Below are 50,621 nucleotides of genomic sequence, written 5' to 3'. Positions count from 1 at the left end.
CTACACGCTTACGTGGTATCGCCTTGCCTGCAGCCTGCCTGCGAAGATGCCGCCGGGCGCGAGTCTTTCCGGCAGCGCTGCGCACGTCCGCGCGGCAGCGGAGGATTACGCCTTCGTCATTGCCCAGCTTGGCGAATGCAGCCGCAACCGGCCCGCAGTGGAGCGCTGATCAAACGCGAGGTTGCCCGCCTCGCTCATGTCTCCTAAGGCCCGCCGCGCAGAATCTGTTATTGGCATCATATGCCGATGGCATCTGCCAGTTTCAGCGGACGGGAATGACATGAGCGAACCTTTGCGCATCGCGCTGGCCGGGCTGGGCACGGTCGGCGGCGGGGTAATCCGGTTGATCGAGGCCAATGCGGACCTCATCGCAAGGCGTGCGGGTCGTCCGATCGTCATTACCACCGTCAGCGCGCGCAATCGCCAAAAGGACCGGGGCTTCGAAGTCTCGCGCTATGCCTGGGAAGACGACATGGTCATCCTGGGCGAGCGGCCCGACGTCGACGTGGTGGTCGAGCTGGTCGGCGGCGCCGATGGCCCCGCGCTCGCGCTGGCTCGCACCACCTTCGAAGCGGGCAAGGCGCTGGTCACCGCCAACAAGGCGATGATCGCGCACCACGGCGTGGAACTGGCGACGAAGGCCGAGGCGGCGAAAGTCGCTCTCAAGTTCGAGGCGGCAGTCGCCGGTGGCATCCCGGTCATCAAGGGCCTGAAGGAAGGCGTTGCCGCCAACGAGATCGCGCGGGTCTACGGCATCCTCAACGGCACCTGCAATTACATCCTCTCGACCATGGAGGACACCGGGCGCGACTTTGCCGACGTTCTCGCCGAGGCCCAGGCCAAGGGCTATGCGGAGGCCGATCCGACCTTCGACATCGACGGCATCGACGCTGCCCACAAGCTCTCGATCCTCTCCTCGATCGCGTTCGGCACCGCGGTAGACTTCGCGCCGGTTGCAGCGACCGGCATTCGCCGCGTGCTGGCGGCCGACATCGCGCAGGCCGATGCGCTCGGCTACTATATCCGCCTGATCGGCATGGCCGAGACGGAGGTCGACGCCGCTGGCAATCGCCGCCTGTTCCAGCGCGTGCACCCGCATCTCGTCCACCGCGACCACCCGCTTGCCCATGTCGATGGTGCCACGAATGCCGTCGTCGCGGAGGGCAACTTCGTCGGCCGCCTGCTGTTCCAGGGCGCGGGCGCCGGTGACGGCCCCACGGCCAGTGCGGTCGTGGCCGACCTTATCGACATTGCCCGCGGCGATATCGGTGCGCCGTTCTCCATTCCCGTGGCAGAACTCGACCATGCGGCTCCCGCAGACGTGGGCCACCGTACCGGCAAGGCCTATATCCGCTTCAACGTCGCGGACCGCCCCGGTGTTCTGGCCGAGATCACTGCGGCAATGCGCGATGCGGGCGTATCCATCGAAAGCCTGATCCAGAAGGGCGGGGCCGACAACGCGCCGGTCATGGTCTCGATGGTCACGCACGAAGGGCCGGAAAGCGCGATCAGCGAAGCGCTGCGCCTGCTCGATGGCTCGCCGGTTCTGGCAGAGCCGCCGCTGGTCATGCATATCCTCGGCGAATAACGGCGCCCGGCGTCAGGGCGCGGGGATTTCGCCCTTGGCAATCCGGTCCGCGTCCGAGCCCGGCGGCGGTGGCGGCAGCGCCTTGATATCGAACATGTAGATCTCGTGGGGCTTGCCGCCTAGGCCGATGCAGCCCCGGCTGCAATCGCGCAGGCCCGATACGTTCGGCGCGCGCGGCAGGCCGTCGTCGGTCGACTTCGCGCCGTCGGTCTCGTCGCGAAGCGGCACGCGCTCGCGGTCGCTCGCTTCCTTGCCGCCGCAAACCACGATGGTTCCGTCAGACCTCTGCATCGGCCTGCACCGCTGGGTCTGGGAAGTGGTCAGCAGGTTTCGCGCAACTTCCGCGTCGCTGGTCGCCGCACCAGGTACGACCGGCCCCTGCTTCGCCGGAGTTGCCGCAGGCGCCTGATCCTGCGCAGACGCGGGCCAAGCGCCAAAAAGAAGCGCTAGGCCTGCCAGAACTGCCACTCTCTGTCTCGACAAGACCCTTACCTCACGTCTAGTGCCAGGTCACACCAGCGTCATCTGTGCCACGCAATGCCCTTTGCGAGACATAGTGATGTTTGCGCATACGTTTGCACAGCTTGTGCGCCGCGTCGAGCCGGGTCTGCCGGGGAAATGCTGCACATCGGCTGAACCATGACACTACTCGTGCTAGATTCGTCACCACCCCGACCAAGCTGGAGCCATCGTGACCGAAATGACCAAAAATCCCGCCGCTTCGCAGGTTCTTGACCGCGTCCTCGTGCTCGAAATGGTCCGGGTGACCGAGGCCGCGGCGATCGGCGCCTCGCGCCTGATTGGCCGTGGCGACGAGAAGGCCGCCGATGCTGCGGCAGTGGAAGCCATGCGGGCTGCCTTCAACGAACTCTACATGGACGGCACCGTGGTGATCGGCGAAGGCGAGCGCGACGAGGCGCCAATGCTCTATATCGGCGAAAAGGTCGGCGCGGCGCCGGGCAAGGGCCCGAAGATCGACATCGCGCTCGATCCGCTCGAAGGCACGACCATCACCGCCAAGGATGGCCCCAACGCACTTGCCGTGCTGGCCGTGGCTGAAGAAGGCGGCCTGCTCAACGCACCGGACGTCTACATGGACAAGCTGGCCTGTGGCCCCGGCTATCCCGACGGGATCATCGACCTCGACAAGTCGCCCACCGAGAACGTGAAGGCCGTGGCAGCGGCCAAGGGCGTCGCTCCCGGCGACATCAACGTCTGCGTGCTGGATCGTCCGCGCCATTCTGCCCTGATTGCGGAGCTACGCTCGCTGGGTTGCGGCATCAAGCTGATCCCCGATGGCGACGTGGCGGGCGTGATCGCGGTGACCAACGAGGAAACCGGAGTCGACATGTACATGGGCACTGGCGGCGCTCCGGAAGGCGTGCTTGCCGCAGCGGCGCTGCGCTGCGTCGGTGGGCAGTTCAAGGGCCGCCTGCTGTTCCGCAACGAGGACGAGAAGGCCCGCGCCCGCAAGTGGGGCATCGAGGACCTGAACAAGCAGTATGACCTGATCGAGCTGGCCAAGGGTGACTGCATCTTTGCCGCCACCGGCGTGACCGATGGTTCGCTGCTTGCAGGCGTCAAGGTGCACAAGAGCGGCGTGATGACCACCGAAAGCGTGGTGATGCGCGCCTCATCCGGCACCGTGCGCTGGGTCAAGGGCGAGCACCGCAAGGGCCGCTGACCGCTGGTCACGGGTTGACTGCAAGGCCGGATGCCATGGGCGTCCGGCCTTGCTGCCTTTTCAGGTACCGAAGCGCAGGATCCTGGGTGACGCCACATCCTCTTCAAGTGCTGAAGAGCGCCGCAAGACCTGCGGGTTGGGCACCTCTGTCGGCCGGTTTTCGATATCGCGCGTGCGGAAGGTCGAGACCAGATCGGTCAGCCGCTCCGCCTCGGAGGACAGGCTGCGGGTTGCCGCCGAGGATTCCTCCACCATTGCAGCGTTCGCCTGCGTCATCCGGTCCATGGCGGCCACTTCCACGTTGACCTGCTCAAGACTTTCCGCCTGTCGCGCCGCGGCCTGCGCGATCTGCGTGACCAAAGCATCGACTGCTGCGATCTGATCGACGATGCCGGTCAGGCGGGAGCCGGTTTCGCCAACCAGTCGGACACCCTCCTCCACCTGGCTCGTGCTGTTCTCGATCAGAGTCTTGATGTTCTGCGCGGCTTCGGCAGAGCGCTGGGCCAGGGCACGGACTTCGGTTGCGACAACGGCAAAGCCCTTGCCGGATTCGCCCGCGCGTGCGGCCTCGACACCAGCATTCAGGGCCAGCAGGTTGGTCTGGAACGCGATTCCATCGATGACCGAGATGATATTGCTGATCTCCTGCGCCGATGCTTCGATCGCGGCCATCGCGGCAATGGCCTGCTGCACCACTTCGCCGCCACTGCTGGCCTCGCCATGGGCCGAGCTGATCGCAACATTGACATCCTTTGCCCCCGATGCGGTTTCCCGCACGCTGCCGGTCACGCTTTGCATGACCGATGCGGTCTGGGCGAGGCTCGATGCCTGCTGCTCGTTGCGCCGCGCCAGATCGTCGCTGGCATCGCGGATCTCGGCGATCGAATTGAGCACACTCGCTGCGCCCACACGTACGGTGCGCATTGCCGATGCAAGGGCATCGACGGCGATGTTGTAGTTCGTCCGCAGCTCCTCGTAGGCTTCGGGGAAGCGCTGGTCGATGCGATGTTCGAGATTCTGGCGCGCCATGCAGTCAAGGCCTGCCGATAGCGCCGCAACGACTGCCTGCTGCTCCTCCTGCGCCTTGGCCCGGGCGATGCCGTTCTCCCGGAAAACACCAATGGCGCGTGCCATCACGCCGATCTCGTCATTCCGCTCCGCCCCCGAAGCTTCGGTGCGATAATCGCCTTCGGCCATGCGCTGCATCGTCCCGGCAGTCTCGACCAACGGCGCAACGACGCGCTGCCGGATCATCCTGGCGGCAAACAGCACGATAGCGAGAACAGCGCAGGCAATCGCCGCGAACGCTGCGATCAGGATGAACACGAGGCGATTGGCATTTTCCATCAGCGCGGCGCGATAGGCGGTGGACCGCTCAACGAGATGCTCGACCGCGTCGTGCTGTTTCAGGTAGGCTGGGGCAAGTTCCTCCTGCTGGACTCGCAGCATCGTCGCGGTATCCCCGGATTCGAGAGCCGGAAGAAATCGCTGGTCGATGGCCTGCCAGAATGCATCGGCAGTGCCGATGGTGGCCTGCACTTCGTTGCGCAGTTCATCAGGCACAGGCGCCGTGGCCCAATAGGCCTTGCGCTGTTCGAACAGCGCGCGCTCTTCGGCGAGTTCCGCCTTTGCGTGAACGGCGTGCGCGGGGTCGGTCAGCGACCATGTGGCGTGAAGATAGGGTTCGACGACGAACGCCGGCGGCGGCAGGATGTCTGCCAGGAGTTCGTCCTGCAACAGGTTCTGCTTGTGGAGCGGTCCGCCGAACCGAATATAGCTGACCGCCACGCCCACGATCAGGATCGCCGCGAGTATCAATGCGACGACCAGTTTGGCGCCACGTGAAGTCTGCTCACTGAGCATGCCGTGTCCCTTGAGATTGGTATACATGGCATGAGGCAACGAAGTTAGATTGGCGTGTCAGGAGCGTAGGAAGTTCTACTGCCGTAGAAGCCCGGCGCCCCTGTCAAGCAGACGTAAAAAGGCCCCGCCGGATCGCTCCGGCGAGGCCTTCAAACTGTCCCTGACGGATCGACGAAGCCTTACGCCTCGTCGCCCTCGATCAGGTAATCGCCGGCATCGGCGTCGGTGCCGTGGGTCTCGCCCTCGACCGCCGCCAGCGGATCGTCACCGATTGCGGCTTCCGGCCCTTGCGCCAGCTCGGCTGCATGCTCTTCGGCTGCCGTCGCCGGAGCGATCAGCGATTCCTGGAGCTTGCGGTAGGAGGCACGCAGCGCGGCATCGCGCGAGGAGGCGGCGACGCGCAGGCGGTTCATGCCCGCACCGGTACCGGCGGGGATGAGACGACCGACGATCACGTTCTCCTTGAGACCGATCAGCGAGTCCTTCTTGCCTTCCACGGCCGCCTGCGTGAGCACGCGGGTGGTTTCCTGGAACGACGCGGCCGAGATGAACGAGCGCGTCTGCAGCGAGGCCTTGGTGATGCCCAGCAGCACCGGCTTGCCTTCGGCGGGCTGCATGCCCTCTTCCAGCTTGGCGTTGGTTTCGAGCATCTCCTCGAGGTCGACCTGTTCGCCCGGCAGCAGGGTGGTGTCGCCACCGTTGGTGATCTCGACCTTCTGCAGCATCTGGCGAACGATCACCTCGATGTGCTTGTCGTTGATCTTCACGCCCTGCAAGCGATAGACTTCCTGGATTTCCGCGACGAGGTATTCGGCCAGAGCCTCGACACCCATCACTTCCAGAATGTCGTGCGGATCGGGCGAGCCCGAGATCAGGTTGTCGCCCTTCTTGACGTAGTCGCCTTCCTGCACGTCGATCACGCGGCTCTTCGGCACGAGGTACTCGACCGGTTCACCCTCTTCCGGGATGATCGCGATCTTGCGCTTGGCCTTGTAGTCACGCACGAACTCGATGCGCCCTGCGATCTTGGCGATGATCGAATTGTCCTTCGGCTTGCGGGCCTCGAACAGTTCGGCAACGCGCGGCAGACCGCCGGTGATGTCGCGGGTCTTGGCGGCTTCGCGCGATGCACGGGCGAGGATGTCGCCCGCTTCGACGCGCTGGCCGTCCTCGACCGAGAGCGTGGTGCCCGGAGCCATCAGGTAGCGTGCAGCTTCGCCCGAATCGTCGTCGAGCAGGGTCAGGCGAGGACGCAGGTCCTCCTTCTTGCCCCGGCCGGCGGCACGGTTCTCGGTGACGACGCGGCTCGACATGCCGGTGGCTTCGTCGGTCTGCTCGGTCAGGGTCTTGCCGTCGACAAGGTCCTGATAGCGCACGATACCCGGCTTTTCGGTGATCACCGGCAGGGTGAACGGGTCCCACTCGGCCAGGCGATCGCCCTGCGAGATGATGGCGCCGTTCTCGTGCAGCAGGTGAGTACCGTAAGGCACGCGGTGGATCGCGCGCTCACGGCCCTCGGTGTCCATGACCACGATTTCGCCGTTGCGAGCCAGCGACAGACGACGGCCGCGCTTGTCGGTGATCGTCGGAATGTCGCGGTAGACCACGGTACCATCCGAGATCGCCTCGAGGTGCGACTGCTCGTTGACCTGCGCCGCGCCACCGATGTGGAAGGTACGCATGGTCAGCTGGGTGCCCGGCTCACCGATCGACTGCGCGGCGATGACGCCGACAGCTTCACCGATGTTGACCGGCGTCCCGCGCGCAAGGTCACGGCCATAGCACGTGCCGCACACGCCCTGCTGGGCTTCGCAGACCAGCGGCGAGCGGATCTTGGCCGACTGCACGCCGGCAGCTTCGATCTTCGCGATCGCGGCTTCGTCGAGCAGTTCGCCCTTCTGCGCGATGACCTCGCCCGACTTCGCCTCGATCAGGTCTTCGGCAAGGGTACGGCCAAGGATGCGCTCGCCCAGCGAGGCAATCGTCGAACCGCCCTGGACGATCGCGCGCATTTCCAGCGCACGCTCGGTGCCGCAGTCTTCCTCGATCACGACGCAGTCCTGCGACACGTCGACCAGACGACGGGTCAGGTAACCCGAGTTCGCGGTCTTCAGCGCGGTGTCCGCGAGGCCCTTACGAGCACCGTGGGTCGAGTTGAAGTATTCAAGAACGGTCAGACCTTCCTTGAAGTTCGAAATGATCGGGGTTTCGATGATCTCGCCCGAGGGCTTGGCCATCAGGCCGCGCATGCCCGCAAGCTGCTTCATCTGCGCCGGGGAGCCACGAGCGCCCGAGTGCGACATCATGTAGATCGCGTTGATCGGCTTCTGACGGCCGGTCGCCTCGTCGACAGGCGAGCTCTTGAGCTCTTCCATCATGGCATTCGCAACCTGGTCGCCGCAACGGCTCCAGGCGTCGATCACCTTGTTGTACTTTTCCTGCTGGGTGATCAGGCCGTCCTGGTACTGCTGCTCGTAGTCGGCAACCAGTTCCTTGGTCTCGGCAACCAGCGCATCCTTGCTGTCGGGGATGATCATGTCATCCTTGCCGAACGAGATGCCTGCCTTGAACGCGTTGCGGAAGCCCAGCGCCATGATGGCGTCGGCGAACAGCACCGTGTCCTTCTGGCCGGTGTGGCGATAGACCTGGTCGATCACGTCGCCGATTTCCTTCTTGGTCAGAAGGCGGTTGACGATCTCGAACGGAACCTTGTGGCTCTTGGGCAGGCATTCGCCGATCAGCATGCGGCCCGGCGTCGTTTCGAAACGCTTGAGGTACTGCTTGCCGTTCTCGTCGGTCTGCGGAACGCGGGCGATGATCTTCGAGTGCAGCGTGACGGCCTTGGCCTCCAGCGCCTGGTGCACTTCGGCCATGTCGGCCAGCATCATGCCTTCGCCCGGCTCGCCAGCGCGGTCCATCGACAGATAGTAGATGCCCAGCACCATGTCCTGCGAAGGCACGATGATCGGCTTGCCGTTGGCGGGCGAGAGGATGTTGTTGGTCGACATCATCAGCACGCGCGCTTCGAGCTGGGCTTCCAGCGAAAGCGGTACGTGGACGGCCATCTGGTCACCGTCGAAGTCGGCGTTGAAGGCCGAGCAGACGAGCGGGTGCAGCTGGATCGCCTTGCCTTCGATGAGGACCGGCTCGAACGCCTGGATGCCGAGACGGTGCAGCGTCGGCGCCCGGTTCAGCATCACCGGGTGTTCGCGGATCACCTCGTCGAGGATGTCCCAGACTTCCTTGCGTTCCTTCTCGACCCACTTCTTGGCCTGCTTCAGGGTCATCGACAGACCCTTGGCATCGAGGCGGGCGTAGATGAACGGCTTGAACAGTTCGAGCGCCATCTTCTTCGGAAGGCCGCACTGGTGCAGCTTGAGTTCAGGGCCGGTCACGATGACCGAACGGCCCGAATAGTCGACGCGCTTGCCGAGCAGGTTCTGGCGGAAGCGGCCCTGCTTGCCCTTGAGCATGTCGGACAGCGACTTCAGCGGACGCTTGTTGGCGCCAGTGATCACGCGGCCACGGCGACCGTTGTCGAACAGCGCGTCAACGGCTTCCTGCAGCATGCGCTTTTCGTTGCGGACGATGATGTCCGGCGCGCGCAGCTCGATCAGGCGCTTGAGGCGGTTGTTGCGATTGATGACGCGGCGATAGAGGTCGTTGAGGTCCGAGGTCGCGAAGCGGCCACCGTCCAATGGCACCAGGGGGCGCAGTTCGGGCGGAATGACCGGCACGACATCGAGGATCATCCATTCGGGGCGATTCCCTGAATCGATGAAGGATTCCACGACCTTCAGGCGCTTGATGATCTTCTTGGGCTTGAGCTCGGACTTGGTCGTCCGCAGCTCTTCCATCAGATCGTCGCGCTCCTGCTCGAGATCGAGGTTCATCAGCATGTGCTTGACGGCCTCGGCACCGATGCCGGCCGAGAAGGCGTCTTCGCCATACTCGTCCTGCGCGTCGAGCAGTTCGTCCTCGGTCAGCAGCTGGTACTTCTCGAGCGGGGTCAGGCCCGGCTCGATGACGACGTAGCTTTCGAAGTAGAGGATGCGCTCAAGCTGCTTGAGCTGCATGTCGAGGAGCAGGCCGATGCGCGAAGGCAGCGACTTGAGGAACCAGATGTGCGCGACCGGCGCGGCCAGTTCGATATGGCCCATGCGCTCGCGGCGCACCTTGGTGACGGTGACTTCGACGCCGCACTTTTCGCAGACGACGCCCTTGTACTTCATGCGCTTGTACTTGCCGCAGAGGCACTCGTAGTCCTTCACGGGGCCGAAGATGCGCGCGCAGAACAGGCCGTCACGCTCGGGCTTGAACGTGCGGTAGTTGATGGTTTCCGGCTTCTTGATCTCGCCGAAGGACCAGCTGCGAATGCGCTCAGGCGACGCCAGACCGATCTGGATCTGGTCGAAGGTCTCGGGCTTGGCGAGCTGGTTGGTGAATTTGGTCAGGTCGTTCATTTGGTGCCGTTCCCTTGCCCTGTGAAAGGGCGTTGGACGTGAATTCTGGTGCGAAGGGGTGGGCGGCGGCAGAACCGCCGCCCGTGTTCCTTACTCCGCCGCCTCGGCGAGGCCGTCGTCATCCGTGTCATCGAGCGACGACAGTTCGACGTTGAGGCCCAGCGAGCGCATTTCCTTGACGAGCACGTTGAAGCTTTCGGGAATGCCGGCCTCGAAGGTGTCGTCGCCCTTGACGATCGCTTCGTAGACCTTGGTGCGGCCGACCACGTCGTCCGACTTCACCGTGAGCATTTCCTGCAGCGTGTAGGCCGCGCCGTAGGCCTGAAGCGCCCAGACCTCCATTTCGCCGAAGCGCTGACCACCGAACTGCGCCTTGCCGCCCAGCGGCTGCTGGGTAACGAGCGAGTACGGCCCGATCGAACGTGCGTGGATCTTGTCGTCGACCAGGTGGTGAAGCTTGAGCACGTACTTCATGCCCACCGTCACCTTGCGGTCGAAGGCATCGCCGGTGCGACCGTCGAACAGCGTGACCTGACCCGATTCATCGAGCCCGGCCAGACGCAGCATGTCGGTCACGTCCTTTTCCACCGCGCCGTCGAACACCGGCGAGCCCATCGGCACGCCGTTGCGGACAGCTTGGGCAAAGTCGATGATCTGCGCGTCGTTGCGGGCGTCGATCTCGTCGGCATAGTTGTCGCCGTAGATCTCCTTGAGCAGCTCGCGCACCGCTTCCGGCGGCTGGCCGGCCTCGGGGTTCGGGTTGGCCTCGCGCCATGCGTCAAGAGCCGCGCCAATGCGCTTGCCAAGGCCGCGGGCGGCCCAGCCAAGGTGCGTTTCGAAGATCTGCCCGACGTTCATGCGCGAAGGCACGCCCAGCGGGTTGAGCACGAAGTCGACAGGCGTACCGTCCTCGAGGAACGGCATGTCTTCCTGCGGCAGGATGCGGCTGATGATGCCCTTGTTGCCGTGACGGCCGGCCATCTTGTCGCCCGGCTGCAGCTTGCGCTTCACGGCAACGAAGACCTTGACCATCTTGAGCACGCCGGGGGCGAGTTCATCGCCACGCTCGAGCTTTTCCTTGCGGTCCTCGAACTTCTCCTGGATCGCCTTCACCGCAGTGTCGTACTGCGCCTTCACCGCCTCCAGCTGCTGCTGGCGTGCATCGTCGGCAACGGCGAACTTCCACCATTCGTGACGCTCGACATCGGCGAGAACCTGCTCGTCGATGACTTCGCCCTTCTTGATGCCCTTGGGCGCTGCAGCCGAGACCTGGCCGAGCAGCATGTCGCGCAGGCGGTTGAAGGTGGCGCGGTTGAGGATCGCACGCTCGTCCTCGCGGTCCTTGGCGAGGCGTTCGATTTCCTCGTTCTGGATGGCGCGGGTACGGTCGTCGATCTCGATGCCGTGACGGTTGAAGACGCGAACGTCGACGATCGTTCCGGCAACGCCGGGCGGGAGGCGAAGCGAGGTGTCGCGCACGTCGCTGGCCTTTTCACCGAAGATCGCGCGGAGCAGCTTCTCTTCCGGCGTCATCGGCGATTCACCCTTCGGGGTGATCTTGCCGACGAGGATGTCACCGGGGTGAACTTCCGCACCGATGTAGACGATGCCCGCCTCGTCGAGGTTGCGCAGGGCTTCCTCGCCGACGTTCGGGATGTCGCGGGTGATGTCCTCAGGCCCGAGCTTGGTGTCGCGGGCCATGACTTCGAACTCCTCGATATGGATCGAGGTGAAGACGTCTTCCTTGACGATGCGTTCGCTGATCAGGATCGAGTCTTCGTAGTTGTAGCCGTTCCAGGGCATGAACGCGACGAGCACGTTGCGGCCCAGCGCCAGTTCACCGAACTCGGTCGACGGACCGTCGGCGATGATGTCGCCCTTCTCGATCAGGTCGCCCACCTTCACCAGCGGACGCTGGTTGATGCAGGTTGACTGGTTCGAGCGCTCGAACTTCTGCAGGCGGTAGATGTCGACGCCCGACTGGCCGGGTTCGATATCGCCCGAGGCGCGGATCACGATACGGGTTGCGTCGACCTGGTCGACCACGCCCGAACGCAGGGCCGAGATCGCAGCGCCCGAATCGCGCGCCACGGTCTCTTCCATGCCGGTGCCGACAAACGGCGCATCGGCCTTGATCAGCGGCACGGCCTGGCGCTGCATGTTCGAGCCCATGAGCGCGCGGTTGGCGTCGTCGTTTTCCAGGAACGGAATGAGCGAGGCGGCAACCGAGACGAGCTGCTTGGGGCTGACGTCCATCAGCGTGATCTGGTCACGCGGGCTCATCACGAATTCGCCGTTCTGGCGGGCCGAGACGAGTTCCTCGACGAACGATCCGTCAGCATTCAGCTCGGCCGAGGCCTGCGCCACGGTGTGCTTCTGCTCTTCCATCGCCGAGAGATAGATGACGTCCTTGGTCACCTTGCCGTCGACGACCTTGCGGTACGGCGTTTCGATGAAGCCGTACTTGTTGACGCGCGCGAACGTGCTCAGCGAGTTGATCAGACCGATGTTCGGGCCTTCCGGCGTTTCGATCGGGCAGATGCGGCCATAGTGGGTCGGGTGAACGTCGCGGACTTCGAAGCCGGCGCGCTCGCGGGTAAGACCGCCCGGCCCAAGTGCCGAAACGCGGCGCTTGTGGGTGACTTCCGAAAGCGGGTTGGTCTGGTCCATGAACTGCGAGAGCTGCGAGGAACCGAAGAACTCGCGCACGGCGGCCACGGCGGGCTTGGCGTTGATCAGGTCGTTCGGCATGACGGTCGACACGTCGACCGAGGACATGCGCTCCTTCACGGCGCGCTCCATGCGCAGCAGGCCGACGCGGTACTGGTTTTCCAGCAGCTCGCCCACCGAACGCACGCGACGGTTGCCGAGGTTGTCGATGTCGTCGACTTCGCCCTTGCCGTCCTTGAGATTCACCAGTTCCTTGACCACGGCGAGGATGTCGTCGGTGCGCAGGGTGGTGACGCTGTCATCGCACTCGAGGCCGAGGCGCATGTTCAGCTTGACGCGACCCACGGCCGAGAGGTCGTAGCGGTCGGCATCGAAGAACAGGCCATCGAACAGCGCTTCGGCGGTTTCGCGCGTCGGCGGCTCGCCCGGGCGCATGACGCGGTAGATATCGGCCAGCGCGTGGTCGCGATCCGGGGCCTTGTCGGCCTTGAGGGTGTTGCGGATCCAGGGACCGGTCGAGACGTGATCGATGTCGAGCAGTTCGAGCGTGTCGATCCCGGCCTTGTCGAGCATGTCGAGGTTTTCCGGGGACACTTCGTCACCGGCTTCGATCCAGATGCGCCCCGTGGCTTCGTCGATCAGGTCACGCGCGGCATAGCGGCCGAAGATTTCCTCGGTCGGGATCAGCAGCTCTTCAAGACCGTCCTTGGCCGCCTTGTTGGCAGCGCGGGGGGAGATCTTCTGGCCCGCCGGGAAGATCACTTCGCCCGACTTGGCATCGACGATGTCGAACATCGGCTTCGATCCGCGCCACTGTTCGAGCACGAAGGGCACCTTCCAGCCGCCCTCGGCACGTGCCCAGTTCACGGTGTCGTAGAAGTGGTGGAGGATCTGCTCGTCGTCCAGGCCCAGCGCATGAAGCAGCGCGGTGACCGGCAGCTTGCGCTTGCGGTCGATACGGACGTTGACGATGTCCTTGGCGTCGAATTCGAAGTCGAGCCACGAACCACGGTAGGGGATCACGCGGGCCGCGAAGAGGTACTTGCCCGAGGAGTGGGTCTTGCCGCGGTCATGGTCGAACAGCACGCCGGGCGAACGGTGCATCTGCGACACGATCACGCGCTCGGTGCCGTTGATGAAGAACGTCCCGTTCTCGGTCATGAGCGGGATGTCGCCCATGTAGACGTCCTGCTCCTTGATATCGATAAGCGACTTGGTTTCGGTCTCGGCATCGACCTCGAAGGTGGCAAGCTTGAGCGTGACCTTCATCGGCGCAGCATAGGTGATGCCGCGCTGGCGGCATTCGTTCACGTCGTACTTCGGCGCTTCGAGGACGTAACCGTCACGCTCCTTGATATCGAGGCTGGCGGTGCCGGCGAAATCCTGGATCGGGAAGACCGAACGCAGCGTCTTCTCGAGGCCCGAGACATAGCCGATCGACGGATCGGAGCGGAGGAACTGCTCGTACGATTCGCGCTGGACCTCGATGAGGTTCGGCATCTGCACGACTTCGTGGATGTCCCCGAAGATCTTGCGGATGCGCTTCTTCACACCGGGACGACTGGCTGTCTTGGAAACCATAAAGGTTGCGAGCCTCTTTCAACAAATGGCCGGAAAACCGGCGGAAATTCTGCCACGCGCGGGCGATGGGCCACCAAACGGCGAAAGGCCGCACAGCGCACGGCACCCCGTTCAACGGAAGCCATGGCCCGCAGCCTCTTGCGTCAGATGGATTGCCCTGCGCCTCCTTCCCGAGCCACCCCCTGCGCATGGGACGGCCTTGCTCGAAGCGCTGGACAGGGGCGGCATATAGGCAATGCCGATCGTTAAGTCAAAGGGCGCAAAGGCATTTCGGGGGCCACGGGAGGCACCGCCAAGTAATTCCGTTAAACGATGAACGTCGGTTCAGAAACCGTGAAACATTGTTGCGGAGAACCAAAGTGGCGACACCTCACGGGCAATAACCGCTCGTTTCGTCGCCAATACGGAACCTATTGCGCGGTTCGTCGCGTTTTCACTTCATGACCAAGATCAACGCCATATCGCCCCGCAACACCATGGCGATTTCAGCCATGCTGCTGCTTACTGCCGGAACTGCCCATGCGCAGGACGTTACTATTCCTGTAACTGATGCACCCGTGGCAGCGGCCCCTGTCGTGACTCCCGCGCCGGCAGCTCCGACCATCGTGATCCCGACTGCAACGACGGAGCCTGTTCCTGAGCCCGCGACCGCATCGACGCCAGTGGCCGCGCCGATCGCGCAGCCCCGGCCGGCCGCGCGTCCCACGCCGCGTTCAGTGGCGCGTGAGTCGGCGCCTGCACCTGCGCCAGCAGCTGCAACGGAATCGACGCCAACGCCGGTCGCAGCCCCCGTCCCGGCCCCCATCCCCGCTGTTGCATCGTCTTCCGTTTCAGAGCCAACGACAGCAGCCCCCGTTGCGGCAGACGTCGCCACGGACAGTGCAGCACCGGACTGGGCACTGCCGGTCGGCGCTGCAGCAACCCTGCTCGTGCTGGGTGGCGTGGGCCTTGCCGTCAGCCGCCGCCGTCGCGTCTATGCGGAAGACGTGGATTTCGTGCCCCCGGTTGCAACCCGGCCCAGTCTGAGGCCCCAGCCCGAGCGCCGCGTCGCGCCGCCAATGCCGCCCGAGCGACCCTCGACCCCGACATACGCCATGTCGGCTGCAAGCACCCGCACCGCGAGCGAGCGCGAAGCCCTGATCGAACGCATCGTTGCGTCTCCGCCAGACGATGCCAACCCGTTCCAGTCGCGCAAGGCGCGCCGCCGCCGTGCGCGGATCATGGTGCAATCGATGGCCGCACGCAGCGAAGTGCCGACCACGCGCCCCGAACAGCTCGCGCCCGAGGTTCGCACGGATTACGCGCAGGCCTGAACCCTTCCAAAACCCCTCAAGGACAAATGAGCCTCGTCCGCTGGACGGGGCTTTTTGCATGGCAAACGCGCGGTAACGTCGCAAAACGATAAGCGACATATCGTTTTTCAATATTATTGATTGACGATAAGGCGAGTCGATATTATTGAATATCGATATTGACCTTATCGGAGAACGATCATGTCCCGCCTGCTTTCCCAGCCGCCGCCGCGATCCTCTCGCTGCTGCTGGCTGCCACGCTGTGGCTGCCGACGATGGATGCCGGCTCAGCCCCGTTCGCGCTCGCCGATGGTCCGGTCATGGCGACCTACCAGCTCCCGCTCGCCGCCTGACCGCCCACTCAACAGGAGGGAATCCAATGTCCACACTCCGCACCGACCCGCTTCTGGGATTGGCCAAGGCTTTGCTCACGTTCATGCTAATCGTAATCGTGATTGGCATGGTGGGTCTCGGTATAGGTTTTGCAGCCACGGTCGGCCTGCACGGGATGGTTGCCGAAAAGCTCGCCAAGGCCGGTGCCGCAGAATCGACTTATTGGCTCATCCTGCTGATGTTCCCGCTGCTCGCTGCGATGCTGGCTTCGATGCATCGTTTCGTCGAAAAGCTCCGTGCCATCGTCACAACGGTCGAGGACGGCGATCCGTTCACCCCCGGCAACGCCGAGCGTCTGCGCGCGATGGCGTGGCTGTCGGTCATCATCCAGCTGCTTTCCATACCCGTCGGGATCGTCGGCGTGATGCTTGAGCAGGCCAGCGCGGATGCAGCGTCGGTCAATGTCGATGCCGATTTCTCGATCAACGGCCTGCTGCTCGCGCTTGTCCTGTTCATCCTCGCCCGGGTGTTCCGCACCGGCGCGCAGATGCGCGAAGACCTGGAAGGGACCGTGTGATGCCGATCAATGTCAAACTTGACGACCTGCTCCACGCCCGCCGCATGACGCTGACCGAACTGGCCGAACGCATCGACCTGACACTCGCCAACGTCTCGATCCTCAAGACCGGCAAGGCCAAGGCCATCCGCTTCTCGACGCTGGAAGCGATCTGCCGGGAACTTGACTGCCAGCCCGGCGACGTTCTGGGCTATGAACCGGAAGGCGGCGATAGCCCCGAAGCTTGACTTCACAGCGCGAATCCGCCAGAGGCCCGCCCGACCGGTGGGCCTCTTTGGCCTTGCCGATCATCCGTCCGAGACAGTTGGTGTGCAGGATCTGCCTGCACTTAATCTCCAGCCTAGACGGGGAAAAGAGTTTCAAGGCCCCTCGCTCCTGCAAGGATCGTGGCGCCCCTCGCGCTTTACGGCGCACCTCCTTCCCTTGTCACGGACTCGCCGGTGGTCTTCGGGCCATCGACAAACGTAGCCGACTGTCCGGGTCTCCCGGCTCAGTCACATGTGAAGGAGTATGGCATGGATCGTTCGCAGAAAGCCGATTCGGTCGCCTTCCTTAACGGCGTCTTCAGCGAGGCCGGCGCGGTGGTCATCACCCGCAACCTCGGCATGACGGTGGCCCAGTCCACCGCCCTGCGCACGAAGATCCGCGAAGCGGGCGCGACCTACAAGGTTGCGAAGAACAGTCTTGCCAAGCTTGCCGTCGCAGGCACCGATTACGAAGGTCTGGGTGATTTCTTCACCGGTCCGACCGCAATCGCCGCCTCTGTCGATCCGGTTGCTGCCGCCAAGGCAGTGGTCGAGTTCGCCAAGACCACCGACAAGATCGAAATCGTCGGTGGTGCAATGGGTTCGCAGGTTCTCAACGAAGCCGGGGTCAAGGCGCTCGCCTCCATGCCCAGCCTCGACGAGCTGCGCGGCACGCTTATCGGCCTCATCCAGGCTCCGGCCACGAAGATCGCCCAGCTCACGACTGCTCCGGCAGCCAAGCTGGCCCGCGTCTTCGGCGCCTACGCCAAGGAAGCCGCATAAGACCGTTCGTTCGATTTACGCTCGCCGCGCCACTCGGGCGCGTGGGCACCACAAGATCAGGAGTGAAATACCATGGCCGATATCGCCAAGCTCGTTGAAGAACTTTCGAAGCTGACCGTCCTCGAAGCCGCTGACCTCGCCAAGGCTCTCGAAGAAGCATGGGGCGTTTCCGCCGCTGCTGCTGTTGCCGTTGCTGCTGCTCCGGCTGGCGCTGCTGCTGAAGCCGCTGAAGAGAAGACCGAATTCGACGTCATCCTCACCGGCGACGGTGGCAAGAAGATCCAGGTCATCAAGGAAGTCCGCGCGATCACCAACCTGGGCCTGACCGAAGCCAAGGCGCTGGTCGAAGGCGCTCCGAAGGCGATCAAGGAAGGCGTGTCGAAGGCTGAAGCCGAAGACATCAAGAAGAAGATCGAGGAAGCCGGCGGCACCGTCGAAGTCAAGTAATCTTCTTCCGGTTTTCCGGACAAGTTACAGGGAAAGGCGGGGCATTCAGCTCCGCCTTTTTCATTTGTGGTCAGTCCGTTGCGACGGGGACCCGCACGCAGACCAACAGCCCACCGCTTTCCGCGCGTGCGAACTTGATAGCGCCACCAAAGCGCTCAAGCAGACGATGTGCAGTGGGAATGCCAAGCCCGAAACCTGCCGTGTCGCGCGCCCGCGCGTCGTCGATGCGGTAGAACGGCGCAAGAATCCGTTCGAACTGGTCTTCGGAAATTCCCGGCCCGTCATCGGCGATCAATACATGCCAGCGGCCTTGCGCATCCGGTTCGACGCAGACCTTTGCCTTGCCGCCATAATGCACGGCATTTTCGATCAGCGGGTGCAGGGCCATCAGCAAGGGCTCGCGCCAGGTGCAGATCATGGCCCCTGGCGTAACCTCGACCTCGGCCTTCCCTTCAAAGCTGCCCATGACAAGGTCCGTCACTGCGAGGCCGAGGTCCATCATGACCGCTTCAGGCGCAAGGTGCTGAGCCCTGAGGTAGCGCTGGAGAGACATCAGCATGGCTTCCATTTCGCTCGTGGCATCACGGACAAGGCCTGCAATCTCGGCATCGTCGATCAGGTCGGCGGCTATGGTCACGCGCGAGAGGGGCGTGCGCAGATCATGGCTGATGGCCTCGAACGATCGCGCCTGATCCTCGAGCATCGCCGCGATGCGCTCCTGCATGGCATTCATCGACCGGGCGAGACTGCGCAGGTCGTCGGGGCCGCTTTCGCGCACCGGCACGACCTGCCCCTTGCCGATCGCGTCGGCGGCGTCGGTCAGTTCGCGCAAGGGCCGGGTGATGATGCGCAGCGACCACAGCGACAGGGCAAAGCCGACTACGGCCGTGATCAGCGTCAATACCGTGGCGCGCAGGGCAATCGGCCAGCCCGAGGTCACGTCGCGCGAACGGAAGTTGAGCCAATGCCCGTCTCGAAGCCGCATCGCTCCGACGAGATTGCCGTAGCCCAAGCGCGACGGCTCAAGTCCGAGCATGATCTGCTGCCCGGCCAAGGTGGGCTCCCAGCGCAGAATGTGCCCCCGGATCTCGCTGACAGCTTCGTCCTCGCGACCGACCAGCGCCTGTGGCGAGTTGGACAGCGCGACTTCCAGGTGGCTCGTGCTCATGATCGTGCCGAGTGCGTCCGGATGCAGTTCGTGCACGCGGTTGCTGACCACGAGCAGTTCGGCAACGCGCCGAGCGTGATCCTCGCGCAGCGTCTCCTTGTCGATGACATCGTAGAAGGCGAGGCTCGCCACGGCCTGGACGGCGGCCATGACCAGCAGAAGCGTCGCTGCGCGCACCGCCAGTCGCGACAGATTCGGTCCATGCGGCGGATGCGCATCGACAAGCGCGCGAAGGCGACCGATGCCGCCTTGCGCCCGCGCCGCCGGTTTGCGTGCCATGCGCAGCCGGTCTGCCCATTGGCCGAACCCTTCCATCGGCAGAACGCTGTCACTGACCGGGGAGTGGGTCAACCATTGCCGCCACGCGGACATGATTTGTGACATCAAGTCGCATGAAATCCACATATATCATGGGTTTGTGACGGCGCTTGGCTCATGGCGGAGTTTCTGCCCACGGCCCTTGGACCGCGTGGCGCCATGGCCTGCCGCGACTCGGTCACACAGCGCTTTCCTTCCGGGCCCCCCGGCCCTACACCGCGCGTCCCATGTTTGAACGGCCGCCTCACAGATGGATCGACGAACTGCGGGCGATGCTGCGGCTCGCCGCGCCGCTTGTCGGTGCCAACCTCCTGCAGATGGCAGTCTTCGCGGTCGATGTCGTGTTCGTGGCGCGGCTCGGGCCGGAAGCGCTGGCAGCCTCGTCGCTGTCGGTTTCGCTGTTCGGTCTGCTGGTATGGAGCCTGACGGGCCTCGTCGGTGCCGCATCGCCACTGATCGCGGCGGAACTCGGGCGAAGGCGGCACGCAGTTCGCGAAGTGCGCCGCACGGTGCGCATGGCTGCTTGGGCTGGCCTGCTTGCCTCCCTCGTCGCGATCGGTGTGTGCATGCTCGGCGGGCCCCTGATGCGCATCACCGGGCAGGACCCTGGCGTGATCGCGCGCGCCGTTCCCTTCCTGCAGGTGCTGATGTGGGCCGCGATTCCCGCAGTCCTTGCAGCGCTTCTCCGCACCGTCGTGGCAACGCTCGGCAGGCCCGGCATCGGCACCGCGATCACCGGCATGGCGGTGGCGATCAATGCGCTGGGAAACTGGCTCTTCGTCTTCGGCCACATGGGGGCGCCCGAACTGGGCCTGCTTGGTTCCGCGATCTCCAGCGTGTTGACCAGCGTGGCAATGCTGCTGGCGTTCGTCGTCGTGATACGCTTCGATCGAAGGCTCCACCGCTATCGCCTGCTTGGCCGGTGGTGGAAGCCCGAATGGACGCGGTTCGCGGATGTTCTGAAGATCGGCCTGCCGATCTGCGGCACGATCATCGCCGAGGCCGGCATGTTCAACGGCGCGGCCTTCCTGATGGGCAGAATCGGCGAAGTCGAGCTGGCCGCACATACGCTGGCCCTGCAATTCGCGGCAATCGCCTTTCAGGTACCGTTTGGCGTCGGCCAGGCGGCGACGATCCGCGTCGGCCTCGCTTATGGCGCGGGCGACAACCCGGCCATCGCCCTAGCTGGCCGGGTGGCGACTCAACTCGGCATTGGCTTCATGGCCCTGTCGGCCGCCGTCATGCTGCTGTTCCCGCTTCAGCTCCTGCAGCTCTACATTGACCCTGCTGCCCCACAGAACGCGACGGTCGTGGCGCTGGCACTGCAGTACATGATGGTTGCAGCTGCATTCCAGCTGTTCGATGGCGCGCAGGCAGTCGGCGCCAGCCAGCTGCGGGGATTGCAGGACACCCGCGTGCCAATGCTCATCGCAATCTTCGGCTACTGGGTGCCAGGCGTGGGCACGGCGCTGGGCTTGGGTCTGTTTACCGGCTTTGGTGGCTTGGGCGTGTGGTTCGGCCTGCTTGTCGGGCTGATCTTCGTTGCCGGACTGATGCACTGGCGCTGGGCAAACCGCGCGAAGCTGGGGCTCCTGCCGGCCTGAAGGTGCGCTTCGCCGATTTGTTCATCTGCGTGAAAAGAATCTGCGCCACACCCATTGACGCCCCTTCCACCGGCACCCATATGCCGCCCGCTGGCACTCTCGCCTTGAGAGTGCCAAGGCTCATTTTTTAACTTGGAAGAGGGAGCAACCCATGACTTTCCGTCCGCTGCACGATCGCGTGCTCGTACGCCGCGTCGAAGCCGAGGAAAAGACTGCCGGCGGGATCATCATCCCCGACAGCGCCAAGGAAAAGCCCGCTGAGGGCGAGATCGTCGCCACCGGCACCGGCGCTCGCGCCGAAAACGGCACGATCACCCCGCTCGACGTCAAGGTCGGCGACCGCGTCCTGTTCGGCAAGTGGTCCGGCACCGAAGTCAAGGTTTCGGGCGAGGACCTGCTGATCATGAAGGAATCGGACATCCTGGGCGTGATCGGCTGAGCCGAACCCCGGATTTCCTGAATCAACTCAAAGACATTCAAAGGAACGAGAAATGGCTGCCAAGGACGTACGCTTTTCGCGCGACGCTCGTGAACGCATTCTGCGCGGCGTCGACATCCTCGCCGACGCGGTGAAGGTCACGCTGGGCCCCAAGGGCCGCAACGTCGTGATCGACAAGAGCTTCGGCGCGCCCCGCATCACCAAGGACGGTGTTTCGGTGGCCAAGGAAATCGAACTCAAGGACAAGTTCGAGAACATGGGCGCCCAGATGCTGCGCGAAGTGGCCTCGAAGGCCAATGACGCAGCCGGTGACGGCACCACCACCGCGACCGTTCTCGCCCAGGCGATCGTTCGCGAAGGCATGACCGCGGTTGCTGCGGGCATGAACCCGATGGACCTCAAGCGCGGCATCGACATCGCCGTCGGCAAGGTCGTCGAGAACCTCAAGGCGCGTTCGACCCCGGTCGCAGGCTCGGCCGAAATCGCCCAGGTCGGCATCATCTCGGCCAATGGTGACACCGAAGTCGGCCAGAAGATCGCCGAGGCCATGGAAAAGGTCGGCAAGGAAGGCGTGATCACCGTGGAAGAGGCCAAGGGCCTCGAATTCGAACTCGATGTCGTCGAAGGCATGCAGTTCGACCGCGGCTACCTCTCGCCCTACTTCATCACCAACCCGGAAAAGATGACGGTCGAGCTCGAGAACCCGTACATCCTGATCCACGAGAAGAAGCTCTCGTCGCTCCAGGCGATGCTGCCGATCCTCGAAGCGGTTGTGCAGTCGGGCCGCCCGCTGCTGATCATCGCCGAAGACATCGAAGGCGAAGCGCTGGCGACCCTCGTCGTCAACAAGCTGCGCGGTGGCCTCAAGATCGCCGCCGTCAAGGCTCCGGGCTTCGGTGACCGTCGCAAGGCCATGCTGGGCGACATCGCCACGCTGACCGCCGGCGAAATGATCTCCGAAGACCTCGGCATCAAGCTGGAGAGCGTCACGCTCGCCATGCTCGGCCAGGCCAAGAAGGTCACCATCGACAAGGACAACACCACGATTGTCGACGGTGCCGGTTCGGCCGAAGAGATCAAGGCCCGCGTCGAGCAGATTCGTGCGCAGATCGAAGTCACCACTTCGGACTACGACCGTGAGAAGCTGCAGGAGCGTCTGGCCAAGCTTGCTGGCGGCGTTGCCGTCATCAAGGTCGGCGGTGCGACCGAAGTCGAAGTGAAGGAGCGCAAGGACCGCGTCGACGACGCTCTCCACGCCACCCGCGCTGCGGTTGAGGAAGGCATCGTTTCGGGCGGCGGTACCGCGCTGCTCTATGCGACCAAGGCTCTCGACGGCCTCAAGGGCGCCAACGACGACCAGACCAAGGGCATCGACATCGTGCGCCGCGCGATCCAGGCCCCGATCCGTCAGATCGCTGCAAACGCGGGTCACGACGGTGCTGTCGTCGCCGGCAACCTGCTGCGCGAGAACGACGAGAACCAGGGCTTCAACGCCGCGACCGACACCTATGAGAACCTCAAGGCTGCCGGCGTGATCGACCCGACCAAGGTCGTCCGCACTGCCCTGCAGGACGCTGCCTCGGTCTCGGGCCTGCTGATCACCACCGAAGCGGCGATCAGCGAGAAGCCGGACGACAAGCCCGCGATGCCGCCGATGGGCGGTGGCATGGGCGGCATGGGCGGCATGGACTTCTAAGTCCACGCCTGTTCAAGCTGACACGAATTGGGCCGGAAGGAGCAATCCTTCCGGCCTTTTTCGTTTTCCCGCCCCTTTTGGCAGGACGCGGGAACAAGCTGCGATGAACTGCGTTTGGCATGCGATGGACTGCGCCCAATCCTGCTCGCCTGAATCGACCCATCCGTGAAAGACGGCGTCGCCGTAGCGGATCCGTCTTTCCGCGCGCCCGCTGTCGGCCATGAGATCTATCGCATCCTGTTCGAGAACATGGACGATGGCTTTTGCGTCATCAAGTTCCTCGATGGGCCCCACGGCCCCCTCAGTGACTATGTCCACGTCCTCGCCAACCCTGCTTACGAGCGGCACACCGGAATTCCGAACGTGGTCGGGCAGCACTTGCGCGACATGGTGCCTGACGAGGCCGATGACTGGATCGCCTTCTACGGCAAGGTGCTGCACACGGGCGAGCCAATCCGGTTCCGCAACGAATTGGTCGCAACCAACCGCCACCTCGAGGTTTCGTCGTTCCGCATCGGCACGTTCGAGGATCGGCTGGTCGCGGTCCTGTTCAAGGACGTGACCGAGAGGGTCCGGGCCGAAGGCGCCTTGCACCAGCTCAATGAAACGCTCGAACAGCGGATTGCCGATGCGCTCGCGCAGCGCGAGCAGGCCGAGAACGCCCTGCGCCAGGCGCAGAAAATGGAAGCGGTGGGCCAGTTGACCGGTGGCCTCGCGCACGATTTCAACAACCTCCTGGCAGGTATAACCGGCGCGTTCGAGCTGGTAGGCCGGCGCGTGAACCAAGGCCGCAGTGACGAGGTGCCACGCTATGTCGAAGCAGGGCTTGGCGCCGCACAACGCGCTGCAGCACTGACCCACAGGTTGCTTGCGTTTTCACGGCGCCAGACCCTCTCGCCGCGGGCAACGCATGCCAATCGCCTCATCGAAGACTTCATCGAACTCGTCCGGCGCACCATGGGGCCGCAGATCGCCGTGCAGACTGATCTCGATCCTGCACTCTGGCTCGCGCTGGTAGACGCCAACCAGCTCGAGAACGCACTGCTCAATCTGTGCATCAATGCCCGCGACGCGATGCCGGACGGCGGCACGCTTGCCATCTCGACGCTCAATCTCGCGCTGGACGAGGACGATGCGCGAAGCCGCGGTCTTCCATCCGGTGACTACATGACGATCACCGTGTCCGACTCCGGCGTGGGCATTGCCGACGAAGATCTCGACCGCGTGTTCGAACCCTTCTTCACGACCAAGCCCACGGGCAAGGGAACAGGCCTGGGCCTGTCAATGGTCTACGGCTTTGCACGCCAGAGCAACGGCATTGTCCGGATCCGTTCGACGCAGGGCGTGGGCACGCAAGTGCGGATCTACCTGCCGAGGCACGATGCTGCGCTCGAAGATGTCGTGGAGCACGCAGACATCCGTGGCCTCGATACGCCGCCCGATGCCACCGTGCTGGTCGTGGACGACGAACCTACCGTGCGCATGATGATGCTCGACGCGCTGGCCATGATCGGCATGCGCTGCATCGAAGCTGCCGATGGCGCAGCGGCGCTCGCCGTGCTTGATCGCTACCCCGATATCGATCTGCTTGTCACCGACGTGGGCCTGCCAGGCGGACTCAACGGCCGACAGGTTGCCGACGAGGCGCGCCGCCGCTTGCCGGATCTCGGCGTGCTGTTCGTGACAGGTTACGCCGACAGCGTAGTGCTGCAGAACGATGCCCGTCTGGAGGATCGAACCGCGGTCCTGACCAAGCCCTTCCCGATCGAGGAACTCCAGCGACAGGCCGCGCGCCTGCTCGCCGGCAATCTAGCCGATCCCTCTGCGGTGCCGTTTCCCGCAGTCAGCTCTCTATGACCCGCTCGTAAAGGTCGACAGCCGCTTCGTCCTCGAAGATATGTTCGTCATAACGAACGAAGCCAAGACGCTCGGCCAGTCGCACGGACGAATGGTTCTCAGGCTCGATCATGCAAGCGATGCGGCGCGGCTCGTGAGTGCGGTCGAACCAGTCCAGCGCCGCCTCCATGCCTTCTCTTGCATAGCCACGGCCCCAGAAGGGCCGCGCCACGATCCACCCTGCCTCGACCACGTCATCAAGCCCCTTGCCGAAGCCGCGCAGTGAATGGAACAGGCCCATTTGCCCGACGAAGGCATTGCTGCCCTTCTCGTGCACGAGAAACATGCCGTAACCGTACAGTTGCCACGAGCCAGCGCCGCGCAGGGCACGCGAAAACATGTCTGTGGTAGGGTCTTCCGGCCGAGGCCCGAGGAAGCGATGTACTTCGGGATCGGCGACAAGATCGCGCAGAAGAAGATAATCGTCGCGACCCGGCACTCTGAGGATCAGCCGATCCGTCTCCAACTGCGGCAGCGCGTTCACAACATTACGTCCATCGCATGCAACACGAGGCCAACGAGTCCACCGACCAAGGTGCCGTTTATGCGGATGAACTGCAGATCCCGGCCGACCGCCCCCTCGATGCGATCAGTCACGGTGCGGGCGTCCCACCGCTTCACGGTTTCGGACACGAGCCGCACGATCTGCGCGCCGTAGCGCGTCGACACGCCGACCAGCGTCCGCCGGGCAAAGCGATTGACCACCTTCTGCAGTCGAACATCGCGCTGCAGCGCATTGCCAAGCTCGGCAAGGCTTGCCCCCAACTGGCCGCCCAGCGCGCCGCGCGGGTTGCGGACGACCTGCAGGAGGCGCATCCTGCCACGTTCCCACAATCCGTCCAGCCACCGGCCGAATGCCGGATTGGCCAGCACCTCGTGCTTCATCCGTTCGACCTTCGCGCGCATCTCGGCGTCATTCACCAGATCGTCGGCAAGCGTTGCCAGACCTTCCTCGATCTTGCGGCGCAACGGGTGGTCGGGGACGACCAGCGTTTCAGCCAGAAGCTTGTAAAGGCCATCGAGGATGGCATTCGCCAGCTTCTCATCAAGGCCTGTCCAGCGCAGGATCGTGTTGGCGCGCTCGTGAATGGTTGACTGGATGAGAGGCTCGTTTGCCTCGATCGTCTCTGCAGCCTTGCGGATCAGGCTTTCGATGACCGGCATGTGCCGCCCATCGGCGATTGCCGCGCCCAGCAGCTGGCCCAGCAATGGCGCCAGTTCCAGCTTCTCCAGCTGCGTCCGCAATGCGCCTTTGGCTAGACCGCCAAGTTCATCGGGATCGAGCGATTCCAGCACATCGGCCAGCAACCCTGCCGCCCCATCGCGCAAGCGGCTTTCCCCCGTCCGCGGATCGGACAGAAACGCACCGGCGGCGGCGGCGGCGTTGACCGCCCCCATGCGGCGCGCGACAACCTGCGGAGTCAGGAAATTGGCCTGCAGGAACGATGCCATCGTATCGGCAATGCGGTCCTTGTTTTCGGGTATGATCGCCGTGTGCGGGATTGGCAGACCAAGCGGATGGCGGAACAGCGCGGTTACCGCAAACCAGTCCGCCAGGCCACCGACCATCGCCGCTTCGGCAAAGGCCCGGATGAAGCCGATTGCCGGATGCAGTCCCTCATACCGTCGGGTGGCAACATAGATCAGCGCCATCGCCACCAGCAGGCAGGTGGCGACGATACGCATCCGCCGGGCACGATCAACCACCATTGGCATTGCGCGCCCTCTACCGATGCGGACGGGTCCGCTGGGGTTCGAAGGCGCTGCTTCGACGTGCTGTTGCGATCTGGCGGTCACTCCGCCGGAAATGCCTCGTGCTGCGGTTCGTTCCGCGTGGCTGGTACAATCGGCTTGGCAACGGGCCTTGGTGCCGGCTCATGCCCGAGAACCTTGCGGGCGAGCCATGGCCCGACGCGCTTCTCGAGACCGTCGGCAAGGCTGAAGCCCGCCGGCACGATCAGCAGGGTCAAGGCCGTGGACAGCGTGAGCCCGCCGATCACCACGACGCCCATGGGAGCACGCCATCCACCATCGCCGCCGACCGAAACCGCGGTCGGGATCATGCCGGCCACCATGGCCACGGTGGTCATGATGATCGGCTGCGCACGCTTGTGCCCGGCTTCGGTAATGGCCTCGAGCTTGGCCTTCCCGGTGGCCATCTCCTCGATTGCGAAGTCGATCAGCAGGATCGAGTTCTTCGCCACGATGCCGAACAGCATGAGAATGCCGATGAACACGGGCAGAGACAGCGCCTGCCCCATCAGTCCGATCGCCAGCAAGCCGCCCAGCGGGGCGAGGAACAGCGACCCCATGTTCACCAGCGGCGAGATGAAGCGGTGGTAGAGCAGCACCAGTACCGAGAACACCAGCAAGATGCCCGAAGCGACGGCGATGACGAAATTGTACATCAGCTCGGCCTGGAACTTGTCTTCGCCTGCCGCAGTGTTGGAAACGCCCTGCGGCAGATTTCGCATTACGGGCAGCTTCGCGATGGCGTTCATTGCATCGCCCTTGACCACGCCCGGAGGCAAGTCCGCACCGACAAAGACGCGGCGGCTCTGGTTGTAGCGCTGGATCTGCGTCGGCCCCGAACCGAATTCGATCTCGGCCACGCGCGACAGCGGAACCGATCCACCCGAAGCGGTCGGAACCGGCAGGTTCTCCAGCGTCGAAAGGTCCCGGCGCGAGGCTTCCGGCAACTTCACACGAATCGGAACCTGGCGATCGGACAGCGAGAACTTGGCGCTGTTCTGGTCGATTTCGCCCTGAGTCGCGATGCGGATCACCTGGCTCAGCGTCTGCGTTGTCACGCCGAGGCTCGCCGCAAGATCAAGCCTTGGCTTGATGATCACTTCAGGCCGGCGCAAGTCGGCACTGATGCGCGGTGCCACGACGAGCGGCAGCGTGCTCATCTGATCGACCAGCGTCTGTGCGGTCTTCTGCAGCAATTCTGGATCGGACCCGGCCAGCATGATGCTTATCGGTCGGCCCGAACCGCCACCGGGACCGCTCGGCCCCTGGGCCTGGAAGTTCGCCCGGATGTCCGAGATGGACTGCAATTGCGGGGTCAGTTCGCGTTCGAAGACCAGGCTCGTCCGTTCGCGGTCGGGCCGGAGGTTGACATAGATGTTGCCGCGCCCCTCCCGCACCGAGGCCAGCTGCGATTCCACCTCGGGCTGCTTGGCGAGCAGGTCGACGACCTCGCCCACCTTGCGCTCGGTCTGTTGCAAGGTCGTGCCCGGGACCATTTCGATGGTGACCGTGCTCGAATCGCTGTCGGCGTCGGGGAAGAACTGTGCCGGGATCGACATGAACATGACGATGGTCAGCACGAAGGCACCGGCCCCGATGCCCATCATCCACAACCGGTGGTCGCGCAAGCGCGCGCGGAAGCGGCGGCGCGGATGCTCGGCGCGGTAGGCCCTCGCCTTCGAGGTATCGAGCGACCAGCCCAGCACCTTCATGTACTTGTCCATCCACGGCCCGCTGCCATGCTCCGCCTCGCCGTGCGCCTGCAGGAAATAGGCCGCGATCATCGGGGTGATCATGCGCGCGACCAGCAGCGAGAACAGGACCGAGATGACCACGGTCAGGCCGAAGTTCTTGAAGAACTGGCCGGATACGCCGGGCATGAGCGCCACGGGAAAGAACACGGCTACGATGGAGAACGTCGTCGCCACAACCGCGAGACCGATTTCGTCGGCGGCGTCGATCGCCGCCTGATAGGCGGTCTTGCCCATTCGCATGTGTCTGACGATATTCTCGATCTCGACGATCGCGTCATCGACCAGTACGCCCGCGACAAGCCCCAGCGCCAGAAGCGACATCTGGTTGAGCGTGAAGCCCATCAGGTCAAGGACCCAGAACGTGGGGATCGAAGACAGGGGAATGGCCAGCGCCGACACGATCGTCGCGCGCCAGTCCCTCAGGAACAGGAACACCACGACCACCGCCAGGACAGCGCCTTCGACCATCGCGTTCATCGACGAACGGTACTGATCCTTGGTCTGGATGACCGAGGTAAACAGGAGCTCGAAGTGGATCTTGCCGCCCTGCTCCTGCTTGATCTTCTCCATTTCCTTGAGCGCACCGTCATAGACGGACACGTCGGACTCCGCGCGCGCACGCGAAAACGAGAAGGTCACGACAGGCTTGCCGTTGAACTTCGCGATCGAGGTCAGTTCGCTATAGGAATCGCTGACATCGGCAACGTCGGCCAAACGCACCGTGCGATTGCCGCTGAGGCTGATCTCGGTCTGCGACAGTTCGTACGCGGTCTTCGCATTGCCGAGGACGCGAACCGACTGGCGCGAGCCGGCCACTTCGGTCTTGCCGCCTGCCGCGTTGATGTTGACTTGGCGCAGCGCTGCATTGACCTGGCTTGCAGTGACGCCGAGGCTTGTCATCTTCATCGGATCGAGCGTGACGGCAATCTCGCGATTGACCCCGCCCGAACGGCTGACCTCGGCCATGCCGGGCACGGTCAGCAGGCGCTTGGCGATCGTATCGTCAATGAACCACGAGAGCTGCTCGATGGTCATGTCGTCCGCCGCGACCGCGAAGTAGGCAATCGGGTTGGATGAGGTCTCGACCTTGAACACCTGCGGCTCGAGGATGCCCTCGGGCAGGTCGGAACGGATCTGATCGACCTTGTTCTTGACCTCGTTGACCGCGGCGTTGATGTCCTGGCCGATCTTGAACTGGACCTGCGTCTGGCTGCTGCCTTCGGAGGCAGTCGACGTCAGCGTGTCGACACCGGCGATCGATCGCACGGCCGATTCGACACGCTGCGTGATCTGGTTCTCGATCTCCGTCGGCGCAGCGCCGGGCTGGCTGATCTGCACGATGACGACCGGAAATTCGATGTCCGGGTTGTCCTGGACCTTCATCTGCATGAACGAGACGAGGCCAGCGAGCGTGAGCCCGAGGAACAGGACGATGGGTACGACCGGGTTGCGGATGCACCAGGCCGAGATGTTCTGGAAGTTCATCGCCAGCCCTTATTTCTGAACGACCGGCCGGACCTTGTCCCCCGGATTGAGGAAGCCGCCGGCCCGCAGCACCACCCGCTCGCGGCCCGAAAGTCCCTCGACGACGGCGATGCCCTTCGCACTGACCTGACCGGTCTTCACCGGGCGGCGAACCGCCTTGTCATCCTGGTCGATGACGAAGACGTAGGACCCCTTATCGTCGCTGAGGATGGCCGATTCCGGCAGAAGCGGCGCGTTCGTTGTCCCGGAAACCAGCGTTGCGGTGGCAAAGCCGCCGGGGCGCAGGACCTTGTCATAGGCAAGGGCAATGCGCGCGATCCCTTCGCGACTTGTCTGGTCGATCGTCGGCGAGAGTTGCCAGACCTGACCCGAGAACTTGCGGTCGGTGCCGACAGGCGTGACTTCCGCGCTCGCGCCCACCGCAAGACGCGCAAGGTCGGATTCCGAAAGGCGGGCCTGCATTTCCATCTGCCCGTCACGCGCCATGGAAAACAGAACGCCAGAACCCGGCGTGACGATCTGGCCCGGTTCGGCCGCACGCGTCAGGACAAGACCCGCCGCCGGCGCGACGATATTCAGACGCGCAGCGCGGGCACCGAGTTCGCCAAGGCTGGCCCTTGCCACCCGCACCCGTGCATTGGCGGCATCGCGGGTGGCGGTGAGCCGGTCGATGTCTGCCTTGGAGATAAAGCCGCGCTCCACCAGCTTGAGCGCACGATCGAGGTTGGCCTGCGCCAGCCGCGCATCGGCGGCGGCCACTTCGACATTGGCGGCCTGGCTCGCGATCTGCTGGCCCTGGACCGACCGGTCGATCACAGCGAGAACCTGGCCTGCACGGACCCAGTCGCCCGCATCCACCAGCACCTGCACGATCTGCCCGCCTTCCCCGGCAACCCCGACCGGCATCTCGCGCCTCGCGGCAATCGTGCCGCTGGCCGTGATGGTTCCAGCGATGGTGGTGGTACCGGGCACCACGACGGTCACAACCTGCGCCTGCGATTCCTGCGCATCGGCAGCGGCATTGCCATCGCCCCGGTGCATGAGAAACCACGCTGCTGCCAGAACCGCCAGAACCGCTGCACCGATGATCCAGATGCGTCGGGACGACAGCCGACCATCGCCCTCTCCGTCAAAAGCGGGCGAGACGGTATTGTCGGCGTTGATCGTCGTTTCGTAGTTCATGTTCGTCAATGCCTTCGTCCCGCGGCGGGGCGAGGGCAGGCCCCTTGAAATTCGAGTAGGTGTGTTACATTCATAACGCACTTGCCGCAAGCATGCGGCACCGCCGTATGGCAGGTCATTGCATTGCAATAGCTACCCTTCCGACGAGGCGCAATTCCGTCTCGACGAAGGACTTATGCCGAAATGGACACCGTGTCTTTCTTGCACCTGTAACTTTTTGTAACCCGCCGGATACCTTTGCAGTGCAAGCGAACAACGGAACAGATGCCCCAAAGAACAACGGCCGCCTCCCGAAGGAAGCGGCCGCCGCGGATGGAGCTGGTTGTTGCGATCAATACTTGAGCTGTCGCTCGTACAGGTCGCGATAATGCTGGATCCGGGTCACGCGCAGGCCCTGCATGCCCGAGCGGTCGACCGCGCGCTGCCACGATGCGAACTCCTCGAGCGTGAGGTTGTAGCGCTCGCAGACCTCGTCGATGGTCAGGAGCCCGCCGTTCACTGCCGCTACGACTTCCGCCTTGCGCCGGACCACCCAGCGCGTGGTGTTGGCAGGCGGCAGACTGTCGAGCGTCAGGGGTTCGCCGAGCGGGCCGATGACTTGTGCCGGACGGATTTTCTGGTTCTCGATCATGTCAGTCTCGTGCTTCGGCGCGGCCTTGCCGCGTCACGGTCATATCGGCGGCGAATGTGCCCAGTCCTGCTTTGCCATTCGCTGAAGACTTAGGGTTAACGACCCGTTCATGCGGTGGATTGCCCCATACGTTCGACGCAATGAAGGCGGCGGTGAGTCGGTGGAAACTGCCACCTTCCTCGGCGAGCCCATCTTCGCCTTCCGCACACATCGATCGGCGCAGATCCTGCGTTGCGGCGATGCGGGCGCACAGCCCGTGCCACGACAGCGGACGCAACCCGGACCCGGCTGTCGAAGCAGTGTCGCCGCCGAAAAACGCCGCATGATCGTTCAAACTCATATCCATCGCCGTGCTTCTAGGCGCGAGATGGCTAAGGTCCGGTAAAGGGGCCGTTTAATTGTTGTTTATCTTGTGACGGTCCGAATCCGTGTTCCTGCCGCACGCTTTGCGCTGCGGCGCCAAACCGACTATGGCGCGCACCATGCTCGAAACGGCAACACTTCCAGACCTCTTCGACCTGCCCCAACCGGTCAAGGCGCGGCGCATCGTCGTTGCCATGTCCGGTGGCGTCGACAGTTCGGTCGTTGCGGGAATCGCTGCGGCAAGCGGGGCTGAAGTGATCGGTGTTACCCTGCAACTTTACGATTATGGCGCGGCGACCGGGCGCAAGGGCGCATGCTGCGCCGGTGACGACATTCGCGATGCACGTGCCGTGGCCGACCGCCTGGGCATCGCCCATTACGTCTTCGACCACGAATCCAGCTTCCGCGAGGAAGTCGTCGAGCGCTTTGCCGATGATTATCTCAACGGTCGGACTCCGATTCCCTGCGTTCGCTGCAACATGGGACCGAAGTTTACCGATCTTCTGGCGATGGCCCGCGAATTGGGTGCCGATTGCCTGGCGACCGGTCACTACGTGCGCCGCGTGGTCGGTGCCAATGGCCCCGAACTCCACCGTGCGTTCGATCCGGCGCGCGACCAGTCCTACTTTCTCTATGGCACGACCGAGGCGCAGCTCGATTTCCTGCGTTTCCCGCTGGGCGGCCTGCCGAAGACCGAAACGCGCCGCATCGCCGAGGACATGGGCCTCGTCGTCGCCGCCAAGCCCGACAGCCAGGACATCTGCTTCGTGCCGGATGGCGACTATGCGAAGATCGTGCGGTCGGTCCGGCCCGAAGGCGACGCGCCCGGCGAGATCGTCCATGCTGCCAGTGGCGAAGTGCTCGGGCACCATCGCGGCATCATCCACTATACCGTGGGCCAGCGGCGGGGCCTCGAGATCGGCGGACAGCCCGAACCGCTCTACGTGATCGGTCTCGATGCGCCGCAGCGCCGCGTGCTGGTGGGGCCGCGTCCGATGCTGGCAGTCAGCCGCGCGAAGATTACGGAAACCAACCGCATCGGCCCGCTCCCGGCGGGACCGCTGACGGCAAAGGTGCGCTCGCTGGCAAAGCCCGTACCGGTCGAACTGGAAGGTCCGTTCGGCGAAGGCGCCAGCGCAACGATCCGCTTCATGCAGCCCGAGTACGGCGTCGCTCCGGGGCAGGCCGCTGTGCTCTATGCGGGCGAGCGGGTGGTCGGCGGCGGCTGGATCGATTCGACCGAGCGTTGGGACGCCTGATACCAAAGCTTTGCAGCTTCAATTCTTGCGCCCTATTTCTTCCACGGCTCGAGCACGCAGCCCGGCCCCTTGCGATAGGTTGCGGTCTGGCTGAACAGCAGGGCGAAGCGCGCTGTCACGCTCTTGGCCTCGGCGTCCTCGCTCAGGGACACCAGTTCCATTCCCGGCTCGAAATCCTTGCGGCAATCCGACAGTTCGCGCCCGCCAACGAAGCGGCACGAACACGCCACGCGCGCGCCATAGCTTGCCCCGGTCGTCGCATAGCCGCGAATTGCGGTCCAGAACGTCGCCAGCACCGCAAGCAGCAGAGCCAGTGCGATCAGCAGCGCGCGCCAGCGCCAGCTGCGTCTGGGCGCGATCGTCAATGACGGAGCTGTGGGGTAACTTTGGTTGCCGGTTGCCATGACTGCCGATTCTGGTCGAAAGGACTGGCCCGATGGCCCGTCGCTCGCTCTCCCTTATCCTGACCCTTGCGCTGCTGCCAGCCGTGGCTGGCTGTTCGCGGGGGACGAATGAGGCCGAAGGGCCACCGCCCGTCTCGGAAGAAGCCATGAAGGCGGTGGTCAAGGACCCCGGCACCGGTCGCGAAAAGCTGGCCCGCGCGGTCGACGCCCTGTTCGCGCCCGAGATGGGCGAGACGCGCGCTGTCATCGTGATGAAGAACGGTCGCATCGTCGCCGAGCGTTATGCCGAGGGCTATCACGAGAATACCCGCTTCGTCAGCTGGTCGATGGCCAAGTCGGTCACCGGCGTGATGATCGGGATGCTCGTGTCCGATGGGCGCCTGCGGCTGGACGAGACCGCGCCGGTCCCGGCGTGGCAGCGCCCCGGCGATCCGCGCGGCGAGATCACGCTTCGCCAGTTGCTGCAGATGCGGTCGGGCCTGCGCCATTCCGAAGCGATCGATCCGGTCTACGAATCCGACGAAGTGCGCATGCTGTTCCTCGACGGTCGCGACGACATGGCGCGCTATGCCGAGGACCAGCCGCTCGAAGCGGAGCCGGGCCGCAAGTTCGAATACTCTTCGGCGACCAGCGTGATCCTCGCCGATCTCGCAGCGCGCGTGCTCTCGCCCGCGCCGAACCCGGAGAATCGCCGTCAGGCCGTGGCCGATTACCTGCGCACCCGCCTGTTCGAACCGGCTGGCATGAAATCGATGCTGCCCGAATTCGACGCCACGGGCACTCTGATCGGCGGTTCGCTGATCCACGGCACCGCGCGCGACTGGGCGAAGTTCGGCGAGTTCCTGCGCAACAAGGGCTCGGTCAAGGGCGCGCAGATCATCCCGCGGCAGTGGATCGAGTTCATGGTCACGCCCTCGCCACGAGAGGCGCAGTACGGCGCGCAGATCTGGCTCAACCGTACTCCGACGAACGGCGAGTCTTCGCTGTTTCCCGATCGCGGCCCGAAGGACCTGTTCGCCTGCATCGGCCATCTCGGCCAGTACGTGATCGTCAGCCCGAGCCGCGGGCTAACTGTGGTGCGCCTCGGCAAGACGCCGGACGAACAGCTGGCCCCGATGGTGGACGGCCTGGCGGACGTTGTGGCGCTCTACCGCTGAGGCTTCACGGCAGGCGGAACAGCCCCTCGACCACGGTCACGCAATCGCCGCCCAGCAACACGCGATCACCTTCGAGGCGGCAGACGAAGTCCGCGCCGCGTGCCGAGGCCTGATGCGCCGAGAATGTCGCGCGCCCGAGCTTGCTTGCCCAGTACGGCGTGAGCGCAGCGTGGGCCGATCCGGTGGCGGCATCCTCGTCAATCCCGCCACCCGGCACGAACACGCGGCTGACGATGTCTGCGCCCGAGGCATGTCCGCTGCCCGCGGCGGTGGCGATGAACTGCGTGTCGCCGAACCGTAGCAGGGCCTTGAAATCCGGCGCGAGTGCGAGGACTTCGTCAGCCGTGGCGTAATGAAAGATGTTGTAGCCATCGCCCTGCCAGACGTCGATCGGCTTGCCCGGCCCGAGCAGAGGCACCGCATCGTCGAACGCACCGGGAGCCGTGGGCACGGCCGGAAGCGAAAGCACGTAGCGATCGCCATCGCGCGCAACCTCGAGCACGCCGGCCTTGCGCGTCGAGAACGTGACACGGCCCCGCATCGGGTCCTGCGCCAGCACGACGTGCCCAGATGCCAGCGTGGCGTGGCCACACATCGCCACTTCGACAGCAGGGGTGAACCAGCGGAGCTCGAAATCGGCCATGCCGGTTTGATCGGGCACGAGGAAGGCGGTTTCGGCGAACATGTTCTCCGCGCCGATCGCCTGAAGCGTTGCATCGTCAGGCCAGGCATCGAGCATCATCACCGCCGCCTGATTGCCGCCCAGGGCGCGGGCGGTGAAAGCATCGACGTGGAAGTAGGGAACTCGGGAATCGGTCACGCGGCTGTCCTCAAGTGTTCGGCGCACCCTGTGCGAGGATGGCCGGGCTGGTGCCATCGGGACCGGGGCTGAGCAGGTTCTCGGCGCCCATCATGTCCTCGTCGACCAGCCCTTCGGGGTCTGGGTGGATGAGGATCTCGACGCCGGGGAACTCCGCCATCAGCTTGTCCTCGATCTCGTCCATAACACGGTGCGCCTCGGTCACGGTCATGCGTCCGTCGACCCAGACGTGGAACTGGACGAAATCGCGGTTGCCGCTGGTGCGGGTGCGCAAGTCGTGCAGGCCCTTGAGCTCAGGGTGCTGGGCGACGACTTCGAGAAAACGCTCGCGCTTCTCGAGCGGCCATTCGTGGTCCATCAGCTGGTCGACGGCTTCCTGCGATGCGCCCCACGCGCCCCACGCCAGCCATAGCGCGATGCCGAATGCGAACACCGCGTCGGCACCCTTGATGCCTACATAAGTGTCGAGCACCAGCGCAGCGATGACCGCGAGGTTGAGGAACAGGTCGGACTTGTAGTGCACATTGTCGGTGCTGATCGCCAGGCTGCCGGTCTGCCGGATGACGTGGCGCTGGTAGGCCAGCAGTGCCAGGGTCGCGCCGAGCGCGATGGTCGAGACAACGACGCCCGACTCCGCCTCGGCCACTTGCGCCTGCCCGAGGAACTGCCCGACCGCACGGAAGGCAAGGCCGATGGCCGAGATCGAGATCAGGACGACCTGGAACATCGCCGCCAGCGCTTCGGCCTTGCCATGCCCGAAGCGGTGGTTGTGGTCGTCAGGCTGCGAGGCGACCCACACGCCGAGCAGGGTGGCAAGGCTCGCCACCAGATCGAGCGCGGTATCGGCAAGGCTGCCGAGCATGGCGGTCGACCCGGTCGAGAGCACTGCCCACGCCTTCATGCCGACGAGAAGCACCGCCACCGAAATGCTGGCAAGCGCAGCCTTGCGGTTGAGGTCGGCGTGAGTGTCGGCGCGGGTCATGTCCATGGCGGGTGCCTTAGGGGTAAAGCAGGGTGCTGGTCCAGCCGCCTGCTCCGTCGGCCACGAAGCGGCGACGTTCGTGCAGGCGGTAATCGCGGTCTTGCCAGAACTCGATTGCGACAGGGGTTACGCGGTAGCCCGACCAGTGCGCCGGGCGCGGCACGTTGCCATCGGGATAGCGCTGCCGCAACGCATCGACCCGGTCGAGGTAGACCTGACGGTCCGGCAGCGGGCGCGACTGGTCCGATGCGGCCGAGCCAAGGCGCGATTCGGGATGGCGGCTGGCGAAATAGGCATCGGCCTCGGCAGCCGTGACTTCGGCAATCGAACCCTCGATGCGGATCTGGCGGCGCAGCGATTTCCAGTGGAACAGCAGCGCGACGTAGGGATTTGCCGCCAGTTCGCCGCCCTTGCGGCTGTGGAAGTTGGTGTAGAACACGAAGCCGTCCGGGCCGTGGCCCTTGAGCAGCACCATGCGCACCGAGGGATGGCCGTCGGGCGTAGATGTCGCCAGCGCCATGGCGTTGGGATCGTTGGGCTCGCTGGCCTGCGCCTGAGCATACCACGATTCGAAGATCGCGAGCGGATCGGCATGGGGGATCGCGTCGAAAGTCTGTTCAGGTTGCACTGGAATTTCCTGAAAGGGGTTTACGGGGTTTACACAGTCCAGAGAAAGCTTTCCGGCGGGGTTTTCTGAACGGCCGGGCTCCCTGCCTTCATGAGGTGTCTGGCATGGCGGGAGCGGTTTTCCATGACCGGGATCAATTGCATGGAGACCGGCCTACTCTTCTGCTGCGATGTAGGAAAGGCAACCTTGCGGGCAACGCTTGCAAATCCTAGCTAGAGTGCCATGGCCGATCCGTATTCCACCCTGGGGGTTCCGCGCAACGCAAGCGAGAAGGACATCAAGTCCGCCTATCGCAAGCTGGCCAAGGAACTGCACCCGGACACCAACAAGGACAACCCCAAGGCAGCGGAGCGCTTTTCCGAAGTGACCCGCGCCTATGACCTGCTGTCCGACAAGGACAAGCGGGCCAAGTTCGATCGTGGCGAGATCGACGCAGAAGGCAATCCGACCGGCCCGTTCGGCGGTGGCTTCGGCGGAGGCGGCGGCTTTCGCGGGCACCAGGGCGGTTTCCGCCATGACGGCGGCTTCGAAGGCGGCTTCGGCGGCGCCGAGGGAGTCGATATCGGCGACATCTTCGAAGGACTGTTCGGCGGTCGCGGCGGAATGGGCGGCATGGGTGGAATGGGTGGCGGGGCGCGCCGCGGTCCTCCGCCCAAGGGCGCCAATGTGAACTACCGCCTGCAGGTCTCGTTCGTCGATGCAGCGACGCGCGCCAGCCAGCGCATCACCCTGTCGGACGGCAAGACCATCGACCTGAAGCTGCCTGCAGGGCTCGAGAGCGGCCAGCAGATGCGGCTGGGTGGCAAGGGCGAACCCGGCCCCGGCGGCAACGGCGACGCCATCGTCACTATCGAGATCGGCAGCCACCCCTTCTACGAGCGCGACGGCGACAACATCCGGCTCGACCTGCCGATCAGCCTTGCCGAGGCGCTGAACGGAGCAAAGGTCAAGGTGCCGACAGTCGATGGCGCCGTCATGCTGACCGTGGCTCCGGGCAGTTCGAGCGGCAAGACGCTGCGCCTCAAGGGCAAGGGCTTCACCCGCAAGGATGGCACCCGCGGCGACCAGCTGGTGACGCTGCAGATCGACATTCCTGCCGATGACGGGGACCTGAAAGCACGTCTCGAGGGTTGGGCGGACATGCGCAACCTTCGTGACAAGCTTGGTGTCTGAGTGAACGCTCCCGGCCAGACCCCGCCGGGGCCCCGCCCGCTTGTCGACATGCCGGATCTTTCGCCCGAAGCACGGCGGCGCGAAGCGCTGCGCTGGCGCTCCGGACTTGCCGAGGCGCGCGAAAGGCTAGGCCCAGGGAGCAGGGCCTGGGAAGTGATCAAGCGCGTGTGGACCGGCGTCTTCAATGACGGGTCGATCCATGCCGGCAATCTTGCCTACATGATCGTCATCGCGCTGTTCCCGTTCTTTATTACCGGGGCCGCGCTGTTCTCGTTTATCGGCGAGGCGAGCCAGCGCGCGGCCGCAATCGATACGGTGCTCATCGCCCTGCCTCCGGTCGTTGCGACGACCATCGAACCGGTTGCCCGCAGCGTGATCGAAGCGCGTACCGGCTGGCTCCTGTGGATCGGCGGAATCTTCGGCCTGTGGACAGTGGGCAGTCTGGTCGAGACGATCCGGGACATCCTGCGCCGCGCCTATGGCACGCGCTGGGAACATGCCTTCTGGCGATACCGGCTGGCATCGACCGGAATCACGCTGGCGTCGGTCGTCCTCATTCTCTTCGCCATTTTCGCACAGGTCGTGATCGGCGCTGCGCAGGAAGTCATCGAGGCATGGTTGCCGCAATTCGCGGATATCCTCGGCAGCCTGGCCCTTTCGCGCTTCATTCCCGCCGTGGTTCTTTATGGCGCGCTGTGGCTGCTGTTCATTTCGCTGACCCCCGGCGCCTATCGCGGGCGCGGCTATCCGAAATGGCCGGGGGCGCTGTTCGTGACGATCTGGTGGATTGTAGTGACGACGCTGCTGCCCACCGCCTTGCGGACGTTCTTTTCGTACGATCTCACCTACGGAAGTCTCGCCGGGGTGATGATCGCCCTTTTCTTTTTCTGGCTGGTGGGCTTAGGGATGGTGGTGGGGGCCGAACTCAACGCCGCACTTGCCGAAACACCGGAAGAGCGCGACATGCTGGGCCAGGCTGACAATCGCGCACGCGCATCGCGCACGAGCGCCGGGAACGAGACAAGAAGCGAGAACACTGACGCATGACTGGACTTATGCAAGGCAAGCGCGGCCTGATCATGGGCCTCGCCAATGACAAGTCGCTCGCCTGGGGCATTGCCAAGCAGCTTCACGAACACGGCGCAGAACTGGCCTTTTCCTACCAGGGCGAAGCGCTGGAGAAGCGCGTGCGCCCGCTGGCCGCGAGCCTTGGCAGCGATTTCCTGATCGAATGCGACGTGTCCGACATGGCCGCGCTCGACCAGACGTTCGAAACACTGAAGGCGAAGTGGCCGACGATCGACTTCATCGTCCACGCCATCGGCTATTCCGACAAGAACCAGCTGCGTGGAAAGTTCTACGACACCACGCTCGACAACTTCCTGATGACCATGAACATCTCGGCCTACAGCCTCGTGGCGGTGACCAAGCGGGCCATGGAGATGATGCCGAACGGCGGGTCGATCCTGACGCTGACCTATTACGGCGCGGAAAAGGTCGTGCCGCACTACAACGTGATGGGCGTGGCCAAGGCGGCGCTGGAAACCAGCGTGAAGTACCTCGCCAACGACTGCGGGCCTTCGGGCGTGCGCGTGAATGCGATTTCGGCAGGCCCGATCAAGACGCTGGCCGCCAGCGGCATCGGCGATTTCCGCTACATCCTCAAGTGGAACGAGCTGAACAGCCCGCTGCGCCGGAATGTCACGATCGAGGACGTGGGCGGCGCGGGCCTCTATCTGCTGTCCGACCTGTCATCGGGCGTGACTGGCGAGACGCATCACGTTGATGCCGGCTATCACACTGTCGGCATGAAGCAGGAAGACGCGCCGGATATTGCTTTGGGTTGATGTACCGGCTGTCGCCGGTGCCCACCCCCTACCCCCCCGCCTGCGGGAGGTGAGAACAACGCAGCACGATAACACGCCCTCCCGCAAGCGGGAGGGCCGCGAGACTTACGTCAGCGCAGCTGGCGTTAGTTGCAGCGGGGTGGGCTGTTACGGCTGCGCGGGTGCGGAAGTGGCCGGAGCCTGCTCGCCGGCTTGCTCCCGTTCGCGCTTCAGCCTTGCTTCGTATTCCTTTTCGATCTGCTCGACGCGGGCCTGTTCGGCGGCGGCATCGGCGTCGATGGTCTCGAGCCGCTTGGCGCGTTCTTCCTCGATCAGCTTGCCGAACTGGACGTCGGAGCTGTTCTTCTTCTCGGCATAAGCGCGGTCGATCAGGCGGGCAAGGCAGCCGGTGGCGCCGCCAGCGCCCACGGCCGAACACGAGTTGGTGCCGAAGTTGCCGACAGTCTCATAGGCGCGGACCTTCTGGCTCCACGCCTGGTTGACCGTGGCATTGGGGTTGTCGCGCAGCGCCTTGGGAATGCGGAAGCGTTCTTCCTCTTCCTTGCGCGCGCAGACGGTGATCGTGCTGCCTTCGGACTTGGGGCACGGATCGTCGCCATAGACGATCAGCTGGTTCACCTTCTCGCCCGAGGGATCGACCAGCGGCTGGTCCGCCTGGGCAAGCGCCGGAGCGGCAAAGGCGCTGGACAGCAGCAGGGCGGCAGGAATCAGGCGCTTCATCATGGGTCTCCGGTCAGGCTTGCCCCGATATAGGGCGCGCTGCCTGTGAATGGTAGATGAAGGCGCGCAGTTCCCTGCGCTGGATCAAATCCGCTTGGAAAGCGCGATGGCGGCGCGGCAGCCGAGGCGGATGGCGTGGAACAGCACGGGATAGGCAGGCGCCTTTTCTGCGCCAGCCGCCAGCGCTGCATCGCGATGCTCGCGCTCGTCATCGCGAAATTCGCGGATCATCGCGGCGAGTTCCGGGTCCTCGTCGCCCAGTTCCTCAAGCTGTTCGGTGTAGTGCCGGTCAATCTCGGTCTCGATCGCGGCGGTGCAGGCCATGGCGGCTTCGGGGCCGATCAGGGCGGTTGCGGCGCCGAGAGCAAAGCCTGCTGCCGACCATACCGGCTGGAGCGCAGTCGGTCGCACGCCGCGCTGGGCGATCAGGGCATCGAACTTCGCGCGGTGCCCGGCTTCCTGCTCGGCCATTGCGGCGATTTCCGCCGAATGCGGGGCGCGGTTGCCCATGACGGCAAGCTGGCCTGCGTAGATCCGCGTTGCGCCGAATTCGCCGGCCTGATCGACGCGCAGCATTTCGGCGAATTTGGTCATCTCACGCTCCCTTGCGGCTTTTGCCGAGCAGCGCGAAGACAAGGATCGCGCCTGCGACTGAGATCAGGAAGTTGAACCCGGCGAGGCTGATTCCGAACATGGACCAAGGTGCCACGTCACAGCGCACGACCGGGGCATTCATGATCGCATCCAAAGGATTGCCGCCGCCCGCGACGGTGGAACAGGCGGTGACGCCTTCCCACCAGCCGTATTCGACACCGGCATGGAATCCGCCGATCAGGCCGGAAATGCAGATGGCCGTGGCGGCGAGCGTCACCGCAAGATCGCCGGAGCCCTTCCCTTTCATCGTCAGCGCCAGGAGCGCCAGCACGATGGCGGCGATGTGCGGGTAGCGCTGCCACCAGCACATCTGGCACGGGTAGAGCCCGAACACGTATTGCGAGATCAGCGCCCCGCCCATCAGCGCGGCGGGCACGATCAGGGCAAGCGCGTAGGCGGCGTTGCGGGACTGCTGCGAGGTCATGCCGCGCGCTCTATTAGCGCTTCATCTTTGCTGCAAGCGCCGCGCTCGGCTGGGTCCGATTGAGGGTCTGCACGGCGTAGTACAGCTGGAAATCCTTGATGTCCTTTGCCTTCAGTTCCTCGGGCGTCATCTTGAAGCGCGGGTCCTCGATCTTGTCCTTCTCGAGGTCCTTGTCCTCAAGCTTGATCTCGTTGATCAGGTGGCCGCGCAGGTCGCTCTCGCGGTAGGAGCGCAGCTGGCGCTTGCGCAGGTCGGGGTGGGAGATCTGCGGCACGGTAATGTCCGGATCGATGCCGCCTTCCTGCACGCTGCGGCCCGAAGGCGTGTAATAGCGCGCAGTGGTGAGCTTGACCGCAGTATCGCGCGTGAGCGGGATCAGCGTCTGCACGCTGCCCTTGCCGAAGCTGCGCTGGCCCATCACCACGGCGCGGTGCTGGTCCTGCAGGGCCCCTGCAACGATTTCCGATGCCGAAGCCGAGCCTTCGTCGATCAGCACGATCATCGGCACGCCCTTGGCGATATCGCCCTTGGTGTCGATCTCCGCCGGATAGACCTCGGTATCGCGGGCGTAGCGGCCACGCTGCGAGACAATCGTGCCCTTGTCGAGGAACAGGTCCGACAGGGCGACGGCCTCATCCAGCAAGCCGCCGGGATTGCCGCGCAAGTCGAGCACCAGGCCGGTGACCTTGCCGCCGGTCTTCACCTTGGCTTCGTTCCAGGCGCGCTGCACCGAGGCGCCGACATCGGCGCTGAAGCTGGACACCGAAATGACGGCGACACTGCCCTTCATCGCGAGTTCGACTGGCTTGAGTTCGATGATCTTGCGCGTGATCGTGACGTCAAATGGTTCGTCGCGACCGGGGCGGAAGACGCTGAGCTTGATCTGCGTACCCGGCACCCCGCGCATCTGATCGACCGCTTCGTCGAGCGAGCCGCCGTAGATCAGCTTGCCATCGAGATGGGTGATGAAATCGCCCGCCTTGATGCCGGCAAGGTCTGCCGGGCTGCCCTTGGTCGGCGCGATGACCTTGACCGCGCCATCATCCATCGTCACCGACAGGCCGAGCCCACCGTAGGAGCCTTCGGTCTGCGTGCGCAGGTTCTCGAAGTCGCGGGCATCGAGGTAGGCGCTGTGCGGATCGAGCGTGGCAAGCATGCCGTCGATCGCGCCCTTGAGCAGCTTGTCGTCGTCAACCGGCTCGACATAGCTCGACTTGATCCGTTCGTAGACGGCCATCAGCTTGCCGAATTCGGGCCCGGACTTGGCGTCGACAGCGGCGAGGCCGGTGGTCGCCACCGGGATCAGCGCAACGGCGGTTACGAGCGCAGTGGCGCGCAGCAGGGGGGCGAACTTCATGTGCCCAAAGGCCTTTCGCGAAGAGGCAGACATTGTGGAGGTTCTATAACCCCCGCTGAATTAACACCAGATGAGGTTTTGGGACAGGGCGAGCCCGGCTCGTAGACAAACGGCGGATTCACAATCCGACCAGCGTCGTCAGCTGCGCAGATCGAGCGGATTGACCGGCGTGCCATCGCGGCGGAGTTCCACCGTGAGGACCGGACGCCCCGGCTCGGCGACTCCCAGAGGCGAGCCTTGCACGACCTTGTCGCCGACGCGCGCGGCCACGCGGCCGAGATTGGTGACGAGCGTGGTCCAGCCGCCGGAATGCTCGACGATGACGATGGTGCCATAGCCACGGTAGGGCCCGGCAAAGGCAACCCGGCCATCGGCGGGGGATACGACTTGCGCTCCGCCAGAGGGGGCGAGCGAGACCCCGGTGGTCAGGCCCGTGGGCGATCGCGCGCCGAAGCCCGAGACCAGGCGGCCAGAGACCGGCATGATCCAGGCGAGCTTCGGCGTGGAGGTGGCCAGCAGCGGCGGGGGCGCGTCCAGAACCTTGAGCACCTCGCCCGGACGCGCCGGCGGCAGCACCGGACCTGGGAGCGCCGCAAGCTGCTGGCGCAAGGCACCGTCAGCTTCCAGCCTGTCGACAAGGCCAGCCAGATCACGGGTCTGTTCGGCCAGCGCCAAAGCGCGATCGGTCTCGCGACTGGCGACGCCCTGCGCTTCTCGCGAGGCAAGGCGTTGGCGGCTTTCGAGGGCGGCAAGTTCGGTCCGGCGGGCAGACAAGCCCTTTTCACCATCGCGCAATTGCTGCGCAGCCAGGCGCGCTTCGTCCTGCAGCTTGCGGCCGCGCACAATTTCAGCGCGCAAGGAGGCGGTGCGGCGCTGCACTTCGGGAAGCATCGTCTCCATCACGGCGCGAAGGTGGATGGTGTCGCGCACCGAATCGGCACGGACGAGGCTGAAGGCGAGCGGACGGCGGGCCATCATCTGCAGCGCTGCAGTCAGCCGCACGACCGGCTCCTGCCGCTCTGCCATGCGATTGCGCAAGGTTTCGCGCTGGCGCTCGATCAGCACGATCTTCGCCTGCGCCAACTGGATCTCGGCCTCGGACTGCTGGATGCGGGCAGCAACGGCGGCAGCCTCTTGCGCGGTGCGGTCCGCCTCGGCAGTGGCCTTGCGCGCAGCCTGTTCGAGTTGTTCGGCGCGGCTGCGCGATTGGGCCAGCGCCTGCCCGGCGCGACGCAGGACCTCGCCTGCCTCTCCCGCGTCTGCATAAGGGGTCGCCTGCTGAGCCGTTACCTGCCAGCCGAGTGCCCCCATGAGGAGCAAGCAGGCAGAAGCAAAGGCAAGGCGTGACGTCATGGCGCCACTAGAGCCAGATGACATCAGATTGCACCGCCGGGATTGCGCCAGGAAGCTTCTCGGCAAGGAGCGTTGTGCAGGCCGGGCTGGTTGCCCGGGCAAGCAATGCGACGCTGTCCGAGGGGCTTCCTGGCGCAACCGCAAGCAGCGGGCCGATTTTGGCCCATCGCAGCGTCAATCGTCGGTCACTATGGACGAGCATGGCTCCCTCCTCTTTCCTTGCGCTGGGCCAAAATCGGCTCCGTCACGGCGGTGCAATCTGATGTCATCTGGCTCTACCCTTCGCGGTGATAGGGATGGCCCGCGAGAATGCTGGTCGCCCGCCACAGCTGTTCGGCCAGCATGGCGCGCGCCATCATGTGGGGCCAGGTGGCCTTGCCGAACGCGATCAGCAGGTCGGCGGAATCGCGCAAAGGGTCATCATGACCGTCAGCCGCGCCGATCAGGAACCGCGTTTCGCGCACGCCATGGTCACGCCAGCGGCCAAGGATCGCGGCGAACTCGCTCGAGGTCAGCTGCTTGCCCCGTTCATCGAGCGCGACCGTGCGTGATGGCGTCTGCGATGGCGAAGGGACAGTGCCGCCCCGGTCGGGCAGTTCGGTGACCTTCCAGCCCCACGAGATCCGCTTGGCATAACGCTCGACGAGCTCAGCCTCGGGCGAACGACCGATTTTTCCGCGGGCGATGACGTGGAGCAGCATGTGTGCGGTCTAGCCGGGAATGGGCTGCGTGAGAATCCCCAGAACCAAAACAAGAGCGGCACCAGACCGCTTCCCCGGCCCGATCATCTTACCAGGTAGGCTCTGAGTGGTCGGGCCGGGGGAGTGGGCTGGTGCCGCAAGCCCTTGGCGGATGCCAAGGGCGCACGTCACGAATCACGCCGCGCCGGCGTCTCCGAAGGCCCACATGCGTTCGAGGTTGTAGAACGTGCGCACTTCCGGGCGGAAGAGGTGGACGACCACGTCGCCCGCATCGATCAGCACCCAGTCCGCCGCCGGAAGACCCTCGATGCGCACGTGGCCGAAACCTCCGTGCTTGATCCGCTCGGCCAGCTTCTGCGCCATCGCCGCGACCTGACGGGTCGAGCGGCCCGAAGCGATCACCATATAATCGGCAACGGAGCTCTTGCCCTCGAGCGGGATGGAAACCACCTCCTGCGCCTGATCGTCGTCAAGCGACTGCAGCACGAGATCGTGCAGCGCGGCGGGGGTGTAGGGTGTCTTCGGAGCGGTGCCGGCATTGGCCGACAGCGGTTGTACGCTGGTCATGATGCGCGAAATGGCCTCCGTGGCTCAAGAGTCAAGGGATAACGGTTGGAACGCGCAAGAGTTTCTATGTCCCGCACCATGGCGGAACATGGATCAAGGTGTTGCGCGGTCAGGATTTTCCTCGCTTGATAAGGCCCGGAGAGACCGGGCGATGCGTTACGGCATCGCGCATGGCCGCTGGTGCGTAGCGGCGGGACCAATCCGGATCGTGGGCGCGAATCGCGCTGGCAGACCGATGGTCAGGATCGAAGCGAAGAATGGTCAGCGCCGGAGCGCTCCGCATTGCGCCGGAGACGAACTGTCCGGGCCGCTGGCGCCAGCGGCGCAGCCAGGCCATGGCAGGACTTGCCAAGGCAGCCGAATCATAACCCGGACGCGCGATCACCGCAATCGGCATCTCGCGCGCGATCTGCCGCCAGTGCTTCCACTTATGAAACTGCGCGAGATTGTCCGCTCCCATCAGCCACACGAAACGGCGTCTGGGATAGCGGCGCTTGATGGCACGCAGGGTGTCGACGGTGAAACGGGTGCCGAGTTCCCGCTCGATCGCGGTGGCGCGGATCGGGGCATTCCGGCTCTGCCGGCGGGCCGAGGCCAGCCGCGCTTCGAGCGGAGCCATGCCGTGGGCCGGCTTGAGCACATTGCCGGGAGAGACCAGCCACCACACCTCGTCAAGCCCCAGCGCCTGAACCGCAAAGAGCGTGACGCGGCGGTGGCCGCCGTGGGCGGGGTTGAAGCTGCCGCCGAACAGGCCGGTCAGGGGCGCAGCGGGATTCCTCAGGGTCTCACTTGTCCCGAGCCACGGACCAGCCACTTGTAGGTGGTGAGGCCTTCGAGCGCGACCGGGCCGCGTGCATGGAGGCGGCCGGTGGCGATGCCGATTTCTGCGCCGAGGCCGAACTCGCCACCATCGGCAAACTGGCTGGAGGCATTGTGCATGACGATGGCGCTGTCGACTTCGGTCAGGAAGCGGTCTGCCACGGCCTGATTCTCGGTGACGATGGCATCGGTATGGCCCGAGGCGTGGGCAGCGACATGTGCCAGCGCTTCGTCGAGGCCGTCGACCACGGCCACCGACAGGATCGCATCGAGATATTCGGTATCCCAGTCGTTGGCGGCGACGGGCACGATGCGCGGATCAATGGCGCGGGCGCGGGCATTGCCGCGCAGCTCGCATCCGGCATCGAGCAGCGGTTCGACAAGGCCGTGCGGATCGGGATAGGTCGCATCGATCAGCAGGGTTTCCATCGCCCCGCAGATGCCGGTGCGGCGCATCTTGGCGTTGAGCACGATAGCCTTGGCCATCGCCGGATCGGCAGCGGCATGAACAAACGTGTGGTTGATGCCATCAAGGTGGGCCAGGACCGGCACGCGGGCATCGGCCTGCACACGGGCAACGAGGCTCTTGCCACCGCGCGGCACGATCATGTCGATCAGGCCAGCGGCGGCAAGCATCGCACCGACGGCGGCACGGTCCTGCGTGGGCATGAGCTGGACAGCATCGGCGGGCACGCCGCCTTCGACCAGCCCGGCGACCAGCGCCTTGTGGATCGCGCGGTTGGAGTGGACCGCTTCCGATCCGCCACGCAGGATCGTGGCGTTGCCGGAGCGGACGCAGAGCGCGGCGGCGTCGGCGGTCACGTTCGGGCGGCTTTCATAGATAATGCCGATCACGCCGACGGGAATGCGCACACGTTGCAGCACCATGCCGTTGGGGCGCGCGGCTTCTGAAATGACTTCGCCGACAGGATCGGCCAGACTGGCGACCTGTTCCACCGCATCGGCGATTCCGGCGAGACGTTCGGGCGTGAGCTTCAGGCGATCGAGCATCGCGCTGGTGAGGCCATTCGCTGCGCCGTTGGCCATGTCCTGCTCGTTCGCGGCGAGGATTTCAGTCTCGGCGGCGCGCAAGGCAGAGGCGGCAAGCTTGAGCGCACGCTCCTTGGCTGGCGAATCCATGCGTGCCAACAGGCGCTGCGCCGTGCGGGCGGCGCGGGCGAGGCCTTCGACCAGATCGGTCACGGATTCGGGCTGCTGTGCGGGCTGGCTGGACATGGGGCAGCGCACTAGCACCGGGATTGCCGCGTGTCATCCGGATGGAAGCGAGAAGGGCGAGTCGAAGCCTTCCAACGCGCGAATTGTGCGCCTGCTTACACCACTGCAAACGATTCATCGGGGGACTCACACGACTCGGCGCGTCTAGCCCGATTCGGATTCGCCAGCCGGGAACCCGATGGCTAGTCCGCGCCGCGACGGGATCTGAATTAACCAAACCAAGCAGAAAAACGACGGGGGTCGCCTGCCTGTGCCATCGATAAAGCCTGCCCGCTTTGCGGCTGCGCCAGCTGTGGCCAATGCGGTTGCACGCGTTCGCAGCTGGTTTCCCGAGCGCGAGTTCTTCATGCGCTCGCAGGGTCAGGTCCGCTTCATCCGCATCTCCTCGCGCCTGCAGATGACAATAGCCGGTGGCATCGCTGCGGCCGTATTGCTGTGGCTGGTGGTCATGGCGGTGACGTTGTTCTCGCAGTTCACCGCCGCGCGCGATCATGCCGCGCTGCTGGAACGCGAAGCGGCGGTGGCATCGGCAGAAAGCCGGGTGGCGAAGTATCGCGGCGGGCTGGAAGGTGTGGCGGACGACCTCGATCGCCGTCAGGACTTCATCGAGAAGGCGATCGAAGGCACGATCGGCGAACTGCCCAGGGACCTGCCGCAAGGCACGGTGTCCGACAGCAGCGGCGAAGCGCAGAAGACCGTGCGCAAGATCTCGATGGAATTGCCCGAGGCAAAGCGCCTCGCCGAAATCGAAGCGCGCCAGCTGGCCTTCATCGAGCGACTGACGCGTTATGCCGATGCGCGTTCGGCGCAGGCTGAAACCGCGATCCGCCGTGTCGGGCTGAACCCGGCGATGCTGCGCGCTGCCTCGCGCGAAGGGCAGGGCGGCCCGCTGATCCGTCTTTTCACCGAAAACGACCAGTCGGTCGACCCGCGCTTTGCCCGCCTTGGCGCCAGCCTCGAACGCATGGCCGCGCTGGAAAAGGGGCTACGGCGCATCCCCAACACGCTGCCGGCCAGCCTCGAGTTCATCTCGAGCGGGTTCGGCTATCGCTCCGACCCGTTCACCGGCGGCGCGGCGTTTCATGCCGGGCTGGATTTCCGCGGGCCGGTGGGCGCGCCGATCTATGCGGCGGCGGCAGGCACGGTCAGCTTCGTCGGACAGAAGCAGGGCTATGGCAACGTCGTCGAGGTCAGCCACGGCAACGGGCTGATGACCCGCTACGCCCACATGTCGCGCACGGCCGCGCGCATTGGCCAGAAGGTCGACGCTGGTGCGGAAATCGGCAAGATCGGCAACACCGGGCGCTCGACCGGGCCCCATCTCCACTTCGAAGTGCGGATCAACGACCGTCCGGTCAACCCGCGCCCCTTCCTTGAGGCAAACAGGCATGTTCAGGAAATCCGCGCCGGAAGCGCCGCGCACAACATCGGGGAGTAACACGACCATGGCCGCTACATTCTCCGTGCTTGGTGCCGATCTCGCTGTGAAGGGTGATCTTTCGGCGACTGCTGACCTGCACATCGACGGCAGCGTAGAAGGTGACATCACTTGCGCCGCGCTCGTGCAGGGCGAGAAGAGCACTGTCACCGGCGCGATCAAGGCGCGGTCGGCGCGGCTTTCGGGCACGATCCATGGCTCGATCGAAGCGGGAGAACTGGTGATCCTCAAGACCGCCCGCATCCACGGCGATGTCAGCTATGATGCGCTGACGATCGAACAGGGCGCGCAGGTCGACGGCAGGTTCGCCCATCGGGTTCACGCTGGGGAGGAGCCGTCTCTGACGCTCGTCAGCTAAGGTTCCCAAACAAAAACTTGCCGATTCGCCATTCCCGGCTTACATCGGCGAGGTTCAAGGCCGCTCCGCGAGGGGCGGCCCTTATTGTATCCGCGTTTTGCGGGACCGCTTTTTTTCGGGAGATTGTCCGTGAGCAACCAGCCCACGTATCCGCTGATGCCGCACGCCACTGCGTCCTGGCTCGTCGACAACACCGCGCTGACCTTCGAGCAGATCGCCGAGTTCTGCGGCCTTCACATCCTTGAAGTGCAGGCCATGGCCGACGACCTGGCCGGGCAGAAGTACACCGGGCGCGATCCGATCCATTCGGGCGAATTGAACCAGGCCGAGATCGACAAGGGCCAGGCCAATCCCGAATACAAGCTGAAGATGCAGCGTGCCCCGCTGGCCGTCAGCCGCACCAAGGGCCCGCGCTATACCCCGGTTTCGAAGCGTCAGGACAAGCCCGATGGCATCGCCTGGATCCTGCGCAACCATCCCGAAGTTTCCGACGCGCAGATCGGCAAGCTGATCGGCACGACGCGCACGACAATCGCCGCGATCCGCGATCGCAGCCACTGGAACATCGGCAACATCAACCCGAAGGACCCGGTCACGCTGGGCCTGTGTTCGCAGCGCGAACTCGATTCGCTGGTCGCCAAGGCCGCGAAGAAGGCTGGGATCGAGGACAACGGCGAAGCCGCGCTGCGCCTTGGCACCGACCGTGAAGCGCTGATCGAGGAACTGCGCGCCGAGCGTCAGGCCTCGGCCAAGGCCGCATCGGAAGCCGCGCAGGAAGCCGAAGCGGCAGCATGGCTTGCCGCGCGCCGCGCCGAGGGCATTTCCGACAGCTGAGGTCCGGCTGGAGCCGACACGAAAAGGGGCCGCCCTTGCGAAGGGGCGGCCTTTTTGTTGGCTGTCGCCAATGCCC

44 protein-coding genes are annotated in these 50,621 nt (G+C 64.6%); 20 read left to right on the top strand and 24 right to left on the bottom strand.

What is annotated here, in order from left to right; genetic code table 11:
* The first annotated feature begins 280 nt into the window (after positions 1–280).
* Positions 281–1,588, top strand: coding sequence for a homoserine dehydrogenase (locus NJ75_RS20810; RefSeq protein ID WP_039337855.1), 1,308 nt, complete (start codon positions 281–283; stop codon positions 1,586–1,588).
* A gap of 12 nt (positions 1,589–1,600) precedes the next feature.
* On the opposite strand, the gene NJ75_RS24540 is transcribed toward NJ75_RS20810, so the two are convergent.
* A complete protein-coding gene (locus NJ75_RS24540; RefSeq protein ID WP_156135907.1) occupies positions 1,601–1,879 on the bottom strand; it encodes a hypothetical protein in 279 nt (92 codons plus the stop codon).
* A gap of 409 nt (positions 1,880–2,288) precedes the next feature.
* On the opposite strand from NJ75_RS24540, the gene glpX reads away from it, so the two are divergent.
* Entirely contained in the window at positions 2,289–3,272 is a 984-nt protein-coding gene (gene glpX, locus NJ75_RS20800) for a class II fructose-bisphosphatase (protein WP_156135909.1), read from the top strand.
* Positions 3,273–3,332: 60 nt separating this feature from the next.
* Here glpX and NJ75_RS20795 read toward each other — a convergent pair whose 3' ends face one another.
* From NJ75_RS20795 to rpoB, 3 genes are all read right to left on the bottom strand, one after another.
* Positions 3,333–5,162 carry a methyl-accepting chemotaxis protein gene (locus NJ75_RS20795; protein WP_236727217.1) on the bottom strand — a complete coding sequence of 610 codons (1,830 nt, stop codon included), beginning with the start codon at positions 5,160–5,162 and terminating at the stop codon, positions 3,333–3,335.
* A 152-nt stretch (positions 5,163–5,314) separates the two neighbouring features.
* A complete protein-coding gene (rpoC, locus tag NJ75_RS20790; protein WP_039337853.1) occupies positions 5,315–9,598 on the bottom strand; it encodes a DNA-directed RNA polymerase subunit beta' in 4,284 nt (1,427 codons plus the stop codon).
* 90 nt (positions 9,599–9,688) lie between these two features.
* On the bottom strand, positions 9,689–13,849 hold the full coding sequence (gene rpoB / locus NJ75_RS20785) for a DNA-directed RNA polymerase subunit beta (protein WP_039337851.1): 4,161 nt from the start codon (positions 13,847–13,849) through the stop codon (positions 9,689–9,691).
* 440 nt (positions 13,850–14,289) lie between these two features.
* Here rpoB and NJ75_RS23540 point away from each other — a divergent pair, with 440 nt between their 5' ends.
* From NJ75_RS23540 to rplL, 6 genes are all read left to right on the top strand, one after another.
* The gene (locus NJ75_RS23540) at positions 14,290–15,162 is read left to right on the top strand and encodes a hypothetical protein (protein WP_052242710.1); all 873 of its coding nucleotides are present in this window, start codon (positions 14,290–14,292) and stop codon (positions 15,160–15,162) included.
* Positions 15,163–15,320: 158 nt separating this feature from the next.
* A complete protein-coding gene (locus NJ75_RS24535) occupies positions 15,321–15,494 on the top strand; it encodes a hypothetical protein (RefSeq protein ID WP_156135905.1) in 174 nt (57 codons plus the stop codon).
* Between the two features lie 26 nt (positions 15,495–15,520).
* A complete protein-coding gene (locus NJ75_RS20775) occupies positions 15,521–16,051 on the top strand; it encodes a DUF2975 domain-containing protein (protein WP_039337849.1) in 531 nt (176 codons plus the stop codon).
* Complete coding sequence (locus NJ75_RS20770; protein ID WP_039337848.1) at positions 16,051–16,278, top strand: helix-turn-helix domain-containing protein; 228 nt, start codon at positions 16,051–16,053, stop codon at positions 16,276–16,278. Before NJ75_RS20775 ends, NJ75_RS20770 begins: the two co-directional genes overlap by 1 nt.
* A 288-nt stretch (positions 16,279–16,566) precedes the next feature.
* Complete coding sequence (gene rplJ / locus NJ75_RS20765) at positions 16,567–17,079, top strand: 50S ribosomal protein L10 (RefSeq protein WP_039337847.1); 513 nt, start codon at positions 16,567–16,569, stop codon at positions 17,077–17,079.
* Between the two features lie 72 nt (positions 17,080–17,151).
* Positions 17,152–17,526: a 50S ribosomal protein L7/L12 gene (gene rplL / locus NJ75_RS20760; RefSeq protein WP_039337844.1), complete on the top strand. Its 375-nt coding sequence runs from the start codon at positions 17,152–17,154 to the stop codon at positions 17,524–17,526.
* Positions 17,527–17,596: 70 nt separating this feature from the next.
* On the opposite strand, the gene NJ75_RS20755 is transcribed toward rplL, so the two are convergent.
* Positions 17,597–19,045: an ATP-binding protein gene (locus tag NJ75_RS20755; RefSeq protein WP_236727216.1), complete on the bottom strand. Its 1,449-nt coding sequence runs from the start codon at positions 19,043–19,045 to the stop codon at positions 17,597–17,599.
* Positions 19,046–19,239: 194 nt separating this feature from the next.
* Here NJ75_RS20755 and NJ75_RS20750 point away from each other — a divergent pair, with 194 nt between their 5' ends.
* From NJ75_RS20750 to NJ75_RS20735, 4 genes are all read left to right on the top strand, one after another.
* Positions 19,240–20,616, top strand: coding sequence for an MATE family efflux transporter (locus NJ75_RS20750; protein ID WP_039337843.1), 1,377 nt, complete (start codon positions 19,240–19,242; stop codon positions 20,614–20,616).
* 151 nt (positions 20,617–20,767) lie between these two features.
* Complete coding sequence (gene groES, locus NJ75_RS20745; protein WP_039337841.1) at positions 20,768–21,055, top strand: co-chaperone GroES; 288 nt, start codon at positions 20,768–20,770, stop codon at positions 21,053–21,055.
* 52 nt (positions 21,056–21,107) lie between these two features.
* On the top strand, positions 21,108–22,751 hold the full coding sequence (groL, locus tag NJ75_RS20740; RefSeq protein WP_039337840.1) for a chaperonin GroEL: 1,644 nt from the start codon (positions 21,108–21,110) through the stop codon (positions 22,749–22,751).
* A 165-nt stretch (positions 22,752–22,916) separates the two neighbouring features.
* Complete coding sequence (locus NJ75_RS20735; RefSeq protein WP_230487726.1) at positions 22,917–24,608, top strand: ATP-binding protein; 1,692 nt, start codon at positions 22,917–22,919, stop codon at positions 24,606–24,608.
* Here NJ75_RS20735 and NJ75_RS20730 read toward each other — a convergent pair.
* From NJ75_RS20730 to NJ75_RS20705, 6 genes are all read right to left on the bottom strand, one after another.
* Positions 24,595–25,131, bottom strand: a complete 537-nt coding sequence (locus tag NJ75_RS20730; RefSeq protein ID WP_052242709.1) for a GNAT family N-acetyltransferase — start codon at positions 25,129–25,131, stop codon at positions 24,595–24,597. The genes NJ75_RS20735 and NJ75_RS20730 overlap by 14 nt on opposite strands.
* On the bottom strand, positions 25,128–26,333 hold the full coding sequence (locus tag NJ75_RS20725; protein WP_039337863.1) for a DUF445 domain-containing protein: 1,206 nt from the start codon (positions 26,331–26,333) through the stop codon (positions 25,128–25,130). Before NJ75_RS20725 ends, NJ75_RS20730 begins: the two co-directional genes overlap by 4 nt.
* Positions 26,334–26,440: 107 nt before the next feature.
* Entirely contained in the window at positions 26,441–29,638 is a 3,198-nt protein-coding gene (locus tag NJ75_RS20720) for an efflux RND transporter permease subunit (protein WP_039337838.1), read from the bottom strand.
* A gap of 9 nt (positions 29,639–29,647) precedes the next feature.
* The gene (locus NJ75_RS20715; RefSeq protein WP_039337837.1) at positions 29,648–30,820 is read right to left on the bottom strand and encodes an efflux RND transporter periplasmic adaptor subunit; all 1,173 of its coding nucleotides are present in this window, start codon (positions 30,818–30,820) and stop codon (positions 29,648–29,650) included.
* A gap of 331 nt (positions 30,821–31,151) precedes the next feature.
* Positions 31,152–31,451 carry a CtrA inhibitor SciP gene (sciP, locus tag NJ75_RS20710; RefSeq protein WP_039337836.1) on the bottom strand — a complete coding sequence of 100 codons (300 nt, stop codon included), beginning with the start codon at positions 31,449–31,451 and terminating at the stop codon, positions 31,152–31,154.
* 1 nt (position 31,452) lies between these two features.
* Entirely contained in the window at positions 31,453–31,785 is a 333-nt protein-coding gene (locus tag NJ75_RS20705) for a hypothetical protein (RefSeq protein ID WP_156135903.1), read from the bottom strand.
* Between the two features lie 136 nt (positions 31,786–31,921).
* Between NJ75_RS20705 and mnmA the strand changes: the two genes are divergently transcribed.
* Complete coding sequence (gene mnmA, locus NJ75_RS20700) at positions 31,922–33,073, top strand: tRNA 2-thiouridine(34) synthase MnmA (RefSeq protein WP_169745754.1); 1,152 nt, start codon at positions 31,922–31,924, stop codon at positions 33,071–33,073.
* A 32-nt stretch (positions 33,074–33,105) separates the two neighbouring features.
* On the opposite strand, the gene NJ75_RS20695 is transcribed toward mnmA, so the two are convergent.
* On the bottom strand, positions 33,106–33,438 hold the full coding sequence (locus tag NJ75_RS20695) for a hypothetical protein (protein ID WP_322788206.1): 333 nt from the start codon (positions 33,436–33,438) through the stop codon (positions 33,106–33,108).
* Positions 33,439–33,509: 71 nt separating this feature from the next.
* Here NJ75_RS20695 and NJ75_RS20690 point away from each other — a divergent pair, with 71 nt between their 5' ends.
* A complete protein-coding gene (locus NJ75_RS20690) occupies positions 33,510–34,634 on the top strand; it encodes a serine hydrolase domain-containing protein (protein ID WP_039337834.1) in 1,125 nt (374 codons plus the stop codon).
* 4 nt (positions 34,635–34,638) lie between these two features.
* On the opposite strand, the gene NJ75_RS20685 is transcribed toward NJ75_RS20690, so the two are convergent.
* Genes NJ75_RS20685 through pdxH form a run of 3 tightly spaced genes read right to left on the bottom strand, consistent with a single transcriptional unit; the run spans position 34,639 to position 37,064 of the window.
* On the bottom strand, positions 34,639–35,454 hold the full coding sequence (locus tag NJ75_RS20685) for a PhzF family phenazine biosynthesis protein (RefSeq protein ID WP_039337859.1): 816 nt from the start codon (positions 35,452–35,454) through the stop codon (positions 34,639–34,641).
* A 10-nt stretch (positions 35,455–35,464) separates the two neighbouring features.
* On the bottom strand, positions 35,465–36,442 hold the full coding sequence (locus NJ75_RS20680; RefSeq protein ID WP_039337833.1) for a cation diffusion facilitator family transporter: 978 nt from the start codon (positions 36,440–36,442) through the stop codon (positions 35,465–35,467).
* Between the two features lie 10 nt (positions 36,443–36,452).
* Positions 36,453–37,064: a pyridoxamine 5'-phosphate oxidase gene (gene pdxH / locus NJ75_RS20675; RefSeq protein ID WP_039337831.1), complete on the bottom strand. Its 612-nt coding sequence runs from the start codon at positions 37,062–37,064 to the stop codon at positions 36,453–36,455.
* Positions 37,065–37,286: 222 nt separating this feature from the next.
* On the opposite strand from pdxH, the gene NJ75_RS20670 reads away from it, so the two are divergent.
* The 3 genes from NJ75_RS20670 to fabI are packed head-to-tail and all read left to right on the top strand — an operon-like array spanning position 37,287 to position 40,084.
* Positions 37,287–38,237: a DnaJ C-terminal domain-containing protein gene (locus tag NJ75_RS20670; RefSeq protein ID WP_039337830.1), complete on the top strand. Its 951-nt coding sequence runs from the start codon at positions 37,287–37,289 to the stop codon at positions 38,235–38,237.
* Between the two features lie 48 nt (positions 38,238–38,285).
* Positions 38,286–39,284 carry a YihY/virulence factor BrkB family protein gene (locus NJ75_RS20665; protein WP_039337858.1) on the top strand — a complete coding sequence of 333 codons (999 nt, stop codon included), beginning with the start codon at positions 38,286–38,288 and terminating at the stop codon, positions 39,282–39,284.
* The gene (gene fabI, locus NJ75_RS20660) at positions 39,281–40,084 is read left to right on the top strand and encodes an enoyl-ACP reductase FabI (protein ID WP_039337829.1); all 804 of its coding nucleotides are present in this window, start codon (positions 39,281–39,283) and stop codon (positions 40,082–40,084) included. Before NJ75_RS20665 ends, fabI begins: the two co-directional genes overlap by 4 nt.
* A gap of 147 nt (positions 40,085–40,231) precedes the next feature.
* Here the strand turns inward: fabI and NJ75_RS20655 are convergent, their stop codons facing one another.
* From NJ75_RS20655 to NJ75_RS20615, 9 genes are all read right to left on the bottom strand, one after another.
* Complete coding sequence (locus tag NJ75_RS20655; protein ID WP_062780410.1) at positions 40,232–40,807, bottom strand: hypothetical protein; 576 nt, start codon at positions 40,805–40,807, stop codon at positions 40,232–40,234.
* An 81-nt stretch (positions 40,808–40,888) separates the two neighbouring features.
* The gene (locus NJ75_RS20650) at positions 40,889–41,398 is read right to left on the bottom strand and encodes a demethoxyubiquinone hydroxylase family protein (RefSeq protein WP_039337828.1); all 510 of its coding nucleotides are present in this window, start codon (positions 41,396–41,398) and stop codon (positions 40,889–40,891) included.
* Between the two features lies 1 nt (position 41,399).
* Complete coding sequence (locus tag NJ75_RS20645; protein ID WP_039337827.1) at positions 41,400–41,882, bottom strand: disulfide bond formation protein B; 483 nt, start codon at positions 41,880–41,882, stop codon at positions 41,400–41,402.
* Positions 41,883–41,895: 13 nt separating this feature from the next.
* Positions 41,896–43,239 (bottom strand): S41 family peptidase, encoded by a 1,344-nt coding sequence (locus NJ75_RS20640; protein WP_039337824.1) that lies wholly within the window; start codon positions 43,237–43,239, stop codon positions 41,896–41,898.
* Between the two features lie 138 nt (positions 43,240–43,377).
* Positions 43,378–44,592: a murein hydrolase activator EnvC family protein gene (locus NJ75_RS20635; RefSeq protein ID WP_039337822.1), complete on the bottom strand. Its 1,215-nt coding sequence runs from the start codon at positions 44,590–44,592 to the stop codon at positions 43,378–43,380.
* A 275-nt stretch (positions 44,593–44,867) separates the two neighbouring features.
* Positions 44,868–45,293, bottom strand: coding sequence for a 23S rRNA (pseudouridine(1915)-N(3))-methyltransferase RlmH (locus tag NJ75_RS20630; protein WP_039337820.1), 426 nt, complete (start codon positions 45,291–45,293; stop codon positions 44,868–44,870).
* Between the two features lie 174 nt (positions 45,294–45,467).
* A complete protein-coding gene (gene rsfS / locus NJ75_RS20625) occupies positions 45,468–45,860 on the bottom strand; it encodes a ribosome silencing factor (protein ID WP_039337819.1) in 393 nt (130 codons plus the stop codon).
* Positions 45,861–45,969: 109 nt separating this feature from the next.
* Positions 45,970–46,674 (bottom strand): nicotinate-nucleotide adenylyltransferase, encoded by a 705-nt coding sequence (locus tag NJ75_RS20620; RefSeq protein WP_082013508.1) that lies wholly within the window; start codon positions 46,672–46,674, stop codon positions 45,970–45,972.
* Complete coding sequence (locus NJ75_RS20615; RefSeq protein ID WP_039337818.1) at positions 46,638–47,915, bottom strand: glutamate-5-semialdehyde dehydrogenase; 1,278 nt, start codon at positions 47,913–47,915, stop codon at positions 46,638–46,640. The genes NJ75_RS20620 and NJ75_RS20615 overlap by 37 nt, the downstream gene beginning before the upstream one ends.
* 292 nt (positions 47,916–48,207) lie before the next feature.
* Here NJ75_RS20615 and NJ75_RS20610 point away from each other — a divergent pair, with 292 nt between their 5' ends.
* The 3 genes from NJ75_RS20610 to NJ75_RS20600 all read left to right on the top strand — a co-directional run bounded on the left by NJ75_RS20610 (position 48,208) and on the right by NJ75_RS20600 (position 50,545).
* Positions 48,208–49,353 carry a M23 family metallopeptidase gene (locus NJ75_RS20610; RefSeq protein WP_039337817.1) on the top strand — a complete coding sequence of 382 codons (1,146 nt, stop codon included), beginning with the start codon at positions 48,208–48,210 and terminating at the stop codon, positions 49,351–49,353.
* A gap of 7 nt (positions 49,354–49,360) precedes the next feature.
* Positions 49,361–49,711 (top strand): bactofilin family protein, encoded by a 351-nt coding sequence (locus tag NJ75_RS20605; protein WP_039337816.1) that lies wholly within the window; start codon positions 49,361–49,363, stop codon positions 49,709–49,711.
* Positions 49,712–49,840: 129 nt separating this feature from the next.
* The gene (locus NJ75_RS20600) at positions 49,841–50,545 is read left to right on the top strand and encodes a DUF1013 domain-containing protein (RefSeq protein WP_039337814.1); all 705 of its coding nucleotides are present in this window, start codon (positions 49,841–49,843) and stop codon (positions 50,543–50,545) included.
* Positions 50,546–50,621 lie beyond the last annotated feature (76 nt).

Source organism: Novosphingobium subterraneum (assembly GCF_000807925.1).
GTDB lineage: Bacteria > Pseudomonadota > Alphaproteobacteria > Sphingomonadales > Sphingomonadaceae > Novosphingobium > Novosphingobium subterraneum.
This window is presented reverse-complemented; position numbering and strand designations above follow the sequence as displayed.

Coding starts and splice junctions, on each gene's coding strand:
- mnmA (WP_169745754.1), top strand. CDS start 31,922: ATGGCGCGCACCATGCTCGAAACGGCAACACTTCCAGACCTCTTCGAC.
- glpX (WP_156135909.1), top strand. CDS start 2,289: ATGACCAAAAATCCCGCCGCTTCGCAGGTTCTTGACCGCGTCCTCGTG.
- NJ75_RS24540 (WP_156135907.1), bottom strand. CDS start 1,879: ATGCAGAGGTCTGACGGAACCATCGTGGTTTGCGGCGGCAAGGAAGCG.
- NJ75_RS20655 (WP_062780410.1), bottom strand. CDS start 40,807: ATGATGAAGCGCCTGATTCCTGCCGCCCTGCTGCTGTCCAGCGCCTTT.
- rpoB (WP_039337851.1), bottom strand. CDS start 13,849: ATGGTTTCCAAGACAGCCAGTCGTCCCGGTGTGAAGAAGCGCATCCGC.
- rplJ (WP_039337847.1), top strand. CDS start 16,567: ATGGATCGTTCGCAGAAAGCCGATTCGGTCGCCTTCCTTAACGGCGTC.
- NJ75_RS20810 (WP_039337855.1), top strand. CDS start 281: ATGAGCGAACCTTTGCGCATCGCGCTGGCCGGGCTGGGCACGGTCGGC.
- NJ75_RS20690 (WP_039337834.1), top strand. CDS start 33,510: ATGGCCCGTCGCTCGCTCTCCCTTATCCTGACCCTTGCGCTGCTGCCA.
- NJ75_RS20770 (WP_039337848.1), top strand. CDS start 16,051: ATGCCGATCAATGTCAAACTTGACGACCTGCTCCACGCCCGCCGCATG.
- NJ75_RS20720 (WP_039337838.1), bottom strand. CDS start 29,638: ATGAACTTCCAGAACATCTCGGCCTGGTGCATCCGCAACCCGGTCGTA.
- NJ75_RS20715 (WP_039337837.1), bottom strand. CDS start 30,820: ATGAACTACGAAACGACGATCAACGCCGACAATACCGTCTCGCCCGCT.
- NJ75_RS20670 (WP_039337830.1), top strand. CDS start 37,287: ATGGCCGATCCGTATTCCACCCTGGGGGTTCCGCGCAACGCAAGCGAG.
- sciP (WP_039337836.1), bottom strand. CDS start 31,451: ATGATCGAGAACCAGAAAATCCGTCCGGCACAAGTCATCGGCCCGCTC.
- NJ75_RS20630 (WP_039337820.1), bottom strand. CDS start 45,293: ATGCTGCTCCACGTCATCGCCCGCGGAAAAATCGGTCGTTCGCCCGAG.
- fabI (WP_039337829.1), top strand. CDS start 39,281: ATGACTGGACTTATGCAAGGCAAGCGCGGCCTGATCATGGGCCTCGCC.
- NJ75_RS20775 (WP_039337849.1), top strand. CDS start 15,521: ATGTCCACACTCCGCACCGACCCGCTTCTGGGATTGGCCAAGGCTTTG.
- NJ75_RS23540 (WP_052242710.1), top strand. CDS start 14,290: ATGACCAAGATCAACGCCATATCGCCCCGCAACACCATGGCGATTTCA.
- NJ75_RS20650 (WP_039337828.1), bottom strand. CDS start 41,398: ATGACCAAATTCGCCGAAATGCTGCGCGTCGATCAGGCCGGCGAATTC.
- NJ75_RS20605 (WP_039337816.1), top strand. CDS start 49,361: ATGGCCGCTACATTCTCCGTGCTTGGTGCCGATCTCGCTGTGAAGGGT.
- groL (WP_039337840.1), top strand. CDS start 21,108: ATGGCTGCCAAGGACGTACGCTTTTCGCGCGACGCTCGTGAACGCATT.
- NJ75_RS20750 (WP_039337843.1), top strand. CDS start 19,240: ATGTTTGAACGGCCGCCTCACAGATGGATCGACGAACTGCGGGCGATG.
- NJ75_RS20665 (WP_039337858.1), top strand. CDS start 38,286: ATGCCGGATCTTTCGCCCGAAGCACGGCGGCGCGAAGCGCTGCGCTGG.
- NJ75_RS20640 (WP_039337824.1), bottom strand. CDS start 43,239: ATGAAGTTCGCCCCCCTGCTGCGCGCCACTGCGCTCGTAACCGCCGTT.
- NJ75_RS20645 (WP_039337827.1), bottom strand. CDS start 41,882: ATGACCTCGCAGCAGTCCCGCAACGCCGCCTACGCGCTTGCCCTGATC.
- NJ75_RS20795 (WP_236727217.1), bottom strand. CDS start 5,162: ATGTATACCAATCTCAAGGGACACGGCATGCTCAGTGAGCAGACTTCA.
- rpoC (WP_039337853.1), bottom strand. CDS start 9,598: ATGAACGACCTGACCAAATTCACCAACCAGCTCGCCAAGCCCGAGACC.
- groES (WP_039337841.1), top strand. CDS start 20,768: ATGACTTTCCGTCCGCTGCACGATCGCGTGCTCGTACGCCGCGTCGAA.
- NJ75_RS20680 (WP_039337833.1), bottom strand. CDS start 36,442: ATGGACATGACCCGCGCCGACACTCACGCCGACCTCAACCGCAAGGCT.
- NJ75_RS20725 (WP_039337863.1), bottom strand. CDS start 26,333: ATGCGTATCGTCGCCACCTGCCTGCTGGTGGCGATGGCGCTGATCTAT.
- rsfS (WP_039337819.1), bottom strand. CDS start 45,860: ATGACCAGCGTACAACCGCTGTCGGCCAATGCCGGCACCGCTCCGAAG.
- NJ75_RS20635 (WP_039337822.1), bottom strand. CDS start 44,592: ATGACGTCACGCCTTGCCTTTGCTTCTGCCTGCTTGCTCCTCATGGGG.
- rplL (WP_039337844.1), top strand. CDS start 17,152: ATGGCCGATATCGCCAAGCTCGTTGAAGAACTTTCGAAGCTGACCGTC.
- NJ75_RS20615 (WP_039337818.1), bottom strand. CDS start 47,915: ATGTCCAGCCAGCCCGCACAGCAGCCCGAATCCGTGACCGATCTGGTC.